The 57,671-nt window shown below is 45.2% G+C and carries 56 protein-coding genes, 1 tRNA gene and 1 pseudogene (1 of these 58 running past the window's edge); 34 read left to right on the top strand and 24 right to left on the bottom strand.

The features are described 5' to 3' along the window. Positions 1-409, bottom strand: the 5' portion of a protein-coding gene (locus DSM107010_RS19270) for a HEAT repeat domain-containing protein (RefSeq protein WP_015153744.1). Its footprint begins 260 nt before the window's first position; the window shows 409 of its 669 coding nt (coding positions 1-409); its start codon is at positions 407-409; the stop codon falls past the left edge of the window. Between the two features lie 572 nt (positions 410-981). On the opposite strand from DSM107010_RS19270, the gene DSM107010_RS19265 reads away from it, so the two are divergent. Together DSM107010_RS19265 and DSM107010_RS19260 are read left to right on the top strand one after the other, a co-directional pair. Further along, a complete protein-coding gene (locus DSM107010_RS19265) occupies positions 982-1,185 on the top strand; it encodes a hypothetical protein (RefSeq protein ID WP_127023645.1) in 204 nt (67 codons plus the stop codon). A 12-nt stretch (positions 1,186-1,197) separates the two neighbouring features. Further along, on the top strand, positions 1,198-1,461 hold the full coding sequence (locus tag DSM107010_RS19260) for a hypothetical protein (protein ID WP_015153745.1): 264 nt from the start codon (positions 1,198-1,200) through the stop codon (positions 1,459-1,461). 148 nt (positions 1,462-1,609) lie between these two features. Here the strand turns inward: DSM107010_RS19260 and psbD are convergent, their stop codons facing one another. From psbD to DSM107010_RS19245, 3 genes are all read right to left on the bottom strand, one after another. Then, positions 1,610-2,668: a photosystem II D2 protein (photosystem q(a) protein) gene (gene psbD / locus DSM107010_RS19255; RefSeq protein WP_015153746.1), complete on the bottom strand. Its 1,059-nt coding sequence runs from the start codon at positions 2,666-2,668 to the stop codon at positions 1,610-1,612. A gap of 305 nt (positions 2,669-2,973) precedes the next feature. Beyond that, the gene (locus DSM107010_RS19250) at positions 2,974-4,152 is read right to left on the bottom strand and encodes an AI-2E family transporter (protein ID WP_106548184.1); all 1,179 of its coding nucleotides are present in this window, start codon (positions 4,150-4,152) and stop codon (positions 2,974-2,976) included. Between the two features lie 77 nt (positions 4,153-4,229). Then, positions 4,230-5,363 carry an AI-2E family transporter gene (locus tag DSM107010_RS19245; protein ID WP_106171292.1) on the bottom strand — a complete coding sequence of 378 codons (1,134 nt, stop codon included), beginning with the start codon at positions 5,361-5,363 and terminating at the stop codon, positions 4,230-4,232. A gap of 139 nt (positions 5,364-5,502) precedes the next feature. Here DSM107010_RS19245 and DSM107010_RS19240 point away from each other — a divergent pair, with 139 nt between their 5' ends. The 8 genes and pseudogenes from DSM107010_RS19240 (at position 5,503) to DSM107010_RS19205 (ending at position 9,404) form a co-directional block, all read left to right on the top strand. Continuing rightward, positions 5,503-5,772 carry a UPF0367 protein family gene (locus tag DSM107010_RS19240; protein WP_039715888.1) on the top strand — a complete coding sequence of 90 codons (270 nt, stop codon included), beginning with the start codon at positions 5,503-5,505 and terminating at the stop codon, positions 5,770-5,772. Positions 5,773-5,787: 15 nt separating this feature from the next. Beyond that, the gene (locus DSM107010_RS19235; RefSeq protein WP_015153750.1) at positions 5,788-6,456 is read left to right on the top strand and encodes an energy-coupling factor ABC transporter ATP-binding protein; all 669 of its coding nucleotides are present in this window, start codon (positions 5,788-5,790) and stop codon (positions 6,454-6,456) included. A 125-nt stretch (positions 6,457-6,581) separates the two neighbouring features. After that, entirely contained in the window at positions 6,582-7,133 is a 552-nt protein-coding gene (locus DSM107010_RS19230) for an NYN domain-containing protein (RefSeq protein ID WP_015153751.1), read from the top strand. 87 nt (positions 7,134-7,220) lie between these two features. Then, a tRNA-Asn gene (locus tag DSM107010_RS19225) sits at positions 7,221-7,292 on the top strand. Positions 7,293-7,401: 109 nt separating this feature from the next. Continuing rightward, the gene (locus DSM107010_RS19220; protein WP_106168625.1) at positions 7,402-8,004 is read left to right on the top strand and encodes a vWA domain-containing protein; all 603 of its coding nucleotides are present in this window, start codon (positions 7,402-7,404) and stop codon (positions 8,002-8,004) included. 50 nt (positions 8,005-8,054) lie between these two features. Continuing rightward, a pseudogene (locus tag DSM107010_RS43010) lies at positions 8,055-8,394 on the top strand (vWA domain-containing protein); the annotation flags it as partial. A 23-nt stretch (positions 8,395-8,417) separates the two neighbouring features. After that, complete coding sequence (locus tag DSM107010_RS19210) at positions 8,418-8,795, top strand: salt stress protein, Slr1339 family (RefSeq protein ID WP_106168626.1); 378 nt, start codon at positions 8,418-8,420, stop codon at positions 8,793-8,795. A gap of 435 nt (positions 8,796-9,230) precedes the next feature. Beyond that, positions 9,231-9,404, top strand: a complete 174-nt coding sequence (locus DSM107010_RS19205) for an IS1096 element passenger TnpR family protein (RefSeq protein WP_084739144.1) — start codon at positions 9,231-9,233, stop codon at positions 9,402-9,404. Positions 9,405-9,444: 40 nt separating this feature from the next. Here DSM107010_RS19205 and DSM107010_RS19200 read toward each other — a convergent pair whose 3' ends face one another. From DSM107010_RS19200 to der, 9 genes are all read right to left on the bottom strand, one after another. Then, positions 9,445-12,114, bottom strand: a complete 2,670-nt coding sequence (locus DSM107010_RS19200) for a DEAD/DEAH box helicase (RefSeq protein WP_106168627.1) — start codon at positions 12,112-12,114, stop codon at positions 9,445-9,447. A 145-nt stretch (positions 12,115-12,259) separates the two neighbouring features. Beyond that, positions 12,260-13,141, bottom strand: a complete 882-nt coding sequence (proC, locus tag DSM107010_RS19195; protein ID WP_181246434.1) for a pyrroline-5-carboxylate reductase — start codon at positions 13,139-13,141, stop codon at positions 12,260-12,262. A gap of 98 nt (positions 13,142-13,239) precedes the next feature. Next, on the bottom strand, positions 13,240-13,803 hold the full coding sequence (locus DSM107010_RS19190; protein ID WP_015153756.1) for a cell division protein SepF: 564 nt from the start codon (positions 13,801-13,803) through the stop codon (positions 13,240-13,242). A 368-nt stretch (positions 13,804-14,171) separates the two neighbouring features. Continuing rightward, the gene (locus DSM107010_RS19185) at positions 14,172-14,867 is read right to left on the bottom strand and encodes a YggS family pyridoxal phosphate-dependent enzyme (RefSeq protein WP_106168628.1); all 696 of its coding nucleotides are present in this window, start codon (positions 14,865-14,867) and stop codon (positions 14,172-14,174) included. Continuing rightward, entirely contained in the window at positions 14,864-15,133 is a 270-nt protein-coding gene (pipX, locus tag DSM107010_RS19180) for a transcriptional coactivator PipX (protein WP_015153758.1), read from the bottom strand. The genes DSM107010_RS19185 and pipX overlap by 4 nt, the downstream gene beginning before the upstream one ends. A 181-nt stretch (positions 15,134-15,314) precedes the next feature. Beyond that, a complete protein-coding gene (acpS, locus tag DSM107010_RS19175) occupies positions 15,315-15,704 on the bottom strand; it encodes a holo-ACP synthase (RefSeq protein WP_127023642.1) in 390 nt (129 codons plus the stop codon). 73 nt (positions 15,705-15,777) lie between these two features. Continuing rightward, complete coding sequence (locus DSM107010_RS19170) at positions 15,778-17,475, bottom strand: anthranilate synthase component I (RefSeq protein ID WP_127023639.1); 1,698 nt, start codon at positions 17,473-17,475, stop codon at positions 15,778-15,780. Between the two features lies 1 nt (position 17,476). After that, the gene (locus DSM107010_RS19165) at positions 17,477-18,457 is read right to left on the bottom strand and encodes an energy-coupling factor transporter transmembrane component T family protein (RefSeq protein ID WP_127023636.1); all 981 of its coding nucleotides are present in this window, start codon (positions 18,455-18,457) and stop codon (positions 17,477-17,479) included. Positions 18,458-18,583: 126 nt separating this feature from the next. Continuing rightward, the gene (gene der / locus DSM107010_RS19160; protein WP_015153762.1) at positions 18,584-19,942 is read right to left on the bottom strand and encodes a ribosome biogenesis GTPase Der; all 1,359 of its coding nucleotides are present in this window, start codon (positions 19,940-19,942) and stop codon (positions 18,584-18,586) included. Between the two features lie 875 nt (positions 19,943-20,817). On the opposite strand from der, the gene DSM107010_RS19155 reads away from it, so the two are divergent. From DSM107010_RS19155 to DSM107010_RS19130, 6 genes are all read left to right on the top strand, one after another. Further along, positions 20,818-22,344: a galactose oxidase-like domain-containing protein gene (locus DSM107010_RS19155; RefSeq protein ID WP_015153763.1), complete on the top strand. Its 1,527-nt coding sequence runs from the start codon at positions 20,818-20,820 to the stop codon at positions 22,342-22,344. Between the two features lie 120 nt (positions 22,345-22,464). Beyond that, positions 22,465-23,382 carry a hypothetical protein gene (locus DSM107010_RS19150; RefSeq protein ID WP_106168496.1) on the top strand — a complete coding sequence of 306 codons (918 nt, stop codon included), beginning with the start codon at positions 22,465-22,467 and terminating at the stop codon, positions 23,380-23,382. 145 nt (positions 23,383-23,527) lie between these two features. Then, positions 23,528-24,271: a bifunctional 2-polyprenyl-6-hydroxyphenol methylase/3-demethylubiquinol 3-O-methyltransferase UbiG gene (ubiG, locus tag DSM107010_RS19145; RefSeq protein WP_015153765.1), complete on the top strand. Its 744-nt coding sequence runs from the start codon at positions 23,528-23,530 to the stop codon at positions 24,269-24,271. 168 nt (positions 24,272-24,439) lie between these two features. After that, entirely contained in the window at positions 24,440-25,999 is a 1,560-nt protein-coding gene (locus tag DSM107010_RS19140) for a phytoene desaturase family protein (protein WP_106168495.1), read from the top strand. A gap of 74 nt (positions 26,000-26,073) precedes the next feature. Beyond that, entirely contained in the window at positions 26,074-26,259 is a 186-nt protein-coding gene (locus DSM107010_RS19135) for a hypothetical protein (protein WP_041462405.1), read from the top strand. Positions 26,260-26,432: 173 nt separating this feature from the next. Continuing rightward, positions 26,433-26,972: a peroxiredoxin family protein gene (locus DSM107010_RS19130; RefSeq protein WP_015153767.1), complete on the top strand. Its 540-nt coding sequence runs from the start codon at positions 26,433-26,435 to the stop codon at positions 26,970-26,972. A 90-nt stretch (positions 26,973-27,062) separates the two neighbouring features. Here the strand turns inward: DSM107010_RS19130 and DSM107010_RS42300 are convergent, their stop codons facing one another. The 3 genes from DSM107010_RS42300 to psbP form a co-directional block, all read right to left on the bottom strand. Then, positions 27,063-28,115, bottom strand: coding sequence for a DnaJ C-terminal domain-containing protein (locus tag DSM107010_RS42300; protein WP_015153768.1), 1,053 nt, complete (start codon positions 28,113-28,115; stop codon positions 27,063-27,065). Between the two features lie 247 nt (positions 28,116-28,362). Beyond that, positions 28,363-30,171, bottom strand: coding sequence for an aspartate--tRNA ligase (gene aspS, locus DSM107010_RS19120; protein ID WP_127023633.1), 1,809 nt, complete (start codon positions 30,169-30,171; stop codon positions 28,363-28,365). A gap of 177 nt (positions 30,172-30,348) precedes the next feature. Continuing rightward, positions 30,349-30,894 carry a photosystem II reaction center PsbP gene (gene psbP / locus DSM107010_RS19115; protein WP_106217502.1) on the bottom strand — a complete coding sequence of 182 codons (546 nt, stop codon included), beginning with the start codon at positions 30,892-30,894 and terminating at the stop codon, positions 30,349-30,351. 577 nt (positions 30,895-31,471) lie between these two features. Here psbP and DSM107010_RS19110 point away from each other — a divergent pair. The 6 genes from DSM107010_RS19110 to DSM107010_RS19085 all read left to right on the top strand — a co-directional run bounded on the left by DSM107010_RS19110 (position 31,472) and on the right by DSM107010_RS19085 (position 37,061). Beyond that, positions 31,472-32,674, top strand: coding sequence for an agmatinase family protein (locus DSM107010_RS19110; protein WP_106170795.1), 1,203 nt, complete (start codon positions 31,472-31,474; stop codon positions 32,672-32,674). A 94-nt stretch (positions 32,675-32,768) separates the two neighbouring features. Then, a complete protein-coding gene (gene hypA / locus DSM107010_RS19105) occupies positions 32,769-33,131 on the top strand; it encodes a hydrogenase maturation nickel metallochaperone HypA (protein ID WP_015153772.1) in 363 nt (120 codons plus the stop codon). Between the two features lie 104 nt (positions 33,132-33,235). Continuing rightward, the gene (hypB, locus tag DSM107010_RS19100; protein ID WP_015153773.1) at positions 33,236-33,937 is read left to right on the top strand and encodes a hydrogenase nickel incorporation protein HypB; all 702 of its coding nucleotides are present in this window, start codon (positions 33,236-33,238) and stop codon (positions 33,935-33,937) included. 252 nt (positions 33,938-34,189) lie between these two features. After that, positions 34,190-35,230, top strand: coding sequence for an ABC transporter substrate-binding protein (locus DSM107010_RS19095; protein WP_106169760.1), 1,041 nt, complete (start codon positions 34,190-34,192; stop codon positions 35,228-35,230). 117 nt (positions 35,231-35,347) lie between these two features. Further along, positions 35,348-36,187, top strand: coding sequence for an ABC transporter permease (locus DSM107010_RS19090; RefSeq protein WP_015153775.1), 840 nt, complete (start codon positions 35,348-35,350; stop codon positions 36,185-36,187). A gap of 97 nt (positions 36,188-36,284) precedes the next feature. Beyond that, entirely contained in the window at positions 36,285-37,061 is a 777-nt protein-coding gene (locus tag DSM107010_RS19085; protein WP_015153776.1) for an ABC transporter ATP-binding protein, read from the top strand. On the opposite strand, the gene DSM107010_RS19080 is transcribed toward DSM107010_RS19085, so the two are convergent. Next, positions 37,058-37,402 carry a VOC family protein gene (locus tag DSM107010_RS19080; protein ID WP_015153777.1) on the bottom strand — a complete coding sequence of 115 codons (345 nt, stop codon included), beginning with the start codon at positions 37,400-37,402 and terminating at the stop codon, positions 37,058-37,060. The genes DSM107010_RS19085 and DSM107010_RS19080 overlap by 4 nt on opposite strands. A gap of 373 nt (positions 37,403-37,775) precedes the next feature. Here DSM107010_RS19080 and DSM107010_RS19075 point away from each other — a divergent pair, with 373 nt between their 5' ends. Both DSM107010_RS19075 and DSM107010_RS19070 read left to right on the top strand, forming a co-directional pair. After that, on the top strand, positions 37,776-38,426 hold the full coding sequence (locus tag DSM107010_RS19075) for a MotA/TolQ/ExbB proton channel family protein (protein ID WP_015153778.1): 651 nt from the start codon (positions 37,776-37,778) through the stop codon (positions 38,424-38,426). Further along, positions 38,410-38,811 carry an ExbD/TolR family protein gene (locus DSM107010_RS19070; RefSeq protein ID WP_015153779.1) on the top strand — a complete coding sequence of 134 codons (402 nt, stop codon included), beginning with the start codon at positions 38,410-38,412 and terminating at the stop codon, positions 38,809-38,811. The genes DSM107010_RS19075 and DSM107010_RS19070 overlap by 17 nt, the downstream gene beginning before the upstream one ends. A gap of 44 nt (positions 38,812-38,855) precedes the next feature. Here the strand turns inward: DSM107010_RS19070 and DSM107010_RS19065 are convergent, their stop codons facing one another. Further along, complete coding sequence (locus DSM107010_RS19065) at positions 38,856-39,314, bottom strand: DUF3574 domain-containing protein (RefSeq protein ID WP_015153780.1); 459 nt, start codon at positions 39,312-39,314, stop codon at positions 38,856-38,858. Positions 39,315-39,765: 451 nt separating this feature from the next. Here DSM107010_RS19065 and DSM107010_RS19060 point away from each other — a divergent pair, with 451 nt between their 5' ends. Beyond that, entirely contained in the window at positions 39,766-41,895 is a 2,130-nt protein-coding gene (locus DSM107010_RS19060; RefSeq protein ID WP_106168534.1) for a TonB-dependent receptor plug domain-containing protein, read from the top strand. 38 nt (positions 41,896-41,933) lie between these two features. On the opposite strand, the gene DSM107010_RS19055 is transcribed toward DSM107010_RS19060, so the two are convergent. Then, positions 41,934-42,680 carry an isoprenyl transferase gene (locus DSM107010_RS19055; RefSeq protein WP_106168535.1) on the bottom strand — a complete coding sequence of 249 codons (747 nt, stop codon included), beginning with the start codon at positions 42,678-42,680 and terminating at the stop codon, positions 41,934-41,936. Positions 42,681-43,093: 413 nt separating this feature from the next. On the opposite strand from DSM107010_RS19055, the gene DSM107010_RS19050 reads away from it, so the two are divergent. Then, positions 43,094-43,702, top strand: coding sequence for a GNAT family N-acetyltransferase (locus tag DSM107010_RS19050; protein ID WP_106168533.1), 609 nt, complete (start codon positions 43,094-43,096; stop codon positions 43,700-43,702). An 87-nt stretch (positions 43,703-43,789) separates the two neighbouring features. Here the strand turns inward: DSM107010_RS19050 and DSM107010_RS19045 are convergent, their stop codons facing one another. The 4 genes from DSM107010_RS19045 to DSM107010_RS19030 form a co-directional block, all read right to left on the bottom strand. Next, complete coding sequence (locus DSM107010_RS19045) at positions 43,790-44,365, bottom strand: hypothetical protein (protein ID WP_106168532.1); 576 nt, start codon at positions 44,363-44,365, stop codon at positions 43,790-43,792. Positions 44,366-44,429: 64 nt separating this feature from the next. Then, positions 44,430-45,659, bottom strand: coding sequence for a type II secretion system F family protein (locus tag DSM107010_RS19040; protein ID WP_015153785.1), 1,230 nt, complete (start codon positions 45,657-45,659; stop codon positions 44,430-44,432). 85 nt (positions 45,660-45,744) lie between these two features. Continuing rightward, entirely contained in the window at positions 45,745-46,869 is a 1,125-nt protein-coding gene (locus DSM107010_RS19035) for a type IV pilus twitching motility protein PilT (protein WP_106168530.1), read from the bottom strand. Between the two features lie 131 nt (positions 46,870-47,000). Beyond that, positions 47,001-49,010: a GspE/PulE family protein gene (locus DSM107010_RS19030; protein WP_015153787.1), complete on the bottom strand. Its 2,010-nt coding sequence runs from the start codon at positions 49,008-49,010 to the stop codon at positions 47,001-47,003. Positions 49,011-49,304: 294 nt separating this feature from the next. On the opposite strand from DSM107010_RS19030, the gene grpE reads away from it, so the two are divergent. The 8 genes from grpE (at position 49,305) to gshB (ending at position 56,206) form a co-directional block, all read left to right on the top strand. Next, the gene (gene grpE, locus DSM107010_RS19025; protein ID WP_015153788.1) at positions 49,305-50,069 is read left to right on the top strand and encodes a nucleotide exchange factor GrpE; all 765 of its coding nucleotides are present in this window, start codon (positions 49,305-49,307) and stop codon (positions 50,067-50,069) included. Beyond that, positions 50,070-50,219 carry a hypothetical protein gene (locus DSM107010_RS38560; RefSeq protein ID WP_158631818.1) on the top strand — a complete coding sequence of 50 codons (150 nt, stop codon included), beginning with the start codon at positions 50,070-50,072 and terminating at the stop codon, positions 50,217-50,219. Then, the gene (dnaK, locus tag DSM107010_RS19020; protein WP_015153789.1) at positions 50,197-52,110 is read left to right on the top strand and encodes a molecular chaperone DnaK; all 1,914 of its coding nucleotides are present in this window, start codon (positions 50,197-50,199) and stop codon (positions 52,108-52,110) included. Before DSM107010_RS38560 ends, dnaK begins: the two co-directional genes overlap by 23 nt. Before the next feature lie 230 nt (positions 52,111-52,340). Continuing rightward, positions 52,341-53,474 (top strand): molecular chaperone DnaJ, encoded by a 1,134-nt coding sequence (gene dnaJ / locus DSM107010_RS19015; RefSeq protein WP_106170634.1) that lies wholly within the window; start codon positions 52,341-52,343, stop codon positions 53,472-53,474. Further along, positions 53,471-53,722: a sulfurtransferase TusA family protein gene (locus DSM107010_RS19010; RefSeq protein WP_015153791.1), complete on the top strand. Its 252-nt coding sequence runs from the start codon at positions 53,471-53,473 to the stop codon at positions 53,720-53,722. Before dnaJ ends, DSM107010_RS19010 begins: the two co-directional genes overlap by 4 nt. A gap of 83 nt (positions 53,723-53,805) precedes the next feature. After that, positions 53,806-54,912, top strand: a complete 1,107-nt coding sequence (gene rsgA, locus DSM107010_RS19005) for a small ribosomal subunit biogenesis GTPase RsgA (protein ID WP_106170631.1) — start codon at positions 53,806-53,808, stop codon at positions 54,910-54,912. Between the two features lie 45 nt (positions 54,913-54,957). After that, the gene (gene grxC, locus DSM107010_RS19000; protein ID WP_015153793.1) at positions 54,958-55,230 is read left to right on the top strand and encodes a glutaredoxin 3; all 273 of its coding nucleotides are present in this window, start codon (positions 54,958-54,960) and stop codon (positions 55,228-55,230) included. 4 nt (positions 55,231-55,234) lie between these two features. Then, positions 55,235-56,206, top strand: coding sequence for a glutathione synthase (gshB, locus tag DSM107010_RS18995; protein ID WP_015153794.1), 972 nt, complete (start codon positions 55,235-55,237; stop codon positions 56,204-56,206). Between the two features lie 57 nt (positions 56,207-56,263). On the opposite strand, the gene recA is transcribed toward gshB, so the two are convergent. Then, positions 56,264-57,340 carry a recombinase RecA gene (recA, locus tag DSM107010_RS18990; RefSeq protein WP_015153795.1) on the bottom strand — a complete coding sequence of 359 codons (1,077 nt, stop codon included), beginning with the start codon at positions 57,338-57,340 and terminating at the stop codon, positions 56,264-56,266. Positions 57,341-57,671 lie beyond the last annotated feature (331 nt).

Below are 57,671 nucleotides of genomic sequence, written 5' to 3'. Positions count from 1 at the left end.
GTAGCAAGACTTGCCGAGCGCGATGATCTTTGAGGTTGCCCAGCGATACTGCTGCACTAAAGCGGACTAGCCATTCTGTATCTTCATAGAAAGCCCGAATTAATGGTTCAACTCCACGCGGGTCGCCCAAATACCCTAACGCGCCAGCGGCATCAGCGCGAATGCCGTAGTCTGCGTCGGTTTCTAGCAAGCGCACTAAAATTGGATAGCATTCGTCTGTATGCTTTATACCTAGAGCAAATACAGCCATCGAGCGAATTTGCAAAATCTCATCATCGAGGACTTTTTTAATCAAAGGTACGGCTTCAACAGCTGGGACGTGACGCAGCTGGGCTAAAGCCACCATGCGATCGCGACTATTGGGGCTGTCTAGCTGAGCAGAAATTTCCTCTGTGCTAGGATGAGCCATGAATTTAGAACCACCTTTTACAATCTTCTCTAGTCTAGAATTATCATTCTTTGAGCCTATAAATAAATTCTTCCAATAGAAGTAATTGAAATGGTAATTGGTAATAGGTAGTTGGCTCGACCTTGGTTTGTCTTTGCGCCTCTGCGTCTTTGCGCGACATAAAAAAATCAATTACCAAAACCAGTCAAATTCCCCTATAAAAAGCTATCCGCTCTTACTAGGGATCTTGCGATCGAAGTAAGAGCGGTCTAGTTGGGTCTTCAGATTGAAACCTGACTGCCGGAAGGAACTCCAAACCAGCCTGGGTCTTTGAGTTATCTCAGTCTCAAAAAGACTAAGGCTAACTTTAGAGAACGGCTCCGGCGCGCAGCCGGCTAGCTTCAACCTGATGACCCATGCATTTACTACTTTCTATCATGGGCATCACCTCCTTGTTGCCTAAGCGGTCTTAGTCTCAAGAGGTCAGAGCGTTTAGCCCTGCCGTCGTTTGCTTTACTTACGATAACACACGATTTGCGTTTTGCGTGAAATCCAGTTATCAGTTGTCAGTTGTCGTAGGGGAGGACAGTTGTGTGCGGGGGTATCCCCCGTTGAGCAAACTGTCCGTGCGGGTGCGCGCCAGCAGATTCACGGGCTTTAGCCATAATCTTTGGTCAAAACCCGCCCGTCCAGTTGTCAGTTATCGTCAACTGTCTTCATGGAGTGTAGCGCAGCGTTTACCGTCAACTATTCACCTTCTTCATAATTTAGCGATCGCCAAAACAAGATTTGATTAAGCAGAGCAATTTATGATACTTTTCATTATCCGTAGGGGAATGCTTTCAGCAGAATCGAAGCACGACTTATTGATTATGCTGGCAGCAAAACCCAAGCCTAAACTTTCTACCCTTCTATTTTTTATTGCCTTCAGCTTGGCTGTACCAGCATTTTTTAATCTCAAAGTTTGTCTTCCTCCAGCAATGTTTTGCTTTCTGCTAGGAAGCTTAGTAGAGGGAGTCGAAGTTGTAGCAGACAAGAATCAGAAGCATCGAGATAAAAGATTCAAAGCGTAGTCGATCTCATCAAAATGCAAAGCACAAAAAAGCCTCCACTAAGTTGTGGAGGCTGTAGTTTATAAAAGGAAGAAAGTCAACATCCTATCGCAACCCATAGATTGCTGAGCATCAAGTCGAGAGGTTCGTAAAAACTTCTCTTGACAGATTAGAGTGCGTTACCGCGAGGTAGTACTTCCTCAGGGAACTCGAAGTTTTCGTGGGGTTGGTCTTGAGGAGCCATCCAAGCACGGATGCCCTCGTTGAGCAGAATGTTCTTGGTGTAGAAAGTCTCGAACTCGGGGTCTTCTGCTGCCCGCAGCTCTTGAGAGACGAAGTCATATGCCCGCAGGTTCACTGCCAAGCCGACGACTCCCACTGCACTCATCCACAGTCCAGTTACAGGCACGAACAACATGAAAAAGTGCAACCAGCGCTTGTTGGAAAAGGCAATCCCGAAAATCTGCGACCAGAAACGGTTTGCCGTCACCATCGAATAGGTCTCTTCCGATTGAGTCGGGTTGAAGGCGGGGAAGGTGTTGGAGCTATCGCCGTCTTCAAACAGGGTGTTTTCCACCGTCGCCCCGTGAATCGCGCACAACAGCGCTCCACCTAGTACTCCCGCTACTCCCATCATGTGGAACGGGTTGAGCGTCCAGTTATGGAACCCTTGGAAGAACAGCAAGAAGCGGAAAATTGCCGCGACTCCAAATGAAGGTGCAAAAAACCAGCCGGACTGTCCTAAGGGGTAGAGCAAGAAGACGCTGACAAACACCGCAATTGGTCCAGTGAATGCTAATGCGTTGTATGGTCTGATGCCGACCAAGCGGGCAATTTCTAGCTGCCGCAGGCAGAATCCAATCAGCGCAAATGCTCCGTGTAAGGCGACAAATGCCCACAAGCCCCCGAGTTGACACCAGCGCGTGAAGTCCCAGTTCGCTTCTGGTCCCCACAAGAACAGCAATGAGTGTCCCATGCTGTTGGCTGGGGTCGATACGGCTACGGTTAAGAAGTTGGCTCCTTCCAGGTAGCTGCTAGCAATCCCGTGGGTGTACCACGAGGTGACGAATGTGGTTCCGGTCAGCCATCCACCTAGTGCTAGGTAGGCGCAGGGGAATAATAATAGCCCCGACCAGCCGACGAATACAAATCTATCGCGCTTGAGCCAGTCGTCGAGAACGTCAAACCATCCTCTTTGACTCGGTGCGCGTCCTACTGCGATTGTCATGAGGACAAATCTCCAAATCTTCTTATGATTACTTTTTCGCGAGCTTTACGCCCAACTTTAAAAGCGTTTACTTTCACGTTAGGCAGAAAGTAGACCGAGTTGTAAACTCACTTTACGAATCTTAACTCACTCTAATTATTATTTGTACAACTGACTGGTAAATTGCAACAACCCAATTGAATGAATTCGATCGCGAGATTGCCGGTTTTTTTCTGTCTCTAGCAAGATGGAACGCCTATTTAAACCCGTCTAAGGGCGTATCATTTGGAAAACATGATTGGATAATTTTATTAATTTTCTTCAACTTATAAGTTTTTCCTTGCTTCAGTTGCCGCAGCTGTCACACTTAGATCTTCCATTTCTGAGAAACGTTTGGTTGAAGTCATACCATCCACCTCAGCATCTGCATCGACATCATCAGCAAAAGGATTGTGGAAGAAAGACCCCGTTTGGGGTGGTAGAGTTGGATCGAGAACAATTTCTGCCAAACTTTTTGCGACTCCAGTTAGGGGAATGGCGAGAATCACACCTAAAAATCCGCCTAATTGCGCCCCCAGTAATAGAGAGATGAAAATAGCCACGGGCGATAAACCCGTCAGATTGCCCATAATCCGAGGTGCAACTAAATTATCTTTGATTTGTTGCAGGGCAACTGCGATCGCCAAAACCTGAAGCGCAAGCCACCAGTCGATAAAAGCAACCACGATCGCGACCGTACCAATACCTAAAGTCGCACCAATAAAAGGAATAACTTCTGTTAAGCCAATAAAAACGGCGAATAAGAGGAAAAACGGCACTCGCAGTGTTGAAAAAGCGATGGTGAGCGTGACAGCCATAAATAACCCTAGCAAAAGCTGTCCTGAGACAAAGCGCTGGAGATTGCGTTGCAAGGCAGCAGTTAAGCCAGAGCGAATTTGAGGCGAGAGGATACTCGTCAAACTATTCCACACCCGTTCCCCGTCAATCAGCATGTAGAAGGAGAGGACTAAAATTAGAATTGCGTCCAAAAACCAATTAAACGTACCGATCGCCAAGCCTAGACTTTTAACTGCGATCGCTTCAGCCTGGGTTTGCAGCCGATCCAATAACAGCGATACAAGCAACTGGACATCAAAGGGTAAGTTATATTGAGCGCTCCAGGCTTGAAAAGTATTTAATTGTTCCTGAGCCGAATCGACAATGGTTGGTAAGTTATTCACCAACTGCCGCGCTTGGTTAAATACAAGCGGTACTACAGTCAACGCGACAATCGCAAAGACAAATCCCGCTCCCAAGTAGACGAGTCCAGCTGCTAACGTGCGGGGTAAAAAAGTTTGCAATCCAGCTACGGCATAGTTAAGCAAAAAGGCAATTAGAGCGGCGCTAATGACAATACTTAATAATTCGCCCACATAACCCAAGGCTCGAAGCGTCACCGACACTGAAACCAAGATTAGCAGCCAAGTGATCAGAAATTGTTGAATCGGTAAAAAGGCGCGGTTCATCGTTAGTGAGTGGTGAGTGGCTAGTGGCTAGTGGCTAGTAGTAGATAGGGTGTGGGGTGTGGGGTGTGCGTGGTGAGTCAATTCTCTCCCTCAGCTCCCTCAACTCCCCCAGCTCCCTCAGCTCTCTTTCCCCTGCTCCCTTTAAAATGTAATGTCTCTGCGGGATTTAAAGCATCTTCTGACACGGGGAGGAAAAGATCGAAAAGATTTTTCAAACAACTCGCGATCGGAACGGCTGTGATTAAACCCAGTAACCCCCCAATTTTAGTCCCTACTGCCAAAGCTATTAGCACTCCTATCGGGCTTAAGCCTGTAAAACTACCCAGTAACCGAGGAGCGATCGCTTGATCGATAATTTGGTCAACTACTACAGCTACCGCTAATGTTTTGGCTCCCAGCCAGAAATCATGTACGGCGACTAACAGTCCAACGAGGCTGAAACTTAAAACGTCTCCAAAGGGAATTAAAGTCATTGCGCCGATTCCTAAGCCGAATAGCAATCCGAAAGGGACTCCTAAAGCCACAAATGCTAAAGTCATGGCTGTACCGACTAGTGCGGCTAGTGCCACCTGACCGATCAGATAATTTTGAAAGTTTTGCTGAAGCGATCGCTGTAGTGGAATACTCCAGCGAGATGGTAAACGTCCAAAAATGCCATGCCAAAGCCGTTCGCCGTCCAATAAGAGATAAAACGTGAGCACGACGGTTAAAATCGCCTCGGAAACGCTATCAATCGTGCCAATAATTAGCATTACTAGTTCTTCGCCTAGAAACTGTAATTCATCTGGGAGGCGATCGCTCACTTGTGTGGTTAAATGAGTCAGATCGAAAGGTAACTGCTGCGTTTCTACCCAGGTGTCTATCATTTTTAGCTTTGCCGTTCCAGCGTCAATCCATTGCGGTAGTAGTCTCGCACCTTCGCTTAACTCTTCTACAAGTAGCGGAATTAACGTAATACCTAAAGCTATCGATGTGACTAAGGCTATGAGAAAGACTAAGAATACTGCATATTGGCGTTGTACTTGGCGCTGTTGAAGCCACTGCACGGGGTAATTCAGAATGAAAGCTAATACCGCTGCTAAGCCGAATATGGCGATTAGAGGTTGAAAATACTGAAAAACTAGGAGTGCCAGCCATCCATTAAATACAAGTAAGGGGAATGGCAGAGCGATCGCCAACCATTGCCACAATTTATTTTTGGAACCATTCATACCCTTTCACACCTAGCATCAGCCTGCGATCGATTTTCGCTCAAAAGATGCAATGCTCACCTCTTTCTTGCGATTCCATCAGGTAGTTCAGTTGCAAAGGTTAAGATGAGAGCAGCTTAGTCACGATGTTGAAGGTAAAATGTTCACGATCGACTTGACAATCAAAAATACAGCCTTTCCGGTGTCAGTACAACGGAAGGAAACTGCGGATGCAGAAGCAGCATACAATCAAATTCTGGCAGCAATGCGCAGTGGAAATCCAGAAATTATCGAATTGACGTGCGATCGCCAGCCAGAAAAGAAAGTCGCCGTCCGTACCAGCGAAATTTCTGGGGTGCAGATCTCGCAAAAAGACAGCACGGCTGCTGGCAAAACCCCTGGCTTTTTTGCCTTTACCGAATCTAAATAACTAGCTGGGGTGTCAATGGCTGAATCTGCCATTCAAGTTCGGGATTTGTGCTTTAGTTGGTCTAGCGGAGAACAAGTTTTTCAATCTCTCTCTTTAGAAGTACCAAAGGGAGAGTTTTGGATGTTGTTGGGAGTCAACGGTAGCGGTAAGTCTACTTTACTGCGGTTGTTAGCAGACTTGTTAACACCTCAGTCCGGTCAAATTGGCATCGTGCATCCAGTTGGCTTTGTCTTCCAAAATCCCGATCACCAACTCGTAATGCCCACCGTGGGGGCTGATGTGGCTTTTGGGTTGGTGGAAGAAAAACTCTCCATCTCCCAAGTCCGTCAGCGAGTCACAGAAGCGCTAGCTGCGGTAAATTTATTAGAACTACAGCGTCGTCCGATTTATGCCCTGAGTGGAGGACAAAAGCAGCGCGTTGCTATTGCTGGGGCGATCGCCCGTCGTTGCGAAGTTCTGTTGCTTGACGAACCTACAGCCCTCCTCGATCCCGATAGTCAACTCGATCTGGTGGCGCAGGTGCAAAATTTGGTTAAAAGTCGGGGAATGACAGCCCTTTGGGTGACGCATCGTCTCGACGAGTTGAACTATTGCGACGGTGCTTTTTTACTCGAACGCGGCTGTCTGATCGATCGGGGAGAACCAAAACGGTTGCGACAAAAACTGATGGAAGTCGCAGCATAGGACACAGCAAGGGCTTGGCAGTGCCAAGCCCTTGCTATTTCCCCCTGAGTGTCATGCGTGATACGCAAACAAAGATTAAAATTGTGAATAATAAATTTTATATTTAGTAACATTCACAGCGAACCATGTCACCCCCTTCGACTCAACCTGTTTTGCTAGTAGACGGCTACAACATCATTGGCGCTTGGCAGCACCTGAAGATAGCCCGCGATCGCGACGGACTAGAGGCAGCGCGGTGGCAGTTGGCAGAAGCTTTAATTAGTTACAGTGCTTTTAAAGGATTAAGTACTCAAATTGTTTTTGACGCTCAGTATCAGCAGACTATTGGGACTCAAGAAGTCAAAACAGAAAATCTATCTGTATACTACACCAATTTCGGCGAAACGGCAGACACATATATAGAAAGAATCTGCGCGGCATACTACAGGCAGTATTTAAACCGCTCGCTCTGTTCCCGTTTGATTGTTGCTACCTCCGATCGCGCTCAGCAACTAACTGTAATGGGTTACGGTGCGGAATGGCTCTCAGCATTGCAACTGAGACAGGAAGTGGAGGCGGCTACGATGCGATCGCGCCGCAAACACAAACAAGCCAAACAATCATCAGGGAGATTTCTGGCTTCGGCGATCGACCCGAAAGCGCGGCAAAAGCTAGCTAAAATGCGTTTTGGCTTGTAAATTTGGTGCGACAGAAAATAAAGTCTCAAAAAAATTAGTTAGGGACTTGCAAAACCTGTTTATAAGGGTTATTATAAATATTCGCAATCCTCAGTAGCTCAGTGGTAGAGCGGTCGGCTGTTAACCGATTGGTCGTAAGTTCGAATCTTACCTGGGGAGTTAATCAAACTATTCTCGAAAAGTCTCAGCTGTTTCATCGAATTAAAACAGCTGACGGAAAAGCGATCGGCGGCTAGACTAGACGCAGCTGAGCATAGGAGAGTCTAGCATGAAAGACCGCGACTACACTTTAATTATTGACAAAAGCGGCAGTATGTCCACTCCCGACCAACAAGGGGGTAAAAGTAGATGGGAAGTTGCTCAAGAGTCTACTTTAGCAGTGGCGCAAAAGTGCGAACAGTTCGATCCTGATGGTATTACCGTGTATGTTTTTTCCGGTAAATTTAAGCGTTACGATGATGTAACTTCGGCGAAAGTCTCTCAAATTTTTTTGGAAAACGATCCGGTGGGGACGACGAATTTAGCATCTGTGCTGCAAGATGCAACCAATAACTACTTTCAACGCAAAGCCAAAGGAAAGACAAAACCAGAGGGAGAAACGATTGTCGTTGTCACCGATGGAGAACCAGACGATCGCCGTGCGGTGTTTGAAGTTATCATCAATGCTACCCGTCAAATGGAACGGGATGAAGAACTGGCTATTTCAATGATCCAAGTTGGTTCCGATCCGCAAGCCACCAAATTTCTCCAAGCTTTAGACGATCAATTGCAGGGAGTTGGTGCTAAATTTGATATTTGCGACACGGTGACGTTGGACGATTTAGAAGATATGAGTCTAGCTGAAGTGCTATTAAACGCGATTGGTGATTGAGCTAGAATGGCGATCGCAACTCGCTCAATCTAAAGGAAACCATTGTAGTCATGCTGGAAAATCGGGATTACACGTTAATTATTGATAAAAGTGGCAAGCATGGCTACGCCAGATCGAAAAGGTGGTAAAAGCCGTTGGATAGCAGCACAGGAATCTACTTTTGCTTTAGCGAGTAAATGCGAACAATTCGCTCCTGACGGCATTACTATTTACTTGTTTTCGGGAAAATTCAAATGCTACGAGAACGTGACGGTGAGTAAAGTTACGCAAATATTTCAGGAAAACGATCCATCGGGTAGTATGGATTTAGCAGCAGTTTTGAAACACGCTACAGATGATTACTTCGATCGCAAAGCTGCCAAACAAACTAAACCTAATAGTGAGACAATGCCATTAAAGATTAAAGAACACCTATGGATGAGATCGATCGCCTCTTATCTCAACTCAAGACAGAAAATGAGCAGCCGCAACCTGCAAAACCCAATCCTCAACCACCAGCAGCAGCTCAATCGAGTGGTGCGATCGATCGCTTATTAGAACAGGTAAAATCTGACTACGATCGCCAGGATAGAGAACAAGAAGAAATTAGACAAGCACAATTAAAAGCCGAACAACTGAAACAGCAGCAAATTCAGCAGCAAAAGCGAGAAGCGTTGAAACAAACAGCTCAAAAGTGGCTGAAAGAATTAGATCCGTTTTCTCCTGAAGGATTGTGGTTTGAACGATTTGCTGAAAAATACGAATCAAAATTAGCAGCAGCGATTGATTATTTGCTGGAGAATCCAGGATAAAATTTTTATTTGGAAAAGCTTTATTTAAAATGTCGCGCAAAGACGCAGAGGTGCAAAGCGAATTCATTATACCTCGACGCGATCGCATCATCATTACATTTGAATTGTTGATACGTCAACTCGTACCATTTCGATCTGACTGCGCCACGGAAGATCCCCCCAACCCCCCTTAACAAGGGGGCTATGAGCGACCGATTTAGTGCAAGGATAAATAGAATTGGTATCGATACACGAGCATATCCTTGAAACAAAACGCGATCGCCAGAAATAGCAAAAGCTCATCCGCCACTATCTTATTCCCTTTGCGCCTTTGCGTCTTTGCGTGACAAAATCTCTTGCGATCGCCCTTCCCCAAGCATGGGATCATAGAGAATTGTTAGAAGCAGAAAACTATGCCTTGTTGCTAGATATATTGTTGAATTCTCTGCCTCAGCCATGCCAGCTGAACCGCAGACGCACTATCCGCTGTGTTTAACAGGTAAACGTGCCTGTCCGCCAGAGGACTGCGGTGGAGTTTGGGGTTATGCAGAATTTTTAGAGGCAATTCAAGATCCACCAGAAGCCTTTTACCTAGACCAAGTAAATCAACAGTTAAAGCGGATTCGGTGAAACGGCTAAGTCAACAATTTTGACTTTTAACTTTTGACTTTTATTCTTCTTCGAGTACTTCGTTAACTGGGAAACGATCCATCAGTTGAATTGCCCGATAAGCATTGCGACGTAAAGATTCTGACAAAAATGGAACGTGAGGAATTTGAGAGAGTAAATCTAACGTTCGGCGCAGCAATCTGACGACATCACCTTCATCTAAACTCGTATTAGCACATAAGTCCGTCCATTCTACGCCTAGCGACCACTGCTCGATTAAAGCTACTAAATCGTATTCCAACCAAATTGGAATTGTGACGTTATAGCGCCGCTGTAATTGAAATAACTGTCGCCGAATCGGACGGATACTCGCCAAGGCAATATCGACTTCTTCTGATAAGAGATAGCGTACCCAACTATCGGGGCGGGGTGTTTCCGTGACTAGCGCCGCGATCGCCGCAGCAAGGTGATGGGGAGCGAGATTGTCTAATTCGCCACTGGCAAGGGCTAAACCCAACCACAGTTCGTTATCTCCTCTGACAGCAGCAGCAACTTTGCCTAAGTTGGTTGGCGTAAGATCGTCCAAAGCCCCAAATCGCTGCAAAATTTCCATTAAGTGCAGAAATTCTTCCCAGTGACGGTGCGCGTAACGTTCTAACTCCGCCTGTCTTTCCTCGATTTCTGTTTGCAGTTGAGCAATTCTAGTCTTGCGTTTGAGAATACTGGCGGGATTGCCTAGATGATGCAAAGGATGGGCTGTTAGTTGCTCTTGTACGGCAATAACTCGGTGTTGTTGTTCTAAAACCTCCGGTGCAGCGTGCCACGGAGGTAGGTCGGGAATTTGTGCCGCAATTGTTGCTGTTTCTTCATTCCCTTTACGCGCTTGCCCTGGTTTGAGGGGCATTTCTACAGGCGGCATCAGATGTTCGGGAATATCTAATCGAGCAAATTCGGCAAATAAATCTGCTATATCGCTACTAGCTGCTACATACCAGCGATTATCTCGACCCAAACAAATAAAATAAGGTGCTTGTCCCGAACCAGGAATTTTCGCTACCAACACCGCTGGGATGGGCGTTGATGTTTGGACATGCTTGCCGCGCAAACTCAATAACGTACCCGACATGGCAAAATTAATCGTCAGGCTCAATTGTTCTATTCGTGCCTCTAATGCCTGTTCTTCCAGTACCTTCAAGAGTTGGCGTTCGACTTTGAGCCGTTGTCGCAATTTCTCATAATGATTTAACCGATCCTCATCGACCGACTGCATTTGAGTTTGCAAGTCGGCAAGTCGATCTTCCATCTCGGCGATCGCATCGTATTGGGGTTTCAAATACAATGTGGCGAGATACTGCCCAAAACTACGCTCGATCAGCTCTTTCGCTTCTGCTAAATTATGAATTTGCAGTAGATTTAACACCATGCCGTAGCTGGGAGCAAACTGACTCACTAGCGGGTCTGGTTTAGCAGTGGCTAGATATACAGCTTCTTTCGCGCCTTCAAATGGCGTTTGCAAAGTGACGACGTGACCGAGCTTATCCATACCTCGCCGTCCGGCGCGTCCTGCCATTTGCAAGAATTCGGAAGGATTGAGCAGGCGGTGTCCGCGATCTGTACGTTTGGATAAGGTAGAAATTACTGTCGTCCGCGCTGGCATATTAATTCCTGCCGCTAGGGTTTCAGTCGCGAAGACAACTTTAATTAAACCCTGCTGAAACAATTCTTCTACTAACCCCTTCCAGGCTGGTAATATACCCGCGTGGTGAGCGGCAATACCGCGATAGAGAGGTTCTACTTGTCCGACACGTCCTGCATCTGGGTTGCGGCGCAAAAATTCATCAATTTGGATTTTGAGTTGAGCCGCTTCTTCTAAATTAACTAGCGTTACGCCTGCTAGTTCCTCGACGGCTTTATCGCAACCGCGACGGCTGAAAATAAAGTAAATGGCTGGTAGCATATCTCTAGAGTAGAGATGCCCCACGGTGTCAATTAACTTAGGAGTTTCCGGTCTGGGTCCTTGCTTTCTGTCGCTACTACCCTTTTTCGGTCGCAGTCGCGGATTGATTTTTCCAGTCTTGGGATCGAGTAAAGGAAATATTCCTTTAGGATTGCCAAAATAAAATTCGAGCGGAACGGGACGAAATTCAGAATAGATTAGCTCTGTGGGTCCATGAACGCGACAAATCCAATCTGTCAGTTGGTCGCTATTGGCGATCGTGGCTGAAAGTGCCACCAGTTGAATATCTGGCGGACAATAAATGATAGATTCTTCCCATACTGTCCCCCGCTGGCGATCGTTCATGTAATGGCATTCATCCAAAACCACCGCTTCTACACCTTCAAGGGATGTTCCCACTTCACCAATGGGAGTACCGTAGAGCATATTACGAAAAATTTCCGTAGTCATCACCAAGATTGGTGCATCACGGTTGATCGAAACATCGCCTGTTAACAATCCGACCAAATCTGCCCCAAAGCGATCGCGAAAGTCGCGTAATTTTTGATTCGATAGCGCTTTGAGCGGCGTAGTGTAAAAAACTCTCTTGCCTCTAGAGAGGGCGCGATAGATCGCGTATTCCCCAATTAAAGTTTTGCCAGAACCCGTAGGCGCACATACAACTACGGAGCGATTGGCATTCAGTGCCGCGATCGCCTGTCGTTGAAACTCATCCAGCTCAAACGGAAAGATACTCTCTAGATTTAGGTCAGCTTGCAGTTGGGGAATTTTCACTCAATAATTTATGCAACACCCTTTATTAATAGAGTAACCAATCTTGGAAATTTAGGGAGCAGGGGAAAAGAGAGCTGAGGGAGATCGGGGGGACAAGGGGGACAAGGGAGAAATTAGTCATGCACCACGTACCACGCACCACTCTCTACTGATTCCCTAGTTCTCGCGATCGCCTAGTTGCAGCAACTACGGCTTCAATTAGGGCAGAACGAAAGCCTGCTTTTTCTAAGGCTGATACTCCAGCAATTGTCGTTCCGCCGGGGCTGGTGACGCGGTCTTTTAATTCGGCTGGGTGAATGCTTGTTTCTTGTAACAGCTGCAACGTGCCTTTGACGGTTTGCTGGGCGAGTTGGTTAGCAATATTTCGGGGTAAGCCTGCGGCTACGCCACCATCGGCTAATGCTTCTACTAAGATGGCTACATAAGCCGGACCCGAACCAGAAAGTCCCGTAACGGCATCCATTAGCGACTCTGAAACTTCTACGACTTCTCCTACTGCTGAAAAGAGTTGTAGGGCAATTTGTTTGTGAACGTCGCTGGCGCGATCTCCTAGAGCGATCGCCGTCATACCTGCGCCAACTGTAGCAGGGGTATTGGGCATTGCCCGAATAACTGGTAAATGAGGAAAAGCCTTCTCTAGCTGCTGTAAGGTTACGCCTGCCATGATGGAAATTATCAACGGCAATTGTGTTGTAGTAGGGGCGCCCAGCTGTGCGCCCCTATTGGATACATCTGCCAAGTCTTGGCTAATTGCTGCAAATACCTGCGGTTTTACTGCCAATACAACTGTATCTGCCGATAAGACTTTGGCATTTTCTGTTGTTACTTGAATGCCATATTGTTGCTGCAAAAAATTGCGGCGTGACGGCTGCGGATCGCTGGCTATGACTTCTAAAGGTTGATAAATTCGCCCACTAATAAGGCGGGATAAAATGGCTTCTCCCATTACCCCGCCACCAATAATACCTAACTTAATTGACGATTTTTCCATAGCGATCGGCTCATAGCTATCAGTCTGTTTTGTCATGTGTCATTTGTCGTTTGTCATTTGTATTTATTGATGTTTGTAACCAATGACTCATGACTGATGACGTATTGACCGTCTAGGAGCTGAAGAACCGTATTTTAACCAGATTGAGCTATTCTAGTCGATTCAGCCGTCCATGCGGGTGCGGGTGCGCTCATGCGCTGGGGACGTGTAGGTACGGCTTGTGGGAGGTCGTGACCTAGAGTTCCTGGAGTTGTGACTTGAACGCATAGCGGTGTAAACAGGAAGATGCTTTCACCCACTCGCTCTTGGTGTCCGTCCATCGCGTAAGTTCCGCCAGCCACAAAATCCACAGCGCGCTGTGCCTGGTCTGGTTCCATCATTGTTAAATTTAACACCACCATCTTGCGATCGCGCAGAGCTTGAATGGCTTGTGGCATTTCCTCAAAGGAACGCGGCTCCATCAGAACTACTTCGTAATTACCGTTCAATGCTCCATGCATATCAATTACATTCCCTTTACCACCTGCGTTAACTTGATTCCAACGACGCTGCTGGCGCGTTTCTTTTTCTGGTACAGGGGTAGGTTCGGGTGAGTATGCCTCATCCCCTGATTCTTCAATATCATCGAATTCGTCTTCGTATTCGTACTCTTCGTTAGTACCAACGAGCCAATGCTTCAGCTTAGAAAACGTACTCACTTCACTCTCCCTTGCGTTACACGCTACAAATCTACTGGGAAAAACCGTTTCGAGCAACTACCAAATAAGCAATGATTTAGGAAGTTGGCGTTCATGTTATCCGCCTTTTTGAGGTTTCACTGCGAATCTTAGCAATTCTTGAAATTTGATAAATCGCCTTTTTTGTAGTCAAATTTACAAGTTTCGGCTATTTCTCAGCTTGAATTTTGACTTCACAGTATACAGTTGTCAAGTCTATTTTTCGGAAATTTTTAATATTCACTTTGGTTTTTCTTCCAAAAGTTATTTGACATGCGAAATAATAAATTAGAAACTGAGGACTAAGAATTATCTGAGAAGTCAACCGATCTCTGGTCACTGGTCACTGGTCACTGGTCACTGGTCACTGCTCCCTGATAAACGCGATCGCCAAAAATTATCCGTCCTAAACGTACCATCGTTGCTCCAGCTTGGACGGCTAATTGGTAATCGTCAGACATTCCCATTGATAGCTGGTGCATTTGAAGATTAGACCAGTGTTGCTGCCGAATTTTGTCAGCCAAATCGCGAGTTTGCTCGAAGAAATTGAGAATTTCGGCATCATTCAAATCTAAGGGTGGAATTGCCATCAAGCCTTCGATTTGCAGGTTGTGGCAGCGATTTAGTTCTGGTAAGCTGGCTAACAAGTCGGGAATAGTCCAACCGGACTTATTCGGATCGCTGAGAATTTTGACCTGCAAACACACTTGAGGACGGCAACATAACTCTTGTGCCAGTCGGTCTAGACGTTGAGCCAACTTTAAGCTATCGAGAGAATGAATCCATTGAAAAAGTTCTACAGCTCTTTTGGCTTTGTTGCTTTGCAAACTACCAATCAAGTGCCAAGTGATATCTGGTAAATCTTGTAACTGTTGCTGTTTGCTGGCGGCTTCTTGAATGCGACTTTCGCCGAAATCCCGAATTCCGGCTTGATATGCTACCCGCATCGCCTCTACGGATACCTGCTTGGTGACGGCGATTAGCCGGACGGTAGCTGGTAGTTGTTGACGGATAAGCGCAATACGTTCGGCAATCTGATTAGTCATTGGAAGGTGGCTTGCAAAGTCTTCTGTAATCGATCGTACTCCTGGTATTGACCGTTACGACGTAAGAACCGCAGTCGAGTCTCCAATAGTAAGCGAGCTTCAGAACGACTCACTGGCTCGAATTTCATCCCTGAAGCTTCAATCGTCACTAAAAAAAACAAGCGCTGGGCGTAGAGGGTAGTGAAAAGTTCTTGATGTTCTTCCAAAAGGCAGATGCGGAATAACAACCCAAATGTAGGATGATTCAAATAATTTTCTGTATTCATCAACAGCGATCGCAGCTTAAAACATGTATTTTATGGCAGTGAGGTATATCGATTGTCTAAATTTGTAATTTGTATTTCATTATTCACAATTTGTTTTAAGTTTATTGAGATAATTTCTAAATTCTTCTGTCTTTATGTAGAACTATAAAGTTGCTGACAGCGATCGCCTTGAGGATCGCTCCTAAGAACAGAAGAGGATTGCCGTAGCGATCGCGTAATCTCCGTCATGGCTCAAACTCAACTGCCACTGCAACTGTCCCCAAGAATCTACCATTGCTAACGCTCGTGCGTGTAGTTGCACGGTAGGAACGCCGCTCGGTTGACGGCAAATCTCAACGTCAGTGTAGCCTACGCCCAGCCAGCCAGTCCCCAAAGCTTTGACCACAGCTTCTTTCGCCGCCCATCTACCAGCTAGTTTATTCATCGCATTACGACTAGGAGCATTTTGCTCGTAACGACAATCCAATAGCTCATTTGGCGTGTAGACGCGCTGCAAAAAGCGATCGCCAAATTGCCCTATTACCTTCTCAATTCGAGGAATATAAATAATATCCGTTCCTAACCGTAGCATCAGTTGTCAGTTGTCAGTGAAGAAAGGGAGCAGGGAGCAGGGGGAATTACTTGCGAATGCGCGACTTACGACTTCATTCTTCTGTCCTTTTTAAGGCGATGATTTGGGCTTGAGCTTTGTGCAAGGACTCATACCATTCTCGCTCGGGGTCGCTGTCAGCAACGATCCCCGCTCCAACTTGTCCCCAAACTTGATTGCGGGAGTTGTGAATAGGGTGTGGGGTGTGGGGTGTGGGGTGTAGGGTGTGGGAAGTGTGGGAAGTGTGGGAAGCGTCGGAGGACACTCGAAGATTTTTTTCTCCCTCAGCTCTTTTCTCTCCCTCAGCCCCCTCAGCTCCCTCAGCTCCCTCAGCTCTCTTACTCTGCTCCCTGCCATACAGCAGAGTCCGAATCAAAATATTTAAGTCTAAATTACCGCGCCAGTCTAAGTAACCGCAGGAACCGTAAAACAAGCTGCGGCGGACTGGCTCCAATTCTTCAATAATTTCCATGCAACGGACTTTGGGACAGCCAGTAATCGTACCCCCAGGAAACGCGGCGCGAATTAAATCGATCGCATTGTATTCTGGTTTAAGCGTGCCAGTAATATTACTCACAAGATGCATGACGTGACTGTATCGCTCGATCGCTAATAATTCATCGACGACGACAGAACCCCATTCGCAAACGCGCCCTAGATCGTTACGTTCCAAATCTACAAGCATGATATGTTCGGCAATTTCCTTTGTATTGCTTAACAACTCCTGAGCTAAATCGCAGTCTTGTGCAGGAGTGACTCCCCGCGATCGCGTACCTGCAATTGGTCTGGTTTGGACTTGACGATCGCGTAATTGTACTAATCTTTCTGGCGAACAGCTAATGACTGCTCCCCAAGGAGTCTGCCAATAACTAGCAAAGGGAGACGGATTAATTTGTTGCAGTGCTTGATAAATTTGCCAACTACTGGCGATCGTGCTGGTTTCAAATCGCAAAGAAAGATTTGCCTGAAAAATGTCTCCAGCTTGAATGTACTTTTTTGCTCGGCAGACAGCCGTTTCGTATTCTTCTTGGGTAGTGAGTAGTGAATGGGTAATTGGTAATTGGTAATTGGTAATTGGTTGTTGGTTGTTGGTTGTTGGTTTTGAATTTTGACTTTTAACTTTTAAATTTTCAAGTCGTTCTTGTAGCTCGTTTAGCTGCTGTGGTGCGGAGACAGCTAGCCACAATATTTGTTCTGAGTGGTCGAGAACGGCAAAACATTCAGGTTCGTACCAATAAGCTGTAGGAAATGGTAAGGGATCTGATTTTACATAGGGTAACTTTTCAATCTCCCAAGCCAGATCGTACCCCAACCAACCCAACCACCCTCCAGTGAAAGGGAGGGAGTCGGGAGTCGTAGGGGCGGGTTTAGGAAAAGATTCACGGCTTCCATCAATAGATTTTTGCTTCATACCCGCTCGTACAGGGGAGTCGGGGAATTTTGACTTTTGACTTTCGACTTTTGAATTTTGAATTGCTCCCTTACATTCCAATAGCTGCTGCAAGAATGGCAAAATCTCCCCGACGGGTGGTGTCCACAGTTGCGGCTGTCCGTCGATAATGCGGGGTGTGCCAGCACAGATAGAGTAACGCGCCAGTTGAGAACGGTCTTGAGATATTGGAGCAGGACTCTCTAGTAGAGTTGCGATCGCGTCTGGATTATCATCAGGGCGAAATAGGGCTGCAAATACTTCAGAACCGCTACGTTGTTCTAAAGGAAGCGATCGCCAATACCAAGGCTGCATGGGTTTCATTTCAAACCTCATTACCCCAAGTTAGACGTATTCCCCAAAATGCAACCAAACACACCAAGGCAATCCAGTCTCTAGTAGTAAAACGCAGCTGATGCCATTGGACGCGATGAGTATTCGGAGTGGTAAATCCTCTCACTGTCATCGCTTTAGCCATTTGCTCGGCTCTCAGAAGTAAGTTTTCTAACAATCGTTCTGCCACTACCATCCACACCCGCAATGCTCCCTTGATGCCTAGCTTTTTCCAATTTATTGCCCGGGTTCGCACGGAACGAATCAGATTTTGCACTTCTTCCATCACCAGGGGAATAAATCGCAATGACAGCGTTAAAGTCAGCGCAATTTCAGTTACGGGCAATTTAAACCGTCGCAAAGGTAGCATCAAGCTTTCCAAACCTGCGGTAATTTCTTCTGGTGCGGTTGTGAGTAAATATAAATTCGTGCTGTAAATCAAAGTAAACAGGCTCGTACTCAAGCGTAATGCCAGCTCGACCGAGCGGCGCGTTACCGTAATTATCCAATATTGAAATAAAACGTATTGGTAGTTGGTAGTTGATTGACGATTGACAGTTGACGGTTGACGTTGTTCCCCTGGTCCCCCTTGTCCCCTCTGCTCCCGACTCCCTGCTCCCGCGTCAAACTCATTGCCTAAAACCAACATCTCACCCTGTTCGGCAGTTGGCAAGCGGGGTTGAGGATCTACGCCTAAACCGTCAGGACTTACCGCGCCCAAAATTAAGACGAAAAATGACAACGTGAGCAGCCAACCCATTTGTTGTCGCCAAACTCGCCAGGGAATCCCTGCTGTTAAAGTAATCAAAATGAGTAAGATGACTAAACTTACTCGGTAGAGAGAGTTTGCCATAATTGGCGCTGCTAAAAAGCTGAGCAACCAAGCCAATTTCACCCTCGGATCGAGTCGATGCAGCAAAGCAATCGGTTGTTCTAGATATAACCCTATGGGTAGCGATCGCAGTAAGTCCATTTCAACCAGGGAGCAGGTAGGGAGTAGGGGAGAAGAGGGCTGAGGGGGCTGAGGGGGCTGAGGGGGCTGAGGGAGCTGAGGGGGAGAATTTAATTCCGAATTCCGAATTCCGAATTCCGAATTCTCCTACACGCGGGTAGCGCGATTTGAGCTTTTTTCTACGTCGCGGGCTTGTTTGCTACGCCAGAATAACCGAATCGGCGTGCCAGTATAACCTAGTTGTTGGCGAAATTGTCGCTCGATGTATCGACGATAGTTGTCGTTGAAGCGCTTGGCATCGTTGACGAATAACGCGATCGCTGGGGGTTGAACGCTGACTTGCGTGCCATAATAAATTCTTCCTTGTCGTCCTTGGCGAGTTACTGGGGGAGAATGCCACCTCAAAGCCTCTTCAATTACTTCGTTGACAACTGCTGTAGAGACGCGACGCTTGTGAGATTCGGCGGCTCGGTTTACTAATTCTAAAATTTTTTCTACTCGTTGTCCGGTCGTGGCACTGACAAAAATTGCCTCTGCCCAGTCTAGAAACTGCATTCGCTCTCGCAGGTTTTTTTCGTAGTCGTAAATTGTGTATGTATCTTTTTCGATCGCATCCCACTTATTCACGACCAGAACGCAAGCCCGTCCTTCTTCAACAATACGTCCGGCGAGTTTTTGATCTTGTTCGGTCACGCCGTCGAGCGCATCAATGACGAGTAAAACCACGTCAGCGCGGCGAATTGCCTTAAAAGCACGATTGATGCCAAAAAATTCGGGTCCGTATTCGACGTTTTTCTTTTTGCGAATTCCGGCTGTATCGATTAAGCGATAGGTTTGTCCTTGGTGTTCGACCACGGTATCGATTGAATCGCGTGTCGTACCAGAAATTGGACTGACGATCGCTCGACTTTCGCCGACAAAAGCGTTCAACAAGCTAGATTTACCAACGTTCGGTCTACCGACAATCGCTACAGCAATCTCATTTGTTGGAGTAATTTCTTCAGGTTGGGGTAAGTGGGCGATCAGTTGGTCTAACAAATCTCCCGTACCGTTGCCATGAATGCCAGAGACAGCATACGGTTCGCCTAGTCCTAGTTCCCAAAACTGCGCTGCCTGCATCAGACCTTGTTCGGGTGATTCACATTTATTGACAGCAAGTAGCACGGGTAAGGATTGTTGCCGCAACCACGCCGCCACTTCCTCATCGGCTGGCAGTGGTCCGGTTTGACCGTCAACGACAAATAGCACTGCACTGGCTTCGCTCAAAGCTACCATGACCTGCTGTCGGATCAGGGGTAAAAATTCGGTGTCGTCGTCGAAGACCAAGCCGCCTGTATCGACTACCAAAAATTCGCGATCGCACCAGTACGCAGGCATATAGGTGCGATCGCGCGTCACGCCTGGTTCGTCATAGACAATCGCCTCCTGTACTCCAGCCAGGCGATTAGCAAGCGTAGATTTGCCCACGTTAGGGCGACCGACTATGGCAACAATTGGCAAAGGCATATAAGTGGCTGAAGCATCAAACTTTCATTGTAGCGACTCTCTAGAGTTTTGATCGCAACTTGAGTTGAAAGAGAATTTTTGGGCAAAATTTTTTTTCGATTGAAATATTCTTTAAGTAAAGTAGTTTTTTTGACAAACTACTTAAACAAACTAAATCAAATTCAGTTTTACGCGATCGCGGATTTCCTGTATTATTCCTTTAAACAAATGAGACAAAGCAGTAAAAATTACCTCTTTCTAACTCTTGTTGGAACTTGGCTATCTTCTCGTGCTTTTGTTTCAAAAAAAGACAAAGTTTTTGCAAAGATTCAAGCTAAACGTGCAAAATTTGCACGAATAAAATATATGATTTGTCGGTATAAACTTTGTCAAAAAAATAGTTGAGTTTGACAATATGTCGTGTATATTGAGAAGATATTCGCGGATTAAAGTTATTTTCAGACTTAACCAAGGAAATTGTCGAGTGGCTCTCGGCAAGCATTTGAACGTCAGATCTACCACAAATCAAAAGTAAACTTTAGGCTAATAGCAGTCATCAGAGTTTTTTGTCTTCATTTCAGGGCTGAAGTACAACAGACAAAACTAATTAGTTACAGAAAGTCAGCACAAAGGAGATCGACGCGATCGCAATTTAGTCTTAATTACGAGCTATTAGCTACTAGCTAATAGTGATATAGCAGTTCTAAATGATTTGTAAAGTAGGCTTCTAGCCTGCCGCAGACTAGAAGCCTGCTCCGCTCATGAATCAAATAGGACTGCTATAGAGAGGCGCGACATATCATCTTACTGCACCGATCTCCGATGGCTGACAACTTTGTACAGACGTTACATGTAACTGACAACTGACAACTGACATCAGGAGGATACAAATTTAAGTGATTCAGCACGAACTACTTAATTTACCTACCAAGAAATTTGGCACTGGGACGCTAATAGCCCAAGGCAGTGGTGTAGGTAGCTGGCAACTTCTGTCCTATCAAGTCCCGATTAACCCCGTCCATGCAGCATTGTTACGAACGGGAAAAGTCTTTTTTTTCACTGGTTCGGGAAATAATCCCACGCGAATTAATTCGCCCTTCAACAGCGTGGTTTGGGATGTAAACAGCGGCACGTTTACCAGTCAATCACCACCAACAGATCCCTCTGGACTACCCATCGATCTTTTCTGTGCCGGACAATCGTTTCGCGCTGACGGTCGCTTAATGATTGCAGGTGGAACTCTGCAATACGACCCTTTCTATGGAGCAACCGCTGCTTTTTTATTCGATCCGAGTAACGAGCAGCTGACAGCCATAGCCTCAATGAAGTACGGTCGCTGGTATCCTACAGTTTTAACGCTGGGCAACGGTCGAATTTTTGCCTTATCGGGGCTGGATGTGAATGGCAATCTAGCAATCAACCCAGAAATATATTCCAGCTCTTGGAGAGCGTTTTCTCAAGCTACCAGTCCTTTCGAGCTTTACGCCCATTTAATTTTGACCGCTACGGGGCAGGTTTTTTATACCGGAGGCTATTTTGCTTTTAACAATGGTGTTTCCGCTCGCCTGCTCACCTTACCAGGAAACTTCAATCAAAGAATTACCGAAACACCCGTAGGTGCATTGCAACAGCCTGACTCTGGCGCTCAAGCTGCTAGCGTACTGCTTCCACCAGCTCAAGACCAACGAGTCATGGTGATTGGGGGAGGAAATCCCAATCAGGCAACTAATAGAGTCAGTATCATCAACTTAAACGCAACTAACCCTGCATATGCAGCTGCACCATCGCTCAATTTTGCTCGCAAGCACCACAACGCCGTAATTCTGCCCGATCGCACGGTTTTAGTTTGTAACGGTAGCGGATTTGATGAAGCTGGGAATGCTGCCACGCTGACCGCAGAGATCTACGACCCGATCGCCAATACTTGGACGCTGACAGCTCCAGCTAACCGAGTTCGCCTCTATCACTCCGTTGCCTTACTGCTACCAGATGGCAGAGTTGTCACCACAGGTGGTAATCCCAGGCGGTTAAATGAATGCGATAGCAATGGCAACCTTCCAGGCACGCCATCACTACCTTGTGAGGACAGGCAAATTGAAATTTACAGCCCGCCTTACATCTCGCAAACGCGACCGACAATTCAGAACGCACCCGCAGAAATCTCCCTGGGCAATACATTCACAGTCACGACTCCCCAGGCACAGAACATCCAATGGGTCAGCTTAATTAGACCAATGGCAACAACCCACGGACTAGATACAGAACAACGGCTGGTAGATTTGCCGATCGCCTCTAGAACCAGTACTTCCCTATCCGTGACTCTGACATCTAATCGCAATATTGCCCCTGCTGGCTGGTACATGTTGTTTGTCAGCAATAACAGTCGCATACCTTCAGTAGCTAGATGGATAAGGGTTAGGTAATCAGTTATCAGTGAACAGTTATTAGTGGTTAGTGACTAGTGATTAGTAACTGGACTCAATTCTTGTCACCAGCCACTAGTCACTAGCCACCAGACACGCACCACGCACCACTTATTGCATATGGAAATCAGAATTTCTCGTCGTCGGTTTGGACAATTGGCGATCGCCACAACTACAATTGCCGGATTTAGCTATTTAGCGAGCAAAACCTCGGCACAAACGCCAGGTTTGACGATCGCGGGCATTAGTTCTAGGGGAACTGTTATTACGCCAGATTCCAGTCGTACCGATGTTTCCAGTCCTTCTGTGGAGACGGGCGATGCCTCCGATACCTCTGATACATCCCAGCAAGTCATTATTAGCTCGATTGACTTGCCAACAGGGAGAAGCCAGAGGGGAGTAACCTCTGCAATGCCCACGGATGAGAGTATCAGCGGTTTTGCTTACTTAATCGACGGTACGCCTGTGGTTGCCATAACTCCCGCTAGAACCACTAGAAGGAAAGGCAGAAATCCGACACGTCTCAGCTTTCCTGGGATATCGCGTGCTGAGGTGACAGTTTCAGGACTCACACCCCAGCAAAGACTCGAAAGTTTAATGGTAACTCCAGATGGCGTGCTTCTCGGTTTGGTTGCAAATAAGAACGGTACGCCACCTGTAAGACTGGTAGAAGTTAACCCCAATACAGGAACTTTTAATGTCAAACTCAGCCTACCATCTGACCAAAAATATAGTACCTTAGCAATCTGTCCCAACGGCACGATCTATACAACTGCCGTTGCTAACGGTGCTACTACTCTCGTCAGAATTAATTTAGCGCAAGCTAGTGTCACGCCGTTAGTACAATTGCGGTTGAATAACAACTCTTGGGGTAATGGCTTGCAAAGCCTATTATGCAACAACGCTAACCAGCTGATTGCTTTTGGCGCACCGAGATACATACAACCAAATGCTCTTTATACTGTAGATTTAGGCAGTGGCGCTATGGCTAAACTGGTAGACTTTGATGCTGCTAGGGTGGCAATGCGGACTACATAGGGTAATTGGTAATTGGTAGTTGGTAGTTGGTAATTGGTAATTGGTAGTTGCTCCCCTGCTCCCTGATAACTGATAACTCTGTAGAGACGTTACATGTAACGTCTCTACACTGGTAACTGATAACTGACAACTGATTTGTTTGCTAGTGAAAAAAAACGATTTAGAGTTTTACGATCGCAGTGCTGCCCAGTGGTGGCAACCTGATGCTAAGATCTACGCCCTGCACCGCCTTAATCCCCTTCGCTTTCAGTATTTCGATCGCCATTTAACCAATTGGCAAGGGCTGAGAGTTCTGGATGTTGGTTGTGGTGGAGGGTTTTCTTGCGAATTTTTAGCTGCACGGGGTGCAAAGGTTTTTGGCATCGATCGCTCTCAGAGTTGTATTGCCGCAGCGAAAGCCCATGCTGCAACTTCTGGATTCGAGATTGACTATCAGTGTGGATATGCCGAAGATCTGCCCTATGCCGATCGCTATTTTGATGTGGTTGTTTGTGTCGATGTCTTAGAACACGTCACGAATTGGCAACAAACTGTCATGGAAATTCATCGCGTCTTGCAGCCTGGAGGAACGTTTTGTTTTGACACGATAAACAGGACTGTGCAATCGCAGTTGATGATGATTTGGTTTTTGGAGGGAGTCGTCAAAGCGATCGATCGCGGGATTCACGACTGGGAGAAATTCATCAAACCAGAGGAGTTAACGAGTTTGATGCAACAGCAGAGTTTTACGAATATTGACATTAAAGGCTTTAGCCTATTTGGAAGTTCACCCTGGGATGCGATCGCTACTTTCTGGCACTATAAGAGAACGGGTAGTTTGAGGGCAAGCATTACAGACAATACGTCAGTTATGTATATTGGCAAGGCAGAAAAAACAGCGCGATCGTAAAAAACTGCTAAAGTCTAGCCCCGCGATCGCGTGGAGTGCGTCAAGATTGTAGGGGCAGGTCTACTTAAAATGTCTGTTCTGAGTAGAGTTTCTTCGTAAACCTGTCCGTACAAAAGTCAAAAGTCAAAAGTCAGAATGCTGGAACTTGAATTCAATCCGTGACAGCATATGACCGCAAACATTAATATGAAGCATTCTGTAGATATTGCGATCGTCGGCGCTGGGCATAATGGATTAGTAGCGGCATTACTACTTGCCCGTCAAGGATTGAACGTATTGGTTCTGGAAGAACAACAGGCGATTGGTGGGGCTTGTCGGACAGAAACACCTTTTCGTACTGCACCCAGCTTAGGTATTTCTACAGGCGCGTACTTATTGGGGTTAATGCCACCAGAACTACTAAAAATTTTAGATATCGATCTACCAACGATCCGGCGCGATCCTCACTATTTTGTCCCGACATTAGATCGACGCTACCTACTGTTTGGTTCCGATACGGCACAGATGCAGCAGCAGTTTACTGCCTTTTTTTCTGAGGCTGATTGGCAAGCAAATTTGGCATTGCAAGAAGAACTGGCACAGTTGAGAGAGGATATTGCCCCGACGTGGTTAGAGGAACCGCTATCGATAGAAGAGACAGCAGAAAAATACGTGCGATCGCATTTAAAATCTATATTTGTCGATCTGTGTCGCAAGTCTGTTGGCGAATATCTCGATCGCTTTGATTTTAAAAGCGATTTAGTTAAAGCAATGTATGCTGTCACCGATGGATTTACAGGGGTATTCGGTACTTGGGATACTCCAGGTACGGGGATGAATTTTCTCGTCCATAATATGTGTCGCCTCCCCGGGAGTGATGGAACTTGGATGGTGGTACGAGGCGGAATGGGGACTGTGACTCATCGTCTGGCAGAGGCGACGGTGAAAGCTGGGGCAAAAATTGAAACTGGGCGCGGCGTAGATAAAATTGTAGTATCTCAGAATATCGCAACGGGTGTCGTGTTGCAGGATGGCACTGAGATTGCTGCTAAAACTGTCATTGTTAATGCCGATCCATTTCGGATGCGTCAACTTGTCGGTACGGAGAATTTTGCTGCCGACTACAACCGCAGGCTAGATAGTTACTTGCGAGATGGCACGACTTTTAAAGTCAATATGTGTTTGCGAGAACTGCCCCAGTTTACCTGTTTGCCTGAAAATCGGGGTCAGTACGGTACGACGATTCATTTATTACCGGACGAATCGGAAGTAATGATGCATCTGTATCAAGCTTTTGCGGATGTGGAAGCGGGAAGACTACCGGAATTTCCGACGATTGAATGGTACATTCATACAACTCTCGATCCTTCTTTACAAGACGGGCAAGGGCATCATAATTCAGCTTTGTTCGTGCAGTGGGTTCCTTACGAATTACAAGGAACAACTTGGGAAGAGGAGGAAGAGAATTATGTAAAACATTTGCTATCAATTTGCGATCGCTTTGCCCCTGGTACTTCCAATCTCGTTCAAGAAGTTTTTGCCCTCCATCCCCAGAGATTAGAACAGCATTTTGGTTTGACACGCGGACACATTCATCATGTCGATAATTCTTTTGGATTTAACGATCGCTTGCCATATGCTACGCCGATTCAGGGTTTATACTCAGCTAGTGCAGGCTGTCACCCCGCAGGTTCGGTGATTGGTGCGGCAGGACACAATGCAGCAATGCGAGTCATGCGCGATTTATAGGTTACGATCTGCATTCTTCTCTCTTTTATACGGCAGTTAGACAAGCTAAATCGATTCAAGAACTGGCTACGACTTTGCAATGTTTTTTTATTGTTTTAAAGGCGATCGCTTATCCCGATCTATTTGTGTTAGCAGAGGTAATTCAGGAGGCGATCGAGTTATCTCCTGGGGTTGGGTTAAAGTTGGTGAGACAGAAAAATTCGATCGTGTTTTTTCCATCTGATAGCGGTTTTCGATTGGGTAAAACACACGATTTGTAGGGGCGCACAGAGAAAGCGCCCCTACAAATGTCACGCACGCAATCGAGAATTGCTATGATACTAAGGTGTTAGGTGAATAAGACTAATAACCAAAAAAACATTCTGTCTTCTGGCTCCTGTCTCCTATCTTCTGCTTCGGTAAAATATAGTTTTGTCAAACGCTATTTAGAAAGATGGTACTCACTTCAAACGATTTTAGCGGCTTACTCAACGAGCGTTTTTTTCGTAATTTCTTGCCAATTCCAGCTACTAGTAGTTTAGATTTGGGTGCAATAACACCAGACTTTCGATTGCCAGATATTACTAATGGTAGAGAAATTAAGCTTTCAGAATATCGGGGTAAGCAACCTCTCATTTTAGCTTTCACGCGCATTTTCACGGAAAAGCAATATTGTCCTTTTTGCTTCCCACATATTAAAGATGTGAACGAGAAGTACGATCGCTTTCGCGATCGCGGAATTGAACTATTAATGATTACGAGTACTGATGAAAAACAAAGTCAGATCGTAGTCAGAGATTTAGGTTTAAGAATGCCGTTACTGAGCGATCCTAGCTGCAATGTATTTAGAGCATACAGCACGGGGCAAGCTCTAGGTGCGCCTTTGCCTGCTCAGTTTGTATTAGATAAACAGGGCAGATTGCTTTACAAACACTTGTTTTCTTTCCTCGACCACAATGCCAGTGTAGAGCAAATGTTAGCAGTACTTGATTAGATTTTACTGCCAATTTAATGTGGATTGTAAAATAGGAGCTAAAGTAGGGGCGCACAGCTGTGCGCCCCTACATAATTTTGTAATACTAGTTTACAACCGTACTTGTGGCAAGCGATCGCGGGGATTAAAACTGCGACTACTGCGAATCTTTTCATAATACTCCCGCTCCGTACTGCTCAAATCTTTGGGTGGAACGATCGCAATTTTTACTAGCAAATCGGTGCGTCCACCTTTTGGTAGAGTCCAGCCTTTACCGCGTAAACGTAGAGATTGACCGGAACGAACTCCAGCTGGAACATTAAGCTTGACAGAACCATCGGGAGTAGGAACGTCAATTGCTGCACCAAGAACTGCTTCATCGGGAGTAATTGGCACTTCGCAGACGAGATTGTCGCCTTCAAACTTGAAGAAAGAGTGCGGTTGAATGTCCACTTTTAAGTACAAATCGCCTCGTTGCTGCGTAGCAGGATTAACTAAACCCTTACCCCGTACGCGAACGCGGCTACCAGGTTTTGCCCCTGGCGGAATGCGGACTTCAATAGTTTCACTCCCAACACTCAACCGTTTCTGTACGCCGTGAAACGCTTCTGATAAAGTGAGGGCGATCGCGGCTTCTCTGTCGGTGCTAGCTGCGGAACCGTCAAAACCAACAGTGGGATCGGTGAAGCCGTCAAAACCGCCCGTTCCAGACGATCTTCTTCCAGAAGTGGTATAACTATATGTCTGACGAGTCCCACCAGTTCGTGCGCCAGGTGCGCCAGGTGTGCCAGGTGCGCCAGCACCACCAAAACGACCGAGCAGATCGTTGATAAACTCATCAAAACTGCCGTATCTGCCAAACTCAAAATCGTCGAAACCAACATTAACCCCACCAGCACCAGCGCCACCAGGCGACCAAGCTTGTCCGGCTTGCTTCCAGTACTGACCGAATTGGTCGTATTTACGGCGCTTGTCTGGATCTGAAAGGACTTCGTAAGCTTCGTTAACTTCCTTGAATCGCGCCTCGGCTTGCTTGTTACCTGGGTTAACATCCGGGTGAAATTTACGGGCTAGCCTGCGAAAAGCCTGTTTGATTTCATCATTACTGGCAGTCTTGTTGACTCCCAAAATACTGTAATAGTCCTTAAAATCAGTAGCAGCCATCTAGCTATCAGCCTCCTGAGTGCGATTCAACCTAATTTTATGTGTAGGGATAAGCCCACTAAGGCACTGTGTAGGCGACAAATCAGCACCTAGTAGGGATAGTTTCGGGTATATACATTCTGCCCTAAACTTAGCAAACGGTTACATTGAATCGAGTTCGGTTCTTGCTCAAGTCGCGATCGCAATTGCCCTACTAAGGGTTAGGGAGAAGACAAAGGGGAATTGTAGAGAGTTACATGTAACGTCTCTACAATTCCCGACTCCCGACTCCCGCTTTTGGTTGATAAGTCGAAGCAACGTGTAATTCTTTCAACTGTTTTGCGTCCACTCCAGAGGGTGCGTCAGTTAATAGACAACGGGCTTGTTGTGTTTTTGGAAAGGCGATCGCATCCCGAATTGATTCTTCCCCGGCAAGTAACATCACCAAACGGTCTAATCCGTAGGCAATCCCGCCGTGGGGAGGAGTGCCGTATTCAAATGCTTCTAGGAGAAAGCCAAATTTGTTATAAGCTTCTTCTATCGACAAACCAATTGCGGCAAAGACCTGTTCTTGGACTTCCCGTTGATAAATCCGTAAGCTTCCACCACCGACTTCAAAGCCGTTGAAGACTAAATCGTAAGCTTGGGCGCGGGCTGTTTTCAGGTCGTGCAGGTCGTCAGGATGGGGGGCTGTAAAGGGATGGTGTAACGCTTCTAGACGCTTTTCGTCGGCATTCCATTCAAACATGGGGAAATCTGTCACCCACAACAAATTGATTTTGCTGGGGTCGATATGCCCCAATTCGCAGCCAATAACTTGTCGCAAGCGGTCTAGGGTTTTGTTAACTACATCTGTAACTCCAGCACCAAATAGTAATAAGTGTCCTGGTTCTGCCCCAGTGCGACTCAAGAGTTCTTGTTTTTGTTCGGGGCTGAGGTTGTCTTTAATTGCACCAATTGTGTCGATTTCTCCATCTTCACGGACGCGAATATAAGCAAGTCCTTTTGCACCTGCGCTTTCGGCTTCCTTAAATAAATCGCCGCCTGGTTTAATCCGCACGTTAGAAATGGCTTCATTGCCGTTGGGAATAGGCAGAATTTTGACAATCCCGCCAGATTTTACAGCACTAGAAAAGACTTTGAAGCCGGAGTCTTTGACGAGATCGGAGACATCGACTAATTCCAGGTCGAAGCGGGTGTCGGGTTTATCGCTACCGTAGCGTGCCATTGCTTCGGCGTAGGTGAGGCGAGGGAAAGGACGGGGTAGATCGATCCCTTTAACTGTCTGGAAAATATGACAAACTAAACTTTCGTTAAGCTCCAAAATTTCTTCTTGAGACATGAAACTCATTTCCATGTCTAGTTGGGTAAATTCTGGCTGACGATCTGCCCGTAAATCTTCATCGCGAAAGCAACGGGCAATTTGATAGTAGCGGTCAAACCCCGACACCATCAGTAATTGCTTGAATAATTGCGGCGATTGTGGTAGAGCAAACCACTCACCCGGGTTGGCGCGACTGGGAACCAAGTAATCTCTCGCGCCTTCAGGGGTAGAACGGGTAAGTACTGGTGTTTCGATTTCAATAAAGCCTTGTGCGTCTTCTAGAAAACGGCGCATGGCTTTGATAACTTGGTGGCGGAGTTGCAGGTTGCGATTCATGCGATCGCGACGCAAATCTAAATATCGATACTTGAGGCGCAATTCTTCCCGTACCGACTCGGTTTCAGCCGTACTGACTTGAAAGGGTAGCTGTTTGCTGACAGCGTTGAGCAACTCAATTTTATCGGCGTAGATTTCGACTTCCCCTGTCGGTAGCTTGGGGTTGAGAGATTCTGGAGGACGCTGGGTAACTCTACCCGTAATGCAGACTACATACTCGTTCCGTAGTGCTTCCGCTTGACGATATGAATCGGGAGTGCGTTGAGGATCGCTGACAATTTGGACGAGTCCCGTGCGATCGCGCAAATCCAAGAAAATCACTCCTCCGTGATCGCGGCGACGGTCTACCCAACCATATAGGGTAACTGTTGCTCCAATATCTTCTGTGCGGAGGTCGCCGCAATAGTGGGTTCGCATAACTATGGATTCAAACTCAGGTTAGTAATGACAATGCTCAAAATTGACAAAGCCTTCCTATTATCTAGCATTCCGATCGGTCATTGGTCATTTATTATTGGTCATTTTTCACACAAGTCAGAATAGCCCACGCATAAATTCGGGCGTAGGCGTACTGGCATATGGACACGGGCGCTGTTAATACACTGTAAAAGACTTGACCATTTGCTGTAGCTTTGGTGCGGCTTTTTGCCAACGCTGTTCCGTGGTGGAGGCGTTGAAAGTAAAGAGTTTGCCACGACTAACGGCAACACTAGCAAGATTGTGCCGTTGTTGCTGATTGGGTAACTTTACAGCATATTCTAGAATGTAGTAAGTTTTCCCGTTATAGTCTTGCTGCCCAGCATTGACTAATTCTGCTTCTCGTCCTGAATCAGGCGGTGCGATCGCGCTTTTGCCGAGTTTATAACCCACATCGCCAGGAGTTCCCAAATCAGCTAGGGTTTTGCCATCTGCTATGGAACCGATAACCACAGAAGCATTTTCTGTGGTTTCAATCAAATCGTGCAATACGATATCGGGACCGTCTGTCACTTTAACTGGAAGCCAGCCATTAGGGTACAAAAACTCATATCCATCAACGCTATCGACAAAGCTTTTGAGTCCAGCAGTTGATAGTACGCAACCCGATAGACTCAGCGCCATCAGTACTACAAGTAAAATCGATGCAATCCGTTTCAACATTTTAATAGTAAGTAGTGAGTGTGGGAACAAGTAGAGACGTTACATGTAACGTCTCTACACTGATAACTGACAACTGATTTGTATTGTCCCATCCCAGTAACCTTCACGACTCCAGAAAGATAGCAGACAGTTATGTGATGAAATTTAGATATTTACTAAATTTAGTAACATTTAATACAGTTGTCTGATACGGCGGTTGATAATGTCGCTATTAGCAGGTTGTATACAGCATTCAAATACTACAGAGAAGCAAACTCAAAAGTAAACAGAGTTTGCTTTCAATTAAGTATGGAATACCGCTAAAAGACAAGTATATAATACACAAGCTTCTAGGGTTCCGGTTTGTAGCGTCTCAGCTTACGCTGTTAGCTCGCTGAGCAAATGCAGGTCCAAGAGAAGCAAACTGGCTATGCTAAAAATTTTCTGAGTTTTTAGTTGAGTAGCGAGTGACACGGAAGGAGAAAAGCCTGGGAGGAATATCAGTTGTGACGACTGATGTTATACTCCTGGGCTTTTTGCATAATTAGCGACCTAATCTAGTTTGAAAAATTTTGAAAAATTAAGTGAGGGCGATCGCATGACTCATAATTCTGAAAATCCTTTGTTTCAGAGTCCAGACAATAACAATCATCAACCCCCTACTGAAGCCCAACGCGCTTTAGAATTAGAAACACGACTGCCGATGACAGGATGGCAGCAAGAGGTATCGAAAGGGCTAGAATACGGATTAGAAGCAGCACAGAGTATCCGCGATCGCACGATTCCTACCTTTTCTCGTGGCGAGTTACCCCACTACGCCGGAATTAATACTTTCCTCAAAGCCCCATACTTAGAAGATGTGCGTCAGGTAGGAAATTACGATGTGGCGATCGTTGGCGTTCCCCATGACTCCGGTACGACCTATCGCCCTGGAACCAGATTTGGACCTCAAGGTATTCGCCGCATTTCTGCTTTGTACACGCCTTATAACTTTGAGTTGGGTATCGATTTACGCGAACAAATTACAATTTGCGATGTGGGAGATATCTTCACCATTCCCGCCAACAACGAAAAATCCTTCGATCAAATTTCTAAAGGCGTTGCCCATGTTTTCAGTTCGGGGGCATTTCCAATTATTCTGGGTGGCGATCACTCGATTGGTTTCCCCACGGTAAGGGGTGTATGTCGCCATTTAGGAGATAAAAAAGTTGGTATCATTCACTTCGATCGCCACGTAGACACCCAAGAAACCGATTTAGACGAACGGATGCATACTTGCCCGTGGTTTCACGCCACTAATATGAAAAATGCGCCAGCTAAGAATTTAGTCCAACTGGGCATTGGTGGTTGGCAAGTCCCAAGAAACGGGGTGAAAGTCTGTCGCGATCGTGCTACCAATATTCTCACAGTTACAGATATCGTCGAAATGGGCTTAGACGCAGCCGCAGAATTTGCGATTCAAAGAGCAACAGACGGTACAGACTGCGTTTACATCAGTTTTGATATCGATTGTATAGATGCAGGATTTGTTCCTGGTACTGGCTGGCCCGAACCGGGCGGTTTGTTACCCCGCGAAGCCCTGTCACTACTGGGTAAAATCGTGCAAAAAGTCCCCGTTTGCGGTCTAGAAGTTGTGGAAGTATCGCCCCCTTACGACATCAGCGATATCACCTCTCTAATGGCAACCCGCGTAATTTGCGATACAATGGCGCATCTTGTCCTATCGGGACAACTACCCCGCAAAGAGAAACCAGCTTACATTCATCCCGAATCCCAACCCGAACTTGTGGCTTGGACTTAGTTTGTCATTTGTCATTTGTCGGGAGATAGGAGAATTTGACAGTCAAAATGATACTTTTCCCTACTCCCTACTCCCTACTCCCTACTCCCTCTCTATGCACGAAACCGACATGACCAAAGCGCTGATTCTTACCGTGCGCGACTGGTGGGAAGCACAGCCAGAAAAACCCCAAATCTCCCGAATTCACCTAATTGTAGGTCGGTTTACCTGCGTAGAGCCTGCCAGTTTGGAATTTGCCTTTGAAGTTCAAACGCGCAATACCTTTCTTGCAGGGGCAACACTAGCAATTCAAGAAACACCCTTAATTGCCTTTTGCCATCATTGCCAACAAGAGTATCGTCCTGAAATTGGACTGCAATATGCTTGTCCGCAGTGTAAATCTCCTATGGAAGACATTCGCTCTGGACGAGAACTAAAAATCGATCGCATTGAATATTCAAATAAGGATGAAGGGTAATTGGTAATTGGTAATTGGTAGTTGCTCCCTTACCTCCCTTGTCTCCCCCCTCTCCCTTGTCTACCTTGTCTCCCTTGTCCTAACCACACCCCACACCCCTAGTTATGCACCAAACATTTGACGCTGCCCTCGGGATTAATTTACTCCATGCCAATCAGGAAGGAGCTGACCACAACCGCACCCATTTTGATGAGTGGGGAATTACCTGTTTCAATGTTATGAGTAGCCCTGGCGCTGGTAAAACAGTCTTACTCGAAAAAACACTGGCAGCTTTAAAAGACGATCTCAAAATTGCTGTCATTGAAGGTGATATGACTACTGAATTGGATGCCGATCGCCTGCGTCAATACAATGTACCTGTAATCGCAATTAATACTGGACGTTCTTGCCATTTAGACTCAAAAATGGTGGCAGGTGGCATTCATCAATTAGAACATCAATACAATCCCGCTGATTTCGATTTAGTCCTAGTAGAAAACGTTGGAAATTTAGTTTGTCCGGCTGAATTTGAAGTAGGCGAACACGCCAAAGTTGCTTTACTAAGTGTTACGGAAGGAGAAGATAAACCGCTGAAATATCCAATCATGTTTCGCGAAGCTGATTGCTTGCTCATTACCAAAATCGATTTAGCAATCCATTTAGATATGAACATTGACACAATAGTGGCAAATGTACGTCAAATTAACCCAAACGTGAAGATTATTCCCGTATCGGCGAAGACGGGAGAGGGTTTAGCAGTATGGTTTGAATGGGTGCGATCGCAAATTGCTAAAAAAGAGCTAGAGGTCAGTAGAATCAGAGATTAGAAAAGAGAAAGTATTAGTTTTTAAATCTAAAAATAGAAATTTTGGCATATTTAATATATGCCGAAGTTTCTGCTGTAACCGTCCAACTTTTTTAGAAAAATATTAAATAACTAAAAGCTTCAAATTCTCTAAAAAGTGTAGCAAAAGTAACGGATAAAAAAGAACTTACTCCGTTAGTCTAAAGCGTATTAGATTGTAAGATTTTTAGCTGAAAGATCGCGTCAGTAAATACACTTTTTAGTAGAAAAAGCAATGAAACTGCGATCGATAATTCAATCAATTTTGCTTTTTGTCATCGGTCTGGCGATCGCAGCAGGTTGCACTAACCCCGCCGTTTATATTACCACTACCACCGATGTTGCTGCTTCTGGTGATGCTACTCCTAACGCTGCTAGCTTGGGATTCAGTGCGTGGCCTGGTTGGCTTCCTTGGCAAGTTACCCAAGAGCAAAAACTCTTTGAAGCAAACAAAGCTTCAGTCAATTTGAAATGGTTTGACGGCTATTTAGAATCTATTAATGCTCTCACAACCGAACAAATTAATGCCAACAGCCAGACGCTCAACGATACAATCAGTGCCGTTTCCGGTGGTGCAGATAAAGTCGTCGTACTCGTTAACGACAACTCTACAGGTAACGATAAGGTCATCGTTCGCGAAGGTATCAATACAATTGCCGATTTGAAAGGCAAAAAAGTTGCCGCAGAAGAAGGCGCTGTAGATCATTTCCTATTGTTATTAGGAATGAAAAAAGCAGGCATGAAACCAGAAGACATCCAATTTGTCCCCTTAGAAACAGGACAAGCCGCAGCCGCTTTTGTCGGTGGACAAGTAGATGCAGTTGCAGTGTTTGCACCATTTACCACTCAAGCCTTAAAGCGTCCTGGCAGTAAAGAACTCTTTAGTTCCAAAGAATTTCCTGGAGCAATTCCCGACCATCTAGTTGTCAGCCGTCAGTTTTTAGAAGCAAGTCCCGAAAAAGTGCAAGCAATGGTCGATTCCTGGTTCGCTACTCTCGATTACATGCAAAAAGAACCAGCCAAAGCAACAGAAATTATGGCAAAACGTGCCGGGGTTAGCGTTGCAGAATATGAAGAATATGCCAAAGGAACCAAGATATTTACTGTGGAAGAAAATCTCAAAGCCTTTCAACCAGGTAACAACATGACTTCGCTGATGTATGCAGCCGGAGAAATGACTAAATTTCTCGAAGAAGTCGGCTTAGCCAAACAAAAACCAGACCTAACTAAACTCTTTGACGATCGCTTTGTGAAAGCATACGCCAAGAAACAGTGACCAGTTATCAGTTAGCAGTTCTCAGTGAAGAAAAAGTGTAGAGAAGCGGTAGTTGGTAGTTGGTAGTTGTTCCTGAAGTTCCTGAAACTTCCTTGTCCCAATTTGTAATTTTTCAATATGAACACAGGCTCGATGCGTCCCCCATCTAATCCAAAAACGCTTAGCCCGACGGTTTTTTGGCGGTTGGCTGAAGATATTCCCAGACCATTAAACACCTTACTAGTTGCGACTTCTATCGGATTACCGTTGCTGATTTGGTGGCTGGTGACAACATTTGGTAGCGTAGACCCCAAGTTTCTACCCTCGCCTGCTAAGGTACTCGAAGCATTTGGGCGATTGTGGAGGACTCGCGAACTGCTGAAGGATACTGTAGCAAGTCTCTGGCGAGTGGGCGTAGGGTTTTTGCTAGCAGTCGTGTTGTCGATTCCAGTTGGGGTGTTGATGGGCAGTTTTGCGAGTATTCGTGCCTTATTAGAACCATTATTTGGTTTGATGCGCTACATGCCCGCGCCTGCTTTCATTCCTTTGCTCATTCTCTATTTAGGAATTGGAGAAGAACCGAAAATCACTTTAATTTTCATCGGCGTGTTTTTCTTCAACTCCTTAATGGTGATGGATACGGTCAAGTTTGTATCAAAAGATTTGATTGAAGCTGCCTATACTCTAGGTGGCGATCGCTGGCAGACACTAACTCAAGTTATTTTTCCTCATGTTTTGCCAGGAATCATTGATGCTTGTCGAATTAACCTTGCAGCCGCATGGCAATTAGTCATTGTTTCAGAACTAATTGCTGCAACCGAAGGTTTGGGACGTAGAATCAGCGTCGCGGGTCGATTCCTCAGAACTGATGAAATTTTTGTCGGCTTAATTGTCATTGGAATTATCGGACTCACTTTTGACCTCTTATTTCAATGGCTCCTGCGCGTTTCTTGTAAGTGGGCAAGTCAGAAGAGATGAATTAGTGGTTAGTGACTGGCGACTAGTAACTAGATAAAGAATCCAGCCACTAGCCACCAGTCACTAGCTACTCACCAACTACCAATTACCAATTACCATGTATCTACAAATCACCAAACTCCATAAAAATTTCGAGACAAAATCGGGAACGTTGGCAGTCCTCAAAGACATTAATATGTCAATCGAGCGGGGTGAATTTATCTGTGCTGTGGGTGCATCGGGTTCGGGTAAGTCTACTCTACTGCGCCAGATTGCCGGACTCGATTTGCCAACAGCGGGAGAAGTGAAAATCGATGGCGTGCGCGTTCAAGGACCAGGACCAGATCGGGGTATGGTGTTTCAGCACTACACGCTTTACCCTTGGATGAACGTACAGGAAAATGCTGAATTTGGACTCAAACTTCAAGGCTGGTCAAAACGGGAACGGCGAGAACGAGCCAGCTACTACCTCAGCGTAGTTGGACTGACTAAGTTTGCCAAATCTCTACCCAAGGAGTTATCTGGTGGAATGAAACAACGGGTAGCGATCGCCCGCGCTCTCGCCTCGGAACCTAAAGTATTACTGATGGACGAACCTTTTGGTGCTTTAGATATTCACACTAAAGAGTCCATGCATGAATTCATGCTGGATCTGTGGCAGCGTACCAACATCACCATTTTCACGATCACCCACGATGTGGAAGAAGCTGTCTTCCTCTCGAATCGGATCTACGCTCTCGGCGCTCGTCCTGGTACGGTCAGAAAAGAGATTTCAATTAAACTCCCCGAACGCACCCACACCGTCAAGCGTCATTCTATATTCCACGACTACTGCGACGAATTGATGGATTTACTCCGGGGACACTCACAGGAAGCCCTGGCTGTGGCTTCTTAAGCGGGTTGAAGTAAACTGAGTAAATGTCCGTCAGGAGTCCGCATGGCGGCGACTTTTCCAAAAGAAGGTTCTCGGACGCGCCCTTCGAGTTTAGCGCCCATATTTTCTAGATTGGCGATCGCCCCATAAACATCGTCTACATGAAAGCTCAAAATCGGAGAATTCCCCGTGTGCGCTTGACTCTCCGCAGCATGTAGCGCGATCGTCGTACCATCAGCATCTAATTCTGCCCATCCAGGGCTTGCCATTTTTACTTTTAGTCCTAATCCTTCTTGATAAAACTTCACCGTTGCTAGAACGTCCGTCACCATCAACATGACGTGCTTAAACTGTGCTGTCATGAAATTCCCTCGATAAAGTTAGTTCCTTATCGATCTTGCAACATTTAAATGTATAAATGTTGGTTGATGGTTATTGGTTGACCGATCGCTTTGTAGAGACGTTACATGTAACGTCTCTACACTGATAGCTGACAAATCCTATTAATTCTCGTTAAGGCTGCTTGTCTGGTTGTGCAAGGTTTTAGCATCACAACTTTGGGGATGAGTATCCGACAAGTTTAGATGATGTCAGAACTGATATGAAAAATAAAGATTTACTTTTCCTCTACTTGACTCGATCTATTTTTGCGACTCTACCCGATAAAATACTGTAATGACTTGCAGTAGATAGGAATCTTTAGCAACAAATTACTTGTAATTGCAGAGACAATACATGCTATTCAACAGACTGTTCACCGCAGGCGGCGTGGTTATGTGGCCCCTGCTCGGATTTTCCATCTTAGCGATCGCCCTAATTATCGAGCGGGCAATTTTTTGGGTACGGATAAATAAGCGCCAGCGTCGCGTCATCCGTGAGGTATTAAACCTCTACCGTTTAGAAAATGTCGTCACCGCGATCGAAAGGCTGAAGCAAAATGCCGACTTGCCTATGGCACGCATATTTCTCGCTGCCTTAGAACTCGAACGTCCCACACCTGAAGAGTTTCGCCTTGCCCTAGAAAGTGAAGCACAAGCAGAGATTCCTGTCTTGAAGCGATTTAACACTATCTTTGAGACGATCATTAGCATTGCACCCTTATTAGGTCTACTCGGTACGGTTTTGGGTTTGATTGCCTCCTTCGCGTCCCTCAACATTGCCAATGTTGGGGCTAGCCAAACCGCTGGAGTCACGGGTGGGATCAGCGAAGCGTTGGTTTCAACAGCTTCCGGCTTGGTAGTCGCTATCTTTACGCTGCTATTTGCCAATACATTTCGAGGATTGTACGTGCGGCAAATGGCATCAATTCAAGAGTATGGCGGTCAGCTAGAACTACTCTATCGTCGTCTTTACGAACGGGGAGAAACTTATGCGTCTGCAAGATGAGCCAGAAATTCAAGCACAGATTAACATCGTGCCGATGATTGACGTAATCTTCGCGATTTTGACATTTTTTATCATGTCAACCTTATTTCTCACTCGTTCTGAGGGGTTGTCAGTCAACTTACCCCAGTCACAATCAGCTCAAACGCAACCAAAAGCACCCATTACAATCACAATTGATGCCAAAGGTCAACTCGCTGTCAATCGCAAGCCGACTCAACTCCAAGCACTCAATGGAGAATTACGACAGCTAGCACAGCCAAACCAAGAGGCACTCGTGATAGTCAATGCCGATAAATCAGTCAACCACGGACAAGTTGTATCCGTGATGGATGTGGTGAGGCAATTACCAAACGCAAGACTGGCGATCGCCACGCAGAGAGAATAACAGTGTAGAGACGTTACATGTAACGTCTCTACACCGATCGCCGATTAAAAACTAACTCTTGCGGGTACGTCTGTAACGCGCAAAACCGATTCTTGTTGAAATTTTGACTTATAAGCGTCGATAATTTCCTGAATGGATCTTTCTCGTTCTGGAGTACTGACATAGAGCAAGATTAAAACTTTAGAATCTTCTCTAGCTAGAATTCCAGCACTGTTAAGAAACTGACCGTAGGCATCTACTACTGTTAATCCATCGGGAAAACGAGGTGTCACTTCAGTATCTACAAACTTTTGCCATTGTTCTTCCGTGACTTCTCCTCCTCCGGGTTGCGATCGCCCAAAATACAACTCTTCTCTAACGTATGCTTCGCTGTTGGTAGTAGTTTCTGCTGCTGGGGTTTGAGCGCTAACTTGATGTATGTAGCTAACTGAACCTGTTAATAACAAGCCAGACAGAAAAAACGCACCTAGAATTTTGCGTCTGGTAAGTAAGGTAATATTCATTTCTATCCTCAATTTGTTGAATTAGTCCGACGATCTATTTGTAATGGCTGCTAACTAATACTTCAGATATACGCCTTAAGTTTTAGATATATATAAACTTTTTGTAATAACGTATTACAAAAATTAGTCTTTGTTTTTTCTCGATCGCCTACACTTATCTTTTTACTGAAGCTGACGTTATTTGTCTTTACCAATGACGAATGACCAATGACAAAGTATGACAGCTTGTCTTTTGACTAAATTCAACTGCGATCGCCATGATTGGTATAAGTGCAAACGCACTTTGTCCGTAAAGACAACAAGCAAATTAGAGGAATGTTTCAACCACGCGGCTAAATATCAAGCCTGCGTGTATGTTTGTGTGCGTTTAGCCGATATTTTTTGATAAATGCGATCGCCTCAGACATAACTGAAACTATAAGAAAAGCATGAGAGTGGCAAATTGAGGAAGATGGGACTGAAAATTTTGTTATTGCCTACAGTATTGTTGAGTTTAACCGTAGGCTCTGCTGCACTCGCAAATGAACTAGAAGATAGAAAAAAAAATGCGATCGCGCTAAAGCTGAAACTACATCAAGCGAGAAGTAATTCACAACCAAAACTACCACGCTTGAGCCAACGAGAAAAGTTTTCTACTGATGCTATATGGTTAACGCAACGAGCGTCACCAACAATAGATGTGGCACAATCAATATCTTCTGAAGTAGAAGAACCTGCTATTGAGGACACTGATGAACTTTATATCGAGGTTGAAGGAAAAAGAGAGACAATTCCTGAAACATCAAGTCCCATCTACATCATTTCTAAAGAAGAAATTGAGAAACAACGTCCGAATAGTGTTGCAGAAATTTTACGCAATCTACCAGGATTTGCAATTAATGATGCAGGTTTTGGCGCAGATATTCATACGGGAACATATTATCGAGGAAGCTCGATCAACCAGTCAGTTTTCTTACTCAATGGTAGACCGATCGGGTCTAATGTTAACACTTACCACGGCGCTACCGATCTAAATAGTATTCCTGTAGAGTCTATCGAACGAGTAGAATTATCGAGTGGTACGAGTTCTACTTTATATGGTTCGCAAGCGTTTGGCGGAGTTGTCAATATTGTTACTAAGCAAGGCTCTGAGATTCCCCAGCTCAACGGTTTAGTAGAATACGGTTCTTATGACCAAGATAACTATCGTATTAGTTATGGTGGCAGTGGTGGGAATTTAAAATATAGTCTTGGTTTTGAACAATACGATGCTGAGAACAATTATCGCGTCCCTGAAGGAGCAGCAAATCGAGATTCAGATGGACGTTTATTTAACGGTGATACTGCAACTAGTAACTACTTTGGTAGCCTCAGTCTCGATCTCAATTCTCGCAATACTCTCAGTTTAGATGCATATAAAATTAGCAGTCGTCGCGGTTTGTTGTACTTTGGTTTTCCCCTGCAAAGAGATCGCTTAGACCACGATGTTTTTAACATTGGTTTATCTTGGAAAACTCTGCTAGGCAATGGAAAAGATTCCGTTCTTAGAGCTACAGTCGCCTACAATCAAGATTATTTCAATACCTACGGTCCTACACAAAACATTTTTTATCGTACGGGAACGCTCAATTCTCAAGCTGTAACTGCAAGATTAGAACACGATTGGAAAATTAACACTAGTAATAATTTACGCTGGGGCATAGATGTCAAAAATGACTTTTTAAATGGTGATGTTTTAAGTACGGCTCCGAATAGAGTCAACTTAAATGAAGAAGAAGAAAGAGAAAGATTTCAAACTGCATTATTTGCTTTAAACACCTTGAAAATTACCAATAATTTTCAAGCCGATCTAGGATTGAGACAAAATTTTACTAGCGAGTTTGGTAGTTATTTAAATCCTAGCGTTGGGCTACGATGGGCAATGAGTCCAGGTGTAGCTTTACGGGGAAGTTGGGCATCAGTACAGCGCGATCCTGGTATCGATCAACTGTACGTTTACGACACGGTACATAATTGGTTGCCAAACCCAGATCTAGAACCAGAAGTAGGTTCTTCATGGACAGCAGGAGTTGATGTCAAATTTGCCGAGAATTTAACCGGACAGTTTACTTATTTCGGCAGTAGCTTAACAGATCGCTTGGGCATTCAAGCAGGTCGGTGGACGAACATTGGATTAGTTAATACTAATGGTTTAGAAGCAGCATTGAAATGGCAAATTAATCCGCAGTGGTCAACTTTTCTCAACTATACTTATACCGATGCAAAAATTAAGTCGGGAATTGAAGAAGGATTACAGCTTGGTTTAGTTCCCTATTCCGTAGGACAAATCGGTTTAGGTTATCAATCGGGAGGATGGGAAGTTAATTTATTTGCCAGCTATTATAGTGGAGCGCGACGAGCTTTTTTTAATAACCCGGGTGATAGCAATACCGATTTCTCTCCCTCTTGGTTGAGTCTAGATTTAGGGGCGCGAATCCCAATTACAAGCAACTTGGGATTAACAGTCTATCTAGAAAATTTAGCAGATCGCGCCTATGAAAAATCCAATCGAATCTACGAACCTGGTTTAACCTATCGGATTGGTATTTCTTCTAATTTCTAGTCGTTGTAGAGTAGTGGGCAATGCCCACCGCTCAAAAATTAGGAAGCAATCTGACCAAAACGACGATCGCGGTTTTGATAAGCGAGTAAAGCTTGATGAAAGGCACTGCGATCGAAGTCAGGCCACAAAATATCTGTAAAATAAATTTCTGTATATGCCATTTGCCACAATAAAAAATTACTCAATCGCATTTCTCCACTAGTACGAATTAATAAATCTGGATGAGAAGTTCCAGCAGTGTAAAGATATTTCTCAATTGAGTTTTCATTAATCTCGTCAATCTCAATCTCTTGCTGTTGAATTTGTAAAGCAATTTGCCGACAAACTTGAGCAATCTCTTTGCGGCTACCGTAATTAACAGCTACAGTAAAGTGAATAGCTGTGTTATGGATTGTGTAAGCCATCGCTCGTTCTATTTCTCTTTGCAAAGACTGAGGTAATACTGACAAATCTCCAATAAAAGAAATTCGTACTCCTTCTTTTTGCATTTGAGTTAATTCGCGTTGTAATAGTCGTTCAAACAGTAACATGAGAAAATCGACTTCTTGTATAGGTCGTCGCCAATTCTCGGTCGAAAAAGCATAAGCTGTTAGTGCTTCAATTCCCCAATCTTTACAGCAGCGAAGTAGTTCTTTTAAAACTTTTGCTCCTTGACGATGCCCAGCAACACGCGGTAATCCTTTTTTGGTAGCCCAGCGTCCGTTACCATCCATAATTACAGCAATGTGTTTGGGTAATTTTTGCGGATCGAGAGCGGTAGGTAATTCAGATTGTATAGAGTTCATAGATATAATGTCGCGCAAAGACGCAGAGGCGCAAAGAAAATTGTCAGTTTCTGCCAAGCTTTATTTCAGGTTGTTGATTCCTGCATTAATTTACATAATCTACTGTATGATTCCTGAGAAGTGAGATTGTTTCAATCTAGGAAATGTAGATACACCTACTGATACGAGCTTGAGAATCAAGGAGAATATCCCGGCTCTGTTTCTCATAGTTTAGGAGTAAAAAAAATAGTTGTCAGTCGGTTACAGTCGGTAAACCTAAGTCGGGGAAGTCGGAAAAGTCGGAACTCAAATGCACAGTTAAGCGACTAAGGACATAATTGCGATCGCCACGTAGTAGACGGGAAAAATAAGATTATTAAGGCTAATGCACCTACCACACTTTTAAACGCACAAATTTGAATGCATGAATCTCAATGCAAGAAACATCCCCAGTAGAAATATCTATTCGTCAGGCTCGTACTAGCGATCGCGATCGAATCATCCAGTTGCATAGTCAGTCAATTCAGCAACTTTGTACGGCTGATTATAACCCTGCACAAATTCAAGCTCTGCTAGAAGATAAAAAAGTGTATGGAACAAAATCGTGGGGTGATGTTGTCTTAGTAGCAGAGTATGGCGAAGAAATTGTAGGGTTTTCGGCTTTGATGCAGGGTACGGTAAGTGCAATGTACGTCCATCCAAAATGGACTCGACAAGGTATTGGTAGACGTTTATTACAGACGATTGAACGAGAAGCTATATTTCGGCGATGGCAATGGTTATTTGTGAAAGCTTCTATTACGGCTGTACCTTTTTATCAAGCTTGCGGCTATCAAATTCTACATCCCACTCAAATGATGGTTGCTCGTAGAGAGTGGGTTCCTTGTGTTGATATGCAAAAGCAATTAGTGGCAACAATTAGCCAACAGCAATTGCCTTCTCGACAAGCAGAGACTTGTTGGCAAATCGTGCAATCATGTTTAGTTGGTTTAATTGTATTAGTCGCGATCGCAAAGATGATGCAATGGTTTTTACCTCGATAGCGATCGCATTTGATTACAATATATTTGTAGGGGCGCACAGCTGTGCGCCCCTACTTTTATCTGTTCTGGTTTCATTGTTGTCTCCTTTCATCTAGCCGGATTTTCAGGAAATGCCTCTTCTAGATCTCCTACTGAAGTTGGAATGCGATCGATAAAAGGTAAACTAGCTCCTTGTAAACCCCGTTTAATCCGTTCTGGAGTTTCAGGAAAAATGATAAATAGCGGATAAATGCTATTCGCTCCTTCACTAAAAATGTGTTGATAAGGAAGAGGCATAATCCACTCGTATTCTTTATCTAATAACACTTGGGTTTGTCGCCAGCGTCCTAAGAAATCGGAAAAATCTTCATTGGGACGATAAATAAATAGAAAAATTTCTACTCCAGTTTTAATTTTCCACTCTGGATCGCACATGAGAAAAGCGATATCACAGGGTAACAGAGTCGTTTCTGTAACTTTGATTGCTTGACGTTCTTTACTAGTTGATGTAAAGTTTCGCAGCCGAATTATAGGTAGAGGAATCGGAATGACACTTTCATAAGGACGGCGCAAACTTGGAAGCATTTCTAAATAGGGACGATGCTGCTTCAGTAAGGCGATCGCTGCTAGGCGATCGCTATACTCTGCCAAGCACTCTTCATAACAAGCTTTTTTAATACTCATAATTTCATCGGTTAATAGTTAGTAGTTAATGGTCAAGAGAGATCGCTAACTACTAACGATTCGCTTAACCCAACTTTTCAAATACCTTGAACATGGGTAGGTACATCGAGAGAAGAATTCCTCCAACCATACCACCTAAAACTACAATCATAATTGGTTCAATAATACTAGTGAGGGCTTTAACAGCTTGCTCGACTTCATCTTCATAGAAATCAGCAACTTTCATTAACATACTATCCAGTTCACCCGTTTCCTCGCCAATACTAATCATCTGAATTGCCATCACGGGAAAAACTCGTTCTTTTTGTAATGCTAAACTAATCATTCCTCCTTGTTGAATCTCTTTACGCGCTGCATCTACAGCATTAGCAATTATCTGATTGCCAGCCGTATCGCGAACGATTTCCAGAGCAGTTAAAATTGGTACTCCTGAACGAGTCAAAGCACCAAAAGTACGACTGAAAAGGGCTACAGACGATTTTTGAATTAAGTCACCAAACAATGGAACTTTCAGAGAAATTCGGTCAATGGTCTCCCGACCCAGCCGAGTTTTGTAATACTGTCGATAAACAAAACTACCACCAATAAAAACTACTACAGGAATTATCGCACTTGGACTTCTAAGAACTGCGCTGATCCACAACATAAATTTGGTCAGTTCTGGTAATTCTACTCCTAATTGCTTAAAAATATCAGCAAAAATAGGTATGAGAAATATAGTCATACCAAGAAAAATTAGTACGGCTATAATTCCAACTGCAATAGGATAGGTTAAAGCAGATTTAATTTGGTTTTGTAGTCGAGCGCGATCTTCCAACAACTTAGATAATCGGTTCATGACTTCATCAAGAACACCACCGACCTCTCCAGCTTGTACCATACTGACATACATGTAATCGAAACAACCTGGGTGTTTCCGCATTGCTTCAGACAAATTCATTCCCTGCTGTACATCAGAACTAATGTCAATTAAAGCTCCTTTCAGTTTTGGGTTAGTACACTGTTCCGCCATTACACCCAGGCTTCTTACAATGGCTACACCTGCGTTAATTAGAGCAGCAAACTGACGAGAAAAAACAGCTTTATCTTTAACAGATACCTTTGCAAGAGCTGCTTGGAGCGGTGCTAAGCTGAGATTACCACTCAACTTAAATTCTTCTGCTTGTTTTAGTTCTTGAATAAAAAGACCTTTCGATCTCAAACTAGAACGTGCTGCTGCTATTGTGTCAGCAACAACTTTTTCTTTTTTAGCGTTTCCTTTCGCATCACGAACGCGAGCAACAAATGTAGGCATGTCTTAGATCTTTTAGGAGATAGAGAATATGGAAGTTGTAGAGATACAAACTATATATCTCTACAGATGATTTTCTAAGAATTAGTTAATGCATAGAAGTACCTGCTCTCATACCAGCTTTTGCACCGACTCCTGGAGTATTACCAATCAAGCGCTGTAATTCATCTGGCTTAGATGTTTTAGACATTGCTGCTTCAAACGAAATTAGACCAGTTTTATACTGATCTGCTAAAACTTTTTCCAATGTTTGCATACTCAAATTTCCTCCAGTTTGAATTGCCGAGTAAATTTGAGCTGTTTTTCCTTCACGAATTAAGTTAGAGATAGCAGGGGTAACAATCATAATTTCCTGAGCCATAACTCGACCGTATTCGCCTGGTTTAGGGTTCTTTTTAGATACGAGAGTTTGACTGAATACTGCCACAAGTGAGTTAGATAACTGGACGCGAATTTGTTGCTGTTGTTCTGGAGGAAATACATCTACCATCCGGTCAACAGTTTGAGCCGCAGAACTCGTGTGTAGTGTACCAAATACTAAGTGTCCTGTTTCCGCTGCTGAAATCGCTAACTGAATTGTTTCTAGGTCACGCATTTCGCCTACCAGAATTACATCTGGATCTTCCCGTAAAGCTGCTCTAAGAGCATTAGCAAAACTCTTTGTATCTTCTCCAACTTGACGCTGATGGATCACACTCTTGATTGGTTCGTAGACAAACTCAATCGGATCTTCAACTGTGATAATGTGTTCCGCCCGCGTTGTATTAATATTATTAATCATGGACGCTAGGGTAGTAGACTTACCCGATCCAGTTGGTCCCGTTACCAAGACTAATCCTCGTGGTTTTTCCGAGATTTCCCGCACAATACTGGGTAAATTTAAGGTTTCCATGCTGGGAATTTTGGAGGCTAGCGCTCGCAAGCAGGTGGCATACGTACCTCGGTCTTTATAGACGTTGACGCGGAAGCGAGCTAGTCCCTTAATCCCGTAAGAACAGTCAAGTTCCCAGTTTTGTTCTAGAGTTTTGCGCTGGGTATTATTTAACATACTAAAAATTAGTCTTTGACACTGTTCTGCTGTTAGTGGTTCGTGTTCCATTGGAGTCAACTTTCCACTGATACGGATATATGGCGGTAAACCTGCTGAAATGTGTAAGTCCGAACCACCCGAGTTAATAACTTCTTCCATTAAGTCTTCAATCATTAATTCCATAGTTACTCTCCTTGAGAGTTATGTTGGTAATTGGTAATTGGCAATTGGTAATTGGCAATTGGTAATTGGTGGTTGTTCGTTTTGACTTTTAACTTTTAACTTTTAACTTTTGACTTGCCATTACCGATTGTCTAGTCACTAAATCGTGGAGTCATACAATAAGGACACTCAAACCACTCTGGTTGTAGCTCTGCATGACAAGTTTTACACTCTAATGAACTTTTACGTTTTGCTTTCAGTTCCGCTTCCAAACCAGAATCAGTGAAAGTGACGCGCTCTACTTCTTCCAAAGTCGTGTTACCTTGCATCACTAGCTCCAGACTATAAGCTAACAACGTTTTCATGCCCTCTTCTACGGCTGCTTCTTTAATCCGTTCGCTCGGCGCTCCTTCAGTAATTAAATTTTGTAGTCGTTCTGTAACGCGCATAACTTCATATACGCCACAACGCCCTTTATATCCAACGCCAGCGCATTTAGAGCAAAGTTGATTTTTAGCCTTAGCGGCTTGAATTTCTTCTAACTCCAAAGATTTAGCTTTGTAAAGCGTGAGTTCGACATCTTTAGAACTCGCCAGTCCAAACCGAGCTAACTCATCGGCACTGGGAGTATAAGGAATGCGACAATCAGAACAGACGCGCCGCATCAAACGTTGAGCCACAACCCCTAGCAGCGCACCGGACACCATGAATGGTTCTACACCCATTTCGTCTAAACGAGAAATTGCCCCAGCAGCATCATTAGTGTGCAGAGTTGTCAATACTAAGTGTCCCGTCAGTGCTGCCTCAATAGCGGTTTTTGCCGTTTCCTTATCCCGTGTCTCACCAACTAGAATTACGTCTGGGTCTTGTCGTAGAAAAGCCCGCAAAATTGACGCAAAATCCATTCCTTTTTCTCGAATCACCTGGACTTGCGTAATTCCTGGTAGAGAATACTCAATGGGGTCTTCAGCGGTGCTGATATTTACCCCTGGATCGTTGCGTTCTGCCAAAATTGAGTATAAAGTGGTTGATTTACCGCTTCCCGTCGGACCCGTAACCAACAGCAGTCCGAACGGACGACTTGCCAAGTCCCTCACAATTTGCAGGCTCTCTACATCGCTAATTAATTTGTCTAACCCAAGTTGGGTAGATGAGTTATCCAAAATCCGCAAAACAACTTTTTCCCCGTAACGACTGGGTAAGGTGTTGACGCGAAAATCAACTTTTCGTCCTTCAAATACGCGGCGAATACGACCATCTTGGGGTGCGCGTCGTTCGGCAATATCTAATTCAGCAATAATTTTAAATCGAGCTGTCACAGCAGGAACAATTTGTTTGGGTAGGGGGTCAAAAGCCTGCCGCAATACTCCATCTCTACGAAATCGGACGCGCAAGTACTCTTCTTGGGGTTCAATGTGAATATCTGAAACTTTTTCTTGTAACGCTTTGATCAGAATTTTATTCACTAGGGCAATTACAGGAGCAGCATCCGCATCTTTGAGAGATGCACCTAAATCTGCGTCACCCTCCTCTGGTGCATCTTGTAAATCAAGTCCATCTAACTCTACAGTGAAATCGACGGCATTAGCGTTATTTCTTTGATTGTCTGCCTGTTGTTTTTGTTTTTCTACATTTTCATCTAAATATTTAGAAAGAAGTTCTTGGAAGTCTTCTAGTGTAATGACCGTCCTTTGCAATCCAATATCGCGGGGGCGAAGAATACGGTTTAAATTATCTTGGGCATCCAAATTATCTGGATCGACCATTGCGATCAAAATGGACGGAGGCTCATCACTTTTTGATATAGGTAGCAGCCGATAGCGACGACAAATATCAATCGGGATCAAAGAATCGATCAACTCGCCGACTTGACTTGTGCCAATCTGATTGATTTCTGGATCGAGAAACTCTACACCGTAGAGAATTTTTAGCTCGAATAGCTGTTGTTTTTTATATTGTCTAATTAAGTCTGGTGGCAGTTGTCGTCCAGTTATAGCTTCTAAAATCTCCGGTAGCGATCGCCCAGTCGAGCGACTTTCGCTTAAAGCCTGCTTCATCTGCTCTTTACTGACATACCCAGTCTCAACTACTTTGTTGCCAAAAGGAGACAAGTCATTTTTGACAATTAAGGCACGCCGCTGCATTGAAGAGGAGTAAGACATAATCGCTACTAAGATTTTGCATAATCAAGTATTCCCAAATAGAGTGTTCCCAAATCTCAAGAGAAATATTACAGAGGCGAGAAGCAGAAGAAGTCGGAGTTCAGAAGCATTTAACCACTAGCCACTAGCCACTAGTCACTGATGACTGTATTCCCCGTGCAACTGCGCCTGCAATTATTGCATCCTAGAAGAGGTAAGTTTGCGCACAAGCTGAAGGTTAGTGGCTGGAGTAAACCTCATATCTCTAGCCCCTTCCACAGCTACACAGTTGTTAGGATTTAGGATTGGGACATAATGATTGACGAAGAAAAGCAAACGGAATACGCAACTAACCAAGAACCACAACAGCAAACACAGCAAACAACGAACGAGGTCACAACCAAAACAATGGACTCAAATGCATTCGGAGAATTTGAAACACAGGCAAACGCTCCAGAGGGAGATGCTAACGTTGCATCGAACGAGAATCCAGTCGAAGTAGAAAAGCCTGATACCTCCTCCACCGCGCCTGAAGCCGATAATCGAGCTGCTTTGTTAGAAAAGGAGCGGGAGATCGAGTCACTCAAAGCTAGCTTGGAGGAGCGTACCAGTCAATACATGCGCATGGGCGCGGATTTTGAAAATTTTCGCAAACGCACGCTCAAAGACAAAGAAGACTTAGAGCAAAAGATTAAACAGAATACTCTACAAGAAATTCTACCTGTGGTAGATAATTTCGAGCGGGCAAGAGCGCAGCTCAAACCGCAAACCGATGCTGAAATGAATCTTCACAAAAGTTATCAGGGAGTATACAAGCAACTGGTAGATTGCCTCAAGCGGCTAGGTGTTTCGGCAATGCGACCTGAAGGCAAGGAGTTTGACCCGAACCTACATGAAGCGGTCATGAGAGAACCAACAAGCGAGTACCCTGAAGGCACGGTGATTGAAGAATTGGTCAGGGGTTACTACTTAGGCGATCGCGTGTTGCGTCATGCTTTGGTAAAAGTAGCTACTGCCCCAGAAGAAACACCGTCAGAAACGGTAGTAGCAGAAACTCCACCCGAAGTTACAGAAAGTTGAGTGAAAAAATATCTTAGGAGTGAATGCATTGAGACAAATTCTGGGAAATATATCGTAGAGCCAATTTACTGCGTCGATCGCGATCTGGGACGACGCTACATCAATAAAAGCCACCTTACTGCTGAATATGGGAAAAGTTATTGGGATTGACTTAGGGACAACGAACAGTTGTGTTGCCATTTTAGAGGGCGGTCAACCACTGGTGATCCCCAATTCAGAAGGTGGACGAACAACTCCCAGCGTGGTTGGCTTTGGTAAAGCCAGCGATCGCTTGATCGGTCAGTTGGCAAAGCGTCAAGCCGTCACGAATGCCGAAAACACTGTTTACAGTATCAAGCGGTTTATCGGACGGCGTTGGAACGAAACTCAAGCAGAACGCCAGCGCGTCCCCTACAAATCCGTTAGAGGACGCGACGACACTGTAGATGTCCAAATTCGCGATCGCACCTACACTCCTCAAGAAATTTCTGCCATGATCCTGCAAAAACTCAAGCAGGACGCAGAAAATTTTTTGGGAGAAAGCGTAGACCAAGCAGTAATTACCGTACCAGCCTACTTTACCGATGCCCAGCGGCAGGCAACCAAAGATGCAGGCACGATCGCGGGACTGGAAGTTTTACGTATTATCAACGAACCGACAGCCGCCGCTTTAGCTTACGGCTTGGATAAGCAAGATCGAGACCAAACAATTCTCGTCTTCGACTTAGGCGGCGGTACGTTTGACGTTTCTATCCTGCAACTAGGAGACGGGGTTTTTGAAGTTAAAGCCACCTCTGGCAACAATCAACTTGGCGGTGACGATTTCGATAACTGTATCGTGCGCTGGATGATTTCTTGCTTTCAAGACAGTGAAGGTGTAGACTTAACTGCCGACCGCATGGCACTCCAGAGGCTACGAGAAGCAGCAGAAAAAGCCAAAATCGAACTGTCTACCCTTGGCAGCACGACAATTAATTTACCTTTCATCACGGCTGATGCTACGGGACCAAAACACTTAGAACAAGAGCTAAGCCGCGCCAAGTTTGAAGAGTTGGTCTTAGCTCTGATCCAAGCCACGATCGAACCGATGGTGCAAGCCCTCAAAGACTGCGGTTTACGCCCCCCAGATATCGATAAAATTGTTCTTGTGGGTGGTTCCACCCGCATTCCAGCCGTGCAAAATGCCGTGCAAAACTTTTTTGGTGGCAGAACAGCCGAGCGATCGGTCAATCCCGATGAGGCTGTTGCACTAGGCGCGGCAATCCAGGGTGGAGTGTTGGGGGGCGAAGTCGAAGATGTCTTGCTACTGGACGTAACTCCGCTCTCTCTGGGAATTGAGACTTTAGGGGAAGTCTTTACAAAAATTATCGAACGCAATACCACAATTCCCACCAGTAAAGCGCAAATTTTCTCGACTGCTACCGACGGACAAACCTCTGTGGAAATCAAAGTTCTTCAGGGAGAAAGAGCGATGGCGCGAGACAACAAAACTTTGGGAAGTTTTGTACTCACAGGAATTCCTCCTGCTCCTAGAGGCACGCCCCAAATTGAAGTTGCCTTTGAGATCGATGTCAACGGCATCTTAAAAGTGGCAGCATCAGATAAAGGCACTGGCAGAGAACAATCCTTGCGGATCACAAACACGGGTGGGTTGAGTGCAAGTGAAGTAGAACGGATGCGGCAAGAAGCAGAAATGTTTGCCGAGCAAGATCGAAAACGCTTGGAACTGATCGAACTGAAAAACCAAGCAGAACACTTGTTACAAAGTTATTTTGTCACCTTGAGAGATAATAAAGACCTAATTACTGAAGAGTTTAAAGCTCAGGCAGATGAAAAAGTCGCCGTACTCAAAGCAGCCTTTGCCGATCCTGCTTCCACTATTGAAGCAATCGAACAAAGACTGCAAGACTTCCAGCAAAACTTATTTGCTCTAGGAGCCAGCGTTTACGAACAAGCCAATCGCAGTAGCTCTTTTACTTCATCAGGTATGGACGACACCTTCACTTCTTCCTTTGGAGACGATAGTACTTATGCAGTAGACTACGAAGCAATTGAGGAGTAGTCATTTGTTATTTTTGAGTGGCTAGTGGCTAGTGGCTAGTAGCTAGACTCTTTTCTAGTCACCAGCCACTAGCTACTGATAACTGAAAAGGATCGGTTTTGCCACCTTGTTGAAAGTACGGTGATTTGTCTACAGTGATTATGGAACTTTAGTAACTAACGCTGAAACGCGATCGCCGCAGGACAGCAACAGATTCATCCCTCTTCTAACCACTAAACCAGCAGCGCTCTATGGCTCGTGACTATTACGAAATTCTGGGTGTTTCCCGCAGTGCGGATAAAGAAGAAATCAAACACGCCTATCGTCGCCTCGCTCGGAAATATCACCCCGATGTGAATAAGGAAACTGGAGCTGAGGAGCGGTTCAAAGAAATCAACCGAGCTTACGAAGTGTTATCGGAACCGGAAATGCGGGCGCGTTACGATCGCTTTGGCGAAGCTGGTGTCGCAGCTGGTGCTGGGGCAGCAGGTTTTCAAGACTTTGGCGATATTGGCGGTTTTGCTGACATATTTGAAAGCTTCTTTAGCGGTTTTGGTGGTGCGGGCGCTCAAGGTGGGACGCGGCGGCGGAGCGGACCAGTCCGTGGTGACGACCTACGGTTAGATTTGAAGTTAGATTTTAGAGAAGCGGTCTTTGGCGGGGAGAAAGAAATTCGCATTTCTCACCTAGAAACTTGTGAAGTTTGTAGCGGTTCTGGTGCAAAGCCTGGAACTCGACCGCGTACTTGTACGACTTGTAGTGGCTCGGGTCAGGTAAGGCGCGTTACCCGCACTCCCTTTGGGAGTTTTACGCAGGTGTCTACTTGTCCCACGTGTAACGGTACGGGGCAGATGATTGAAGACAAGTGCGAAGCTTGCGACGGGAAAGGTGCGAGGCAGGTAACGAAGAAGTTAAAAATCACCATTCCCGCCGGAGTTGACAACGGTACGCGCTTGCGCATTTCTGGAGAAGGTGATGCAGGCGATCGCAATGGTCCGCCAGGAGATTTATACGTTTACATTTTTGTCAACGAAGACGCAGAATTTCGCCGCGACGGGATTAACGTTCTATCAGAAATTAAACTCAGTTACTTGCAAGCAATTCTAGGCAGCCGCATAGAAGTTAATACGGTAGATGGTCCGACTGAATTGATCGTGCCTGCTGGTACTCAACCAAACACCGTGATGACTTTAGAAACTCACGGCGTGCCGCGCTTGGGTAATCCCGTCAGTCGAGGCGATCACCTCATCACAATCTCAATCGATATTCCCACCCGCATTACTCCCGAAGAACGAGAATTGCTGGAAAAGCTAGCTAAAATTCGGGGCGATCGCACTGGAAAAGGTGGTATAGAAGGATTTTTGGGAAATCTGTTCCACAAATGAATCAATCATTTTTGTCATCTGCCGATGCTCAACTCGATCTACGCGGGACTCCCTGCCCGATTAACTTCGTTCGCACTAAGTTACGATTAGAAAAAATGACTCCAGGCAGCTTGCTGGAAGTCTGGCTAGATCCAGGCGAACCAATCGAGCAAGTGCCGGATAGTTTAACGATGGCAGGGTATCAAATCGAGCAAATTGAAAAACGCGATGGGTTTTTCGCGCTTCAGGTGAGGCATCCTGTGAAATGAATTCGGAATTTGGAATTCGGAATTATTTTCAACGATCTTGGCTATTTGCTAATTTTCTAAGCTTGAGAGTTTGTTAGTCATGCATGAATGATTTGCACAATTCTGAAATTCAACTCATAGAGGACACTTCACCTCTAGTGGGTACGGTAGTAGCAGTACAAGCAAACTACTACTGGGTAAGGTTAGATGCTCCAGGTTCAGAATTAACTACTCCCTCAGCTCCCTCAACTCCCTCAGCTCTCTTGTGTACGCGGCGGGCGCGGTTGAAAAAGCTAGGACAGCAAGTCATGGTTGGCGATCGCGTTGTCATAGAAGAACCGGATTGGGCTGGTGGTCGAGGGGCAATTGGGGAAGTCTTACCCCGTCAAAGTCAGCTCGATCGTCCGGCGATCGCTAACGCGCAGCAAATTTTGCTGGTATTTGCCTTGGCAGAACCAGACCTCGACCCGTATCAATTGAGTAAGTTTTTAGTCAAAGCAGAGTCTACGGGGTTAGAAATTTGTCTGTGCTTGAATAAAAGCGATTTGCTCTCAGTCCAGCAGATTAATAGTTGGCGCGATCGCCTAAATCGCTGGGGCTATCAACCTTTATTTATCAGCGTCCATCAAGGATTTGGAGTCGATCGAGTGAGCCAGCGCCTGCAAGCGAAAATAACCGTCATTGCTGGACCCTCTGGAGTGGGGAAATCGAGTTTAATCAACATGCTAATCCCAGAAGCAGGATTGCGAGTCGGAGAAGTATCGGGGAAACTGTTGCGGGGTCGTCACACGACGCGGCACGTCGAACTGTTTGAATTACCTACAGGGGGATTGCTCGCCGATACTCCTGGCTTTAATCAACCCGATCTTGACTGTACTCCAGAAGAGTTAGCAAGCTATTTTCCAGAAGCAAAACAACGCTTAGCCGTTGCTAGTTGTCAGTTTAGCGATTGCTTGCACCGCGACGAACCCAATTGTGTCGTGCGGGGCGACTGGGAACGTTACCAGCACTATTTGGACTTGTTGGAGGAGGCGATCGCCGATCGAGAACAGCTAGCTCGTCAAGCCAATCCTGAATCGAATTTAAAGCTGAAGACCAAACGGGGTAAAAGTCAGTACGAACCCAAACTAGAAACGAAAAAATATCGCCGCCAGTCTCGCCGGACGCAACAGCAATCTCTCCAGGAGTTATATCGAGAAGCAGAGGAATAGGGTCTAAAATTTAAAAAATATTAACTTAAAAAATTGGAGATTTTTATGGCTCCTAAAGTCGAAATCTACACCTGGAGATCCTGCCCGTTTTGCATTCGTGCCAAACAACTTCTTGCAAAAAAAGGCGTTGATTTTATCGAGTACAGTATTGATGGTGATGAAGCCGCTCGCAAACAGATGGCACACAGAGCAAACGGTCGCCGTTCTGTACCCCAAATCTTTATCGACGACCGCCACATTGGGGGATGCGATGACATTTACGATCTGGATTTCCAAGGCAAACTCGATCCGCTGCTAACCTCGGCTCAAGGAGCGTAAGCCATTGAGTTTAAAACTAGTTTTTATTATCGACCCGATCCACAAACTCGATCCAGGTCACGATACGAGCGTTGCTTTGATGGAAGCAGCGCAAGCTTTAGGACATGAAGTGTGGATAACTCAAGCTAGCCGCTTGGGGGTAGCTGAAGGTAAGGCATGGGCTGTTTTAGAACGCTTACAACTTCAACCCGTGCAGTTGGTGGATGGGCGCTGGGTAGCGGAACTGGTTTGGTACGATTTGAGCGATCGCACCTGGATGCCTTTAGAAAATTTTGATGCTGTGTTCATGCGGACAGATCCGCCTGTAGATATTCCCTACCTCTACGCTACTTACATTCTCGACTTCATCGATCGGAGCAAAACTTTAGTTGTCAATAATCCCCAAGGGTTGAGGGCAGCCAACGAAAAAATGTTTGCTCTACAATTTACTCATTTGATGCCAGAGACAATTGTGAGTGCGGATAAAAAGGTGATTCGCCAATTTTTAGCAACAAGAGGGGCAGCGATTCTCAAACCACTGGGACTCAAAGCAGGTGAAGGAATTATTTATCTTGAAGAGGGCGATCGCAATTTCAACTCAATTGTAGAAATTAGCACTTACCAAGCCAAAATGCCCGTGATGGTGCAAGAATTTATCCCTGCTGCGAAAGAAGGAGACAAGCGGATTATTCTACTCAACGGCGAACCCATCGGAGCTGTGAATCGAATTTCCACCAGCGACGACTTTCGTAATAACATGGCAGCTGGCGGTACGGTAGCCAAAACTGAAATTACAGACCGAGAACATCAGATCTGTAAGGATTTAGCTGTCAGCCTACAACAAAACGGCTTATACTTTGTCGGAATTGATGTTATCGGTGGCTATCTAACTGAAGTGAACGTCACCAGCCCTACAGGGATCCGAGAAATCGATAGACTCAATGGAATTCGTCTGGGAGAAACGGTGATGCAATGGTTGGAAAAGGCGAAGGTTTGATCTAGGAAATGTAGAGACGTTACGTGTAACGTCTCTACTCCGATTCAAACAAAAAAGCTACTCGTCGTCAGACATATCCGTATCTTCGTCTTCATCTTCTTCGTGAGCTTTCACGGAGTTAGCTGAGACTACAGCACCCATGTCGAGTTTTTCTCGGACGAGTTTCTGAATTTCTTGAGCAACCTCAGTATTTTCTTCCAAATACTTAATCGTATTGTCGCGACCTTGGGCAATGTTTTCGCCTTTGTAGCTGTACCACGCACCTTTGCGTACAATTACGCCTGTTTCCTCGGCAATGTCTACCATACAACCTAATGTAGAAATGCCTTTGCCAAAGATAATATCAAACTCGGCGATTCGGAATGGCGGCGCAACTTTGTTTTTAGCAACTTTGACTTTAACGCGGTTGCCGAATTCTTCCGTGCCTTTTTTCAAGGTTTGAATCCGGCGAATATCCAAACGTACAGAGGCATAGAACTTAAGGGCATTACCTCCAGTTGTCGTTTCTGGGTTGCCATAGGTCACGCCAATCTTTTGTCGTAGCTGGTTGAGGAAAATTACGGTACAACCAGATTTACCGATGTTACCCGTGATTTTTCTTAAAGCTTGGCTCATCAAACGTGCTTGCAAGCCGACGTGGGTATCTCCCATTTCACCTTCGATTTCAGCGCGGGGAACTAGCGCGGCTACAGAGTCAACAATCACAATATCCACCGCCGCCGATCGCACTAACTGATCGACAATCTCTAGACCAGCTTCGCCCGTGTCTGGCTGGGAGACGAGGAGATTCTCAATATCTACACCCAAAGCCGCTGCATAAGTTGGATCGAGGGCGTGTTCTGCGTCCACAAAGGCAGCAATTCCACCTGCTTTTTGGACTTCCGCGATCGCGTGGAGTGCTACTGTCGTTTTACCAGAACTCTCTGGACCGTAGATTTCAATTACCCGCCCTTTGGGTAAACCGCCGCCTAGAGCTAAGTCGAGCGTCAACGAACCGCTAGAGATAGTTTCCACGCGCATTCGGGTCGCATCTCCCAAGCGCACGATCGCCCCTTTGCCGAAATTGCGTTCGATTTGATTCAGGACTAGATTCAGGGCTTTTTGCTTGCCAGCAACATCATTGTTAATAGCCATTCGCGCCTCTAGGATAGGAGGTGTAAAAACTTTTACTTAACTAGTTTTAACTAGTGCAGATATACTATTTTAGTAGATTTATCCAGCACAGCATAGCATATATGCTAATTCGTAATTTTGAATTCGTAATTCATAATTGGGGATAATTTGCTGATTTTTGGTTGTTATCTGATTTATATACAAAATTACGTCGGTTTTCTTTTGGCTTTGTTGTTTTCCTTAGCTTACTTGCAGAGATATGATTTTAGGTCACGCAAAGACGCGAAGGCGCTGAGAAGAACGCTAAGAAGAGATCTTCGTATCTACCTTGTCCCCCTTGTCCCCCTTGTCC

This window comes from Chroococcidiopsis cubana SAG 39.79 (assembly GCF_003991895.1).
GTDB classification, from domain to species: Bacteria; Cyanobacteriota; Cyanobacteriia; order Cyanobacteriales; family Chroococcidiopsidaceae; genus Chroococcidiopsis; species Chroococcidiopsis thermalis.
This window is presented reverse-complemented; position numbering and strand designations above follow the sequence as displayed.

Coding starts and splice junctions, on each gene's coding strand:
- DSM107010_RS19205 (WP_084739144.1), top strand. CDS start 9,231: ATGCCAGCTGAACCGCAGACGCACTATCCGCTGTGTTTAACAGGTAAA.
- hypA (WP_015153772.1), top strand. CDS start 32,769: ATGCACGAAACCGACATGACCAAAGCGCTGATTCTTACCGTGCGCGAC.
- DSM107010_RS19035 (WP_106168530.1), bottom strand. CDS start 46,869: ATGGAATTAATGATTGAAGACTTAATGGAAGAAGTTATTAACTCGGGT.
- DSM107010_RS19110 (WP_106170795.1), top strand. CDS start 31,472: ATGACTCATAATTCTGAAAATCCTTTGTTTCAGAGTCCAGACAATAAC.
- grpE (WP_015153788.1), top strand. CDS start 49,305: ATGATTGACGAAGAAAAGCAAACGGAATACGCAACTAACCAAGAACCA.
- DSM107010_RS19210 (WP_106168626.1), top strand. CDS start 8,418: ATGGATGAGATCGATCGCCTCTTATCTCAACTCAAGACAGAAAATGAG.
- DSM107010_RS19245 (WP_106171292.1), bottom strand. CDS start 5,363: ATGAATGGTTCCAAAAATAAATTGTGGCAATGGTTGGCGATCGCTCTG.
- DSM107010_RS19045 (WP_106168532.1), bottom strand. CDS start 44,365: ATGAGTATTAAAAAAGCTTGTTATGAAGAGTGCTTGGCAGAGTATAGC.
- DSM107010_RS19130 (WP_015153767.1), top strand. CDS start 26,433: ATGGTACTCACTTCAAACGATTTTAGCGGCTTACTCAACGAGCGTTTT.
- psbD (WP_015153746.1), bottom strand. CDS start 2,668: ATGACAATCGCAGTAGGACGCGCACCGAGTCAAAGAGGATGGTTTGAC.
- rsgA (WP_106170631.1), top strand. CDS start 53,806: ATGAATGATTTGCACAATTCTGAAATTCAACTCATAGAGGACACTTCA.
- DSM107010_RS19140 (WP_106168495.1), top strand. CDS start 24,440: ATGACCGCAAACATTAATATGAAGCATTCTGTAGATATTGCGATCGTC.
- DSM107010_RS19075 (WP_015153778.1), top strand. CDS start 37,776: ATGCTATTCAACAGACTGTTCACCGCAGGCGGCGTGGTTATGTGGCCC.
- DSM107010_RS19040 (WP_015153785.1), bottom strand. CDS start 45,659: ATGCCTACATTTGTTGCTCGCGTTCGTGATGCGAAAGGAAACGCTAAA.
- der (WP_015153762.1), bottom strand. CDS start 19,942: ATGCCTTTGCCAATTGTTGCCATAGTCGGTCGCCCTAACGTGGGCAAA.
- DSM107010_RS19085 (WP_015153776.1), top strand. CDS start 36,285: ATGTATCTACAAATCACCAAACTCCATAAAAATTTCGAGACAAAATCG.
- aspS (WP_127023633.1), bottom strand. CDS start 30,171: ATGCGAACCCACTATTGCGGCGACCTCCGCACAGAAGATATTGGAGCA.
- DSM107010_RS19185 (WP_106168628.1), bottom strand. CDS start 14,867: ATGACTAATCAGATTGCCGAACGTATTGCGCTTATCCGTCAACAACTA.
- dnaK (WP_015153789.1), top strand. CDS start 50,197: ATGGGAAAAGTTATTGGGATTGACTTAGGGACAACGAACAGTTGTGTT.
- DSM107010_RS19250 (WP_106548184.1), bottom strand. CDS start 4,152: ATGAACCGCGCCTTTTTACCGATTCAACAATTTCTGATCACTTGGCTG.
- DSM107010_RS19050 (WP_106168533.1), top strand. CDS start 43,094: ATGCAAGAAACATCCCCAGTAGAAATATCTATTCGTCAGGCTCGTACT.
- DSM107010_RS19095 (WP_106169760.1), top strand. CDS start 34,190: ATGAAACTGCGATCGATAATTCAATCAATTTTGCTTTTTGTCATCGGT.
- DSM107010_RS19090 (WP_015153775.1), top strand. CDS start 35,348: ATGAACACAGGCTCGATGCGTCCCCCATCTAATCCAAAAACGCTTAGC.
- DSM107010_RS19030 (WP_015153787.1), bottom strand. CDS start 49,010: ATGTCTTACTCCTCTTCAATGCAGCGGCGTGCCTTAATTGTCAAAAAT.
- DSM107010_RS19260 (WP_015153745.1), top strand. CDS start 1,198: ATGATACTTTTCATTATCCGTAGGGGAATGCTTTCAGCAGAATCGAAG.
- acpS (WP_127023642.1), bottom strand. CDS start 15,704: ATGCTACGGTTAGGAACGGATATTATTTATATTCCTCGAATTGAGAAG.
- dnaJ (WP_106170634.1), top strand. CDS start 52,341: ATGGCTCGTGACTATTACGAAATTCTGGGTGTTTCCCGCAGTGCGGAT.
- DSM107010_RS42300 (WP_015153768.1), bottom strand. CDS start 28,115: ATGGCTGCTACTGATTTTAAGGACTATTACAGTATTTTGGGAGTCAAC.
- DSM107010_RS19055 (WP_106168535.1), bottom strand. CDS start 42,680: ATGAACTCTATACAATCTGAATTACCTACCGCTCTCGATCCGCAAAAA.
- DSM107010_RS19060 (WP_106168534.1), top strand. CDS start 39,766: ATGGGACTGAAAATTTTGTTATTGCCTACAGTATTGTTGAGTTTAACC.
- DSM107010_RS19165 (WP_127023636.1), bottom strand. CDS start 18,457: ATGGACTTACTGCGATCGCTACCCATAGGGTTATATCTAGAACAACCG.
- DSM107010_RS19240 (WP_039715888.1), top strand. CDS start 5,503: ATGTTCACGATCGACTTGACAATCAAAAATACAGCCTTTCCGGTGTCA.
- DSM107010_RS19065 (WP_015153780.1), bottom strand. CDS start 39,314: ATGAATATTACCTTACTTACCAGACGCAAAATTCTAGGTGCGTTTTTT.
- DSM107010_RS19080 (WP_015153777.1), bottom strand. CDS start 37,402: ATGACAGCACAGTTTAAGCACGTCATGTTGATGGTGACGGACGTTCTA.
- pipX (WP_015153758.1), bottom strand. CDS start 15,133: ATGAATACAGAAAATTATTTGAATCATCCTACATTTGGGTTGTTATTC.
- proC (WP_181246434.1), bottom strand. CDS start 13,141: ATGACAAAACAGACTGATAGCTATGAGCCGATCGCTATGGAAAAATCG.
- DSM107010_RS19070 (WP_015153779.1), top strand. CDS start 38,410: ATGCGTCTGCAAGATGAGCCAGAAATTCAAGCACAGATTAACATCGTG.
- recA (WP_015153795.1), bottom strand. CDS start 57,340: ATGGCTATTAACAATGATGTTGCTGGCAAGCAAAAAGCCCTGAATCTA.
- DSM107010_RS19170 (WP_127023639.1), bottom strand. CDS start 17,475: ATGAAACCCATGCAGCCTTGGTATTGGCGATCGCTTCCTTTAGAACAA.
- grxC (WP_015153793.1), top strand. CDS start 54,958: ATGGCTCCTAAAGTCGAAATCTACACCTGGAGATCCTGCCCGTTTTGC.
- DSM107010_RS19220 (WP_106168625.1), top strand. CDS start 7,402: ATGAAAGACCGCGACTACACTTTAATTATTGACAAAAGCGGCAGTATG.
- DSM107010_RS19230 (WP_015153751.1), top strand. CDS start 6,582: ATGTCACCCCCTTCGACTCAACCTGTTTTGCTAGTAGACGGCTACAAC.
- DSM107010_RS19235 (WP_015153750.1), top strand. CDS start 5,788: ATGGCTGAATCTGCCATTCAAGTTCGGGATTTGTGCTTTAGTTGGTCT.
- DSM107010_RS19010 (WP_015153791.1), top strand. CDS start 53,471: ATGAATCAATCATTTTTGTCATCTGCCGATGCTCAACTCGATCTACGC.
- hypB (WP_015153773.1), top strand. CDS start 33,236: ATGCACCAAACATTTGACGCTGCCCTCGGGATTAATTTACTCCATGCC.
- psbP (WP_106217502.1), bottom strand. CDS start 30,894: ATGTTGAAACGGATTGCATCGATTTTACTTGTAGTACTGATGGCGCTG.
- DSM107010_RS19150 (WP_106168496.1), top strand. CDS start 22,465: ATGGAAATCAGAATTTCTCGTCGTCGGTTTGGACAATTGGCGATCGCC.